49 protein-coding genes (2 of these 49 running past the window's edge) are annotated in these 57,671 nt (G+C 47.1%); 26 read left to right on the top strand and 23 right to left on the bottom strand.

The genetic code is table 11. The annotated features are described in order from the left end of the window. The 6 genes from G9U52_RS19895 to G9U52_RS19870 all read left to right on the top strand — a co-directional run. Nucleotides 1-956, top strand: partial view of a methyl-accepting chemotaxis protein gene (locus G9U52_RS19895; RefSeq protein ID WP_166152386.1) — the 3' portion only. The gene continues 562 nt to the left of window position 1, outside the view; the window shows 956 of its 1,518 coding nt (coding positions 563-1,518); its start codon lies off the left edge, out of view; the stop codon is at nucleotides 954-956. Nucleotides 957-1,150: 194 nt separating this feature from the next. Then, nucleotides 1,151-1,840: a dioxygenase family protein gene (locus G9U52_RS19890; RefSeq protein ID WP_166152385.1), complete on the top strand. Its 690-nt coding sequence runs from the start codon at nucleotides 1,151-1,153 to the stop codon at nucleotides 1,838-1,840. Between the two features lie 117 nt (nucleotides 1,841-1,957). After that, nucleotides 1,958-2,410 (top strand): MarR family winged helix-turn-helix transcriptional regulator, encoded by a 453-nt coding sequence (locus G9U52_RS19885; protein WP_166152384.1) that lies wholly within the window; start codon nucleotides 1,958-1,960, stop codon nucleotides 2,408-2,410. Between the two features lie 68 nt (nucleotides 2,411-2,478). Further along, entirely contained in the window at nucleotides 2,479-3,105 is a 627-nt protein-coding gene (locus tag G9U52_RS19880) for a nitroreductase family protein (protein ID WP_166152383.1), read from the top strand. Between the two features lie 70 nt (nucleotides 3,106-3,175). After that, the gene (locus G9U52_RS19875) at nucleotides 3,176-4,126 is read left to right on the top strand and encodes a ring-cleaving dioxygenase (protein WP_166152382.1); all 951 of its coding nucleotides are present in this window, start codon (nucleotides 3,176-3,178) and stop codon (nucleotides 4,124-4,126) included. Next, complete coding sequence (locus tag G9U52_RS19870) at nucleotides 4,123-4,734, top strand: alpha/beta hydrolase (protein WP_166152381.1); 612 nt, start codon at nucleotides 4,123-4,125, stop codon at nucleotides 4,732-4,734. Before G9U52_RS19875 ends, G9U52_RS19870 begins: the two co-directional genes overlap by 4 nt. Before the next feature lie 123 nt (nucleotides 4,735-4,857). Here the strand turns inward: G9U52_RS19870 and G9U52_RS19865 are convergent, their stop codons facing one another. The 10 genes from G9U52_RS19865 to G9U52_RS19820 all read right to left on the bottom strand — a co-directional run bounded on the left by G9U52_RS19865 (nucleotide 4,858) and on the right by G9U52_RS19820 (nucleotide 14,350). Continuing rightward, nucleotides 4,858-5,325, bottom strand: coding sequence for a NanQ anomerase/TabA/YiaL family protein (locus tag G9U52_RS19865; RefSeq protein WP_166152380.1), 468 nt, complete (start codon nucleotides 5,323-5,325; stop codon nucleotides 4,858-4,860). Nucleotides 5,326-5,380: 55 nt separating this feature from the next. Then, on the bottom strand, nucleotides 5,381-6,235 hold the full coding sequence (locus tag G9U52_RS19860) for a MurR/RpiR family transcriptional regulator (RefSeq protein ID WP_166152379.1): 855 nt from the start codon (nucleotides 6,233-6,235) through the stop codon (nucleotides 5,381-5,383). Nucleotides 6,236-6,305: 70 nt separating this feature from the next. After that, complete coding sequence (locus G9U52_RS19855; protein ID WP_311764899.1) at nucleotides 6,306-7,187, bottom strand: ROK family protein; 882 nt, start codon at nucleotides 7,185-7,187, stop codon at nucleotides 6,306-6,308. A gap of 3 nt (nucleotides 7,188-7,190) precedes the next feature. Next, on the bottom strand, nucleotides 7,191-7,880 hold the full coding sequence (locus tag G9U52_RS19850; protein ID WP_166152378.1) for an N-acetylmannosamine-6-phosphate 2-epimerase: 690 nt from the start codon (nucleotides 7,878-7,880) through the stop codon (nucleotides 7,191-7,193). 26 nt (nucleotides 7,881-7,906) lie between these two features. Then, the gene (locus G9U52_RS19845) at nucleotides 7,907-8,749 is read right to left on the bottom strand and encodes a carbohydrate ABC transporter permease (RefSeq protein ID WP_166152377.1); all 843 of its coding nucleotides are present in this window, start codon (nucleotides 8,747-8,749) and stop codon (nucleotides 7,907-7,909) included. 13 nt (nucleotides 8,750-8,762) lie between these two features. Continuing rightward, entirely contained in the window at nucleotides 8,763-9,641 is an 879-nt protein-coding gene (locus G9U52_RS19840) for a carbohydrate ABC transporter permease (protein ID WP_166152376.1), read from the bottom strand. A gap of 70 nt (nucleotides 9,642-9,711) precedes the next feature. Next, nucleotides 9,712-11,130, bottom strand: a complete 1,419-nt coding sequence (locus G9U52_RS19835) for an ABC transporter substrate-binding protein (RefSeq protein ID WP_166152375.1) — start codon at nucleotides 11,128-11,130, stop codon at nucleotides 9,712-9,714. Nucleotides 11,131-11,137: 7 nt separating this feature from the next. Next, nucleotides 11,138-11,785 carry an SGNH/GDSL hydrolase family protein gene (locus G9U52_RS19830; RefSeq protein ID WP_166152374.1) on the bottom strand — a complete coding sequence of 216 codons (648 nt, stop codon included), beginning with the start codon at nucleotides 11,783-11,785 and terminating at the stop codon, nucleotides 11,138-11,140. A 5-nt stretch (nucleotides 11,786-11,790) separates the two neighbouring features. Beyond that, nucleotides 11,791-12,702, bottom strand: coding sequence for a dihydrodipicolinate synthase family protein (locus G9U52_RS19825; RefSeq protein ID WP_166152373.1), 912 nt, complete (start codon nucleotides 12,700-12,702; stop codon nucleotides 11,791-11,793). Between the two features lie 367 nt (nucleotides 12,703-13,069). After that, complete coding sequence (locus G9U52_RS19820; protein WP_243767453.1) at nucleotides 13,070-14,350, bottom strand: purple acid phosphatase family protein; 1,281 nt, start codon at nucleotides 14,348-14,350, stop codon at nucleotides 13,070-13,072. 213 nt (nucleotides 14,351-14,563) lie between these two features. On the opposite strand from G9U52_RS19820, the gene G9U52_RS19815 reads away from it, so the two are divergent. The 3 genes from G9U52_RS19815 to G9U52_RS19805 all read left to right on the top strand — a co-directional run bounded on the left by G9U52_RS19815 (nucleotide 14,564) and on the right by G9U52_RS19805 (nucleotide 18,005). Beyond that, nucleotides 14,564-15,277, top strand: a complete 714-nt coding sequence (locus G9U52_RS19815) for a polyphosphate polymerase domain-containing protein (RefSeq protein ID WP_166152372.1) — start codon at nucleotides 14,564-14,566, stop codon at nucleotides 15,275-15,277. A gap of 1 nt (nucleotide 15,278) precedes the next feature. Continuing rightward, entirely contained in the window at nucleotides 15,279-16,046 is a 768-nt protein-coding gene (locus G9U52_RS19810) for a DUF4956 domain-containing protein (RefSeq protein ID WP_166152371.1), read from the top strand. A gap of 96 nt (nucleotides 16,047-16,142) precedes the next feature. After that, a complete protein-coding gene (locus G9U52_RS19805) occupies nucleotides 16,143-18,005 on the top strand; it encodes a CotH kinase family protein (RefSeq protein ID WP_311764898.1) in 1,863 nt (620 codons plus the stop codon). A 46-nt stretch (nucleotides 18,006-18,051) separates the two neighbouring features. On the opposite strand, the gene G9U52_RS19800 is transcribed toward G9U52_RS19805, so the two are convergent. From G9U52_RS19800 to gdhA, 4 genes are all read right to left on the bottom strand, one after another. Further along, nucleotides 18,052-19,068, bottom strand: a complete 1,017-nt coding sequence (locus tag G9U52_RS19800; protein WP_243767452.1) for a Ger(x)C family spore germination protein — start codon at nucleotides 19,066-19,068, stop codon at nucleotides 18,052-18,054. Between the two features lie 76 nt (nucleotides 19,069-19,144). Beyond that, complete coding sequence (locus G9U52_RS19795) at nucleotides 19,145-20,260, bottom strand: GerAB/ArcD/ProY family transporter (RefSeq protein WP_311764897.1); 1,116 nt, start codon at nucleotides 20,258-20,260, stop codon at nucleotides 19,145-19,147. A 1-nt stretch (nucleotide 20,261) separates the two neighbouring features. Next, nucleotides 20,262-21,707 carry a spore germination protein gene (locus G9U52_RS19790; protein WP_243767466.1) on the bottom strand — a complete coding sequence of 482 codons (1,446 nt, stop codon included), beginning with the start codon at nucleotides 21,705-21,707 and terminating at the stop codon, nucleotides 20,262-20,264. Between the two features lie 223 nt (nucleotides 21,708-21,930). Beyond that, complete coding sequence (gdhA, locus tag G9U52_RS19785; RefSeq protein ID WP_166152565.1) at nucleotides 21,931-23,316, bottom strand: NADP-specific glutamate dehydrogenase; 1,386 nt, start codon at nucleotides 23,314-23,316, stop codon at nucleotides 21,931-21,933. Between the two features lie 517 nt (nucleotides 23,317-23,833). Here gdhA and desA point away from each other — a divergent pair. Next, entirely contained in the window at nucleotides 23,834-24,856 is a 1,023-nt protein-coding gene (gene desA, locus G9U52_RS19780; protein WP_166152369.1) for a Delta(5) desaturase DesA, read from the top strand. Between the two features lie 102 nt (nucleotides 24,857-24,958). On the opposite strand, the gene G9U52_RS19775 is transcribed toward desA, so the two are convergent. Further along, the gene (locus G9U52_RS19775; protein ID WP_166152368.1) at nucleotides 24,959-26,431 is read right to left on the bottom strand and encodes an alpha-amylase; all 1,473 of its coding nucleotides are present in this window, start codon (nucleotides 26,429-26,431) and stop codon (nucleotides 24,959-24,961) included. A gap of 316 nt (nucleotides 26,432-26,747) precedes the next feature. Continuing rightward, nucleotides 26,748-27,563, bottom strand: coding sequence for a DUF6492 family protein (locus G9U52_RS19770; RefSeq protein ID WP_166152367.1), 816 nt, complete (start codon nucleotides 27,561-27,563; stop codon nucleotides 26,748-26,750). A gap of 140 nt (nucleotides 27,564-27,703) precedes the next feature. Here G9U52_RS19770 and G9U52_RS19765 point away from each other — a divergent pair, with 140 nt between their 5' ends. The 7 genes from G9U52_RS19765 (at nucleotide 27,704) to G9U52_RS19735 (ending at nucleotide 38,002) form a co-directional block, all read left to right on the top strand. After that, complete coding sequence (locus G9U52_RS19765) at nucleotides 27,704-29,731, top strand: GTP-binding protein (RefSeq protein ID WP_166152366.1); 2,028 nt, start codon at nucleotides 27,704-27,706, stop codon at nucleotides 29,729-29,731. A 120-nt stretch (nucleotides 29,732-29,851) separates the two neighbouring features. Continuing rightward, nucleotides 29,852-30,757, top strand: a complete 906-nt coding sequence (locus G9U52_RS19760; protein WP_166152365.1) for a DMT family transporter — start codon at nucleotides 29,852-29,854, stop codon at nucleotides 30,755-30,757. 59 nt (nucleotides 30,758-30,816) lie between these two features. Next, complete coding sequence (locus G9U52_RS19755; protein WP_207953085.1) at nucleotides 30,817-31,551, top strand: SDR family NAD(P)-dependent oxidoreductase; 735 nt, start codon at nucleotides 30,817-30,819, stop codon at nucleotides 31,549-31,551. Between the two features lie 262 nt (nucleotides 31,552-31,813). Continuing rightward, nucleotides 31,814-34,489: a DUF2339 domain-containing protein gene (locus G9U52_RS19750; protein ID WP_166152363.1), complete on the top strand. Its 2,676-nt coding sequence runs from the start codon at nucleotides 31,814-31,816 to the stop codon at nucleotides 34,487-34,489. After that, on the top strand, nucleotides 34,380-35,735 hold the full coding sequence (locus G9U52_RS19745; protein WP_166152362.1) for a DUF3999 family protein: 1,356 nt from the start codon (nucleotides 34,380-34,382) through the stop codon (nucleotides 35,733-35,735). The genes G9U52_RS19750 and G9U52_RS19745 overlap by 110 nt, the downstream gene beginning before the upstream one ends. 146 nt (nucleotides 35,736-35,881) lie before the next feature. Further along, complete coding sequence (thiM, locus tag G9U52_RS19740) at nucleotides 35,882-36,700, top strand: hydroxyethylthiazole kinase (RefSeq protein ID WP_166152564.1); 819 nt, start codon at nucleotides 35,882-35,884, stop codon at nucleotides 36,698-36,700. Between the two features lie 204 nt (nucleotides 36,701-36,904). After that, nucleotides 36,905-38,002, top strand: coding sequence for a TPM domain-containing protein (locus tag G9U52_RS19735; protein WP_166152361.1), 1,098 nt, complete (start codon nucleotides 36,905-36,907; stop codon nucleotides 38,000-38,002). Nucleotides 38,003-38,056: 54 nt separating this feature from the next. On the opposite strand, the gene G9U52_RS19730 is transcribed toward G9U52_RS19735, so the two are convergent. The 5 genes from G9U52_RS19730 to G9U52_RS19710 all read right to left on the bottom strand — a co-directional run bounded on the left by G9U52_RS19730 (nucleotide 38,057) and on the right by G9U52_RS19710 (nucleotide 45,447). After that, entirely contained in the window at nucleotides 38,057-39,538 is a 1,482-nt protein-coding gene (locus G9U52_RS19730) for a sulfatase (protein ID WP_166152360.1), read from the bottom strand. Further along, complete coding sequence (locus tag G9U52_RS19725) at nucleotides 39,535-41,898, bottom strand: AraC family transcriptional regulator (RefSeq protein ID WP_166152359.1); 2,364 nt, start codon at nucleotides 41,896-41,898, stop codon at nucleotides 39,535-39,537. Before G9U52_RS19725 ends, G9U52_RS19730 begins: the two co-directional genes overlap by 4 nt. Before the next feature lie 131 nt (nucleotides 41,899-42,029). Continuing rightward, nucleotides 42,030-43,550, bottom strand: coding sequence for an extracellular solute-binding protein (locus G9U52_RS19720; protein WP_166152358.1), 1,521 nt, complete (start codon nucleotides 43,548-43,550; stop codon nucleotides 42,030-42,032). Nucleotides 43,551-43,589: 39 nt separating this feature from the next. Further along, a complete protein-coding gene (locus G9U52_RS19715; RefSeq protein ID WP_166152357.1) occupies nucleotides 43,590-44,462 on the bottom strand; it encodes a carbohydrate ABC transporter permease in 873 nt (290 codons plus the stop codon). A 1-nt stretch (nucleotide 44,463) separates the two neighbouring features. Next, nucleotides 44,464-45,447, bottom strand: coding sequence for an ABC transporter permease (locus tag G9U52_RS19710; RefSeq protein WP_166152356.1), 984 nt, complete (start codon nucleotides 45,445-45,447; stop codon nucleotides 44,464-44,466). A 210-nt stretch (nucleotides 45,448-45,657) separates the two neighbouring features. Here G9U52_RS19710 and G9U52_RS19705 point away from each other — a divergent pair, with 210 nt between their 5' ends. The 9 genes from G9U52_RS19705 to G9U52_RS19670 all read left to right on the top strand — a co-directional run bounded on the left by G9U52_RS19705 (nucleotide 45,658) and on the right by G9U52_RS19670 (nucleotide 56,334). After that, a complete protein-coding gene (locus G9U52_RS19705) occupies nucleotides 45,658-46,062 on the top strand; it encodes a Fur family transcriptional regulator (protein WP_166152355.1) in 405 nt (134 codons plus the stop codon). Beyond that, nucleotides 46,032-46,877 (top strand): winged helix-turn-helix domain-containing protein, encoded by an 846-nt coding sequence (locus G9U52_RS19700; protein ID WP_243767451.1) that lies wholly within the window; start codon nucleotides 46,032-46,034, stop codon nucleotides 46,875-46,877. Before G9U52_RS19705 ends, G9U52_RS19700 begins: the two co-directional genes overlap by 31 nt. Nucleotides 46,878-47,077: 200 nt before the next feature. Beyond that, nucleotides 47,078-47,323, top strand: coding sequence for a glutaredoxin family protein (locus G9U52_RS19695; protein WP_166152354.1), 246 nt, complete (start codon nucleotides 47,078-47,080; stop codon nucleotides 47,321-47,323). 99 nt (nucleotides 47,324-47,422) lie between these two features. After that, nucleotides 47,423-48,001, top strand: a complete 579-nt coding sequence (locus G9U52_RS19690) for a peroxiredoxin (RefSeq protein ID WP_166152353.1) — start codon at nucleotides 47,423-47,425, stop codon at nucleotides 47,999-48,001. 163 nt (nucleotides 48,002-48,164) lie between these two features. After that, complete coding sequence (locus G9U52_RS41410) at nucleotides 48,165-49,445, top strand: NUDIX hydrolase N-terminal domain-containing protein (protein WP_311764896.1); 1,281 nt, start codon at nucleotides 48,165-48,167, stop codon at nucleotides 49,443-49,445. A 99-nt stretch (nucleotides 49,446-49,544) separates the two neighbouring features. Further along, nucleotides 49,545-52,001 (top strand): ATP-dependent DNA helicase, encoded by a 2,457-nt coding sequence (locus tag G9U52_RS19680; protein ID WP_207953083.1) that lies wholly within the window; start codon nucleotides 49,545-49,547, stop codon nucleotides 51,999-52,001. Between the two features lie 105 nt (nucleotides 52,002-52,106). Continuing rightward, nucleotides 52,107-52,229, top strand: coding sequence for a hypothetical protein (locus G9U52_RS40935; protein WP_279538687.1), 123 nt, complete (start codon nucleotides 52,107-52,109; stop codon nucleotides 52,227-52,229). A 150-nt stretch (nucleotides 52,230-52,379) separates the two neighbouring features. Then, complete coding sequence (locus tag G9U52_RS19675) at nucleotides 52,380-54,140, top strand: ABC transporter ATP-binding protein (protein ID WP_166152352.1); 1,761 nt, start codon at nucleotides 52,380-52,382, stop codon at nucleotides 54,138-54,140. A 7-nt stretch (nucleotides 54,141-54,147) separates the two neighbouring features. Beyond that, nucleotides 54,148-56,334: an ABC transporter ATP-binding protein gene (locus G9U52_RS19670; protein ID WP_279538686.1), complete on the top strand. Its 2,187-nt coding sequence runs from the start codon at nucleotides 54,148-54,150 to the stop codon at nucleotides 56,332-56,334. A 122-nt stretch (nucleotides 56,335-56,456) separates the two neighbouring features. Here the strand turns inward: G9U52_RS19670 and G9U52_RS19665 are convergent, their stop codons facing one another. Then, nucleotides 56,457-57,500 carry an anthranilate phosphoribosyltransferase gene (locus G9U52_RS19665; RefSeq protein ID WP_166152351.1) on the bottom strand — a complete coding sequence of 348 codons (1,044 nt, stop codon included), beginning with the start codon at nucleotides 57,498-57,500 and terminating at the stop codon, nucleotides 56,457-56,459. Beyond that, nucleotides 57,497-57,671, bottom strand: partial view of an ANTAR domain-containing response regulator gene (locus G9U52_RS19660; RefSeq protein ID WP_243767450.1) — the 3' end only. Its footprint extends 473 nt past the window's final position; the window shows 175 of its 648 coding nt (coding positions 474-648); the start codon falls outside the window, past its right edge — the gene reads right to left on this strand; the stop codon is at nucleotides 57,497-57,499. The genes G9U52_RS19665 and G9U52_RS19660 overlap by 4 nt, the downstream gene beginning before the upstream one ends.

The following is a 57,671-nucleotide window of genomic DNA, read 5'->3' as shown; positions in this document are numbered from 1 at the left end:
TGGAGATGGCTAGAGAACAAACCGGGCAGCTATTGGAGCAGCAGAGTAACCAAAAGCAATCTGTACTGGATAACGTAACAATAGTGAATACCAAATTGAAAACGGTTACAATAGCCTCAGAAGAAAACAATTACTCCTTGGAGGAAATGAATATTGCCTTCCAGGAGATATCCCGCGGTGCGACCGACCAGGTCGATTCGACCTTGTCCATCAGTGACTCGATCGGAAACATGAATGGGCTTGTGAAAGAGATGGCGGATTCTGTTGAAATCTTGTTGAACAAAACTAATGAAACAGCCCAATTATCTGAGCAGGGCAAAGGCAATATGGAATTGCTCTCAGAAACCAATATAGATTTCAAAATTGCTATTGAATCGGTTGCTAAAGAAGCAGCAGAGCTGATCAACCGGTTAGAAGAGACTAGCCAATTCAGTGCGACGATCCGCGATATCGCTAGCCAAACTAACCTGCTGTCACTGAATGCAAGCATTGAAGCGGCAAGGGCAGGGGAACACGGAAAGGGCTTTGCCGTGGTAGCCGTGGAAATTCGCAAGCTTGCCGATATGACTTCCCAAGCTGCAGCGAAAATTACGGAGCAACTCCAAGAGTCCTCGGATCAATCCGAGCTGACACGAGTGAAGATGAACCAAGTTGCTCAGACGATGCAACAAAGCGATGCAATCACCATGCAAACGAAGCACTCCTTTGAATTGATCTTAGATGCGGTCTCGCAGCTGAAAATTTTATCCACAGGCTACGGTGGTCTGGTGAACCAAATCAGCAATTCATCCGGTGTCATTGCCGACTCCACGACGAATCTGGCTTCCATTAGTGAGGAAGCGTCTGCGACGTTACAGCAGCTGTCAGCAACGTTGGAGTCGCTGCTGCAGAACAATCGCGTCACCCTCGACCAGGTGAAAGAAGCAGAAACCAATTTGGGCAAAGTAGCCAGCTAAACTCCGATGCTTAGTTCCGAAGAAATAAAAGCAGCCTTCCCAATAAAAGCAGCCATTCAAGAAGCATAGCTTAAATGGCTGCTTTTTTCTGTGAAAAGAGATCGTCATTATTGTTGCATTTAACGTTTATACTCAGGGTAAATTCAGATATCTATGCTATGATCGGGAAAGATGAATGAAAGGGAGTGTTACACATGAGTAATAGCCCAAATAATAATAACGAAAAATTAACACGGCGTAATTTTATGAAATCCAGCTTTATCGTTACAGCAACCTTAATGCTGGCCGCCTGTGGCCTTTGGCCGAGCCTGGGCACGACTACGAACAAGACAGAGCCTGCGGCGAAACCCGGCACGGATCCGGCCACAGCCAAGCCTACTGCACTGGAGCCAACTCCTGCCTGCGGTGCCGACCACCATCCCTCTCCTGCACTGACCGAGGGCCCGTACTTTACCCCGAATTCCCCCGAGCGGATATCTTTATTAGAGAAGGGGATGGCAGGAATTAAGCTGACGCTCACTGGCTATGTATTATCTACAGATTGCTTACCTGTGAAGCATGCATTGGTCGATTTTTGGCAAGCCGATGACAAGGGCGAATACGACAATAAAGGCTTCATTCTAAGAGGGCATCAATATACGGATGATCAGGGGAAGTACACCCTTGAGACCGTTGTGCCGGGCTTGTATCCGGGGCGAACGCGCCATATCCATGTGAAGGTGCAAGCTCCGAACCAGAAAATATTGACGACCCAAATTTTCTTTCCGAATGAAGCGGGCAATGCCAAAGATAGTATTTTCAACAAAGCGCTAGTCATGGATATAAAAGACCAAGCGGACAACAGTAAATCGGCTTCGCTAGATTTTGTCCTGAAGCTGGGGTAGATGGGTAAAGGCTGATGCTGTAAAATATCCAGGCAGCTATTGACAAATAGCTGTGTATATATTATCTTTAAATTAAGATAAAATAATTTGAGATAAATTGCAGGGAGGTAAAGATCCATGTTGGTCGAACCGCAAGACAAAAACGATTCATTGAATCTATTTATCGCATTGTCTAGAGCCAGCCAATGGGTCAACGCACATGCAGACCGGGATATTCGAGGGCATGGTCTGAATCGGACGGAGTTTGGCGTTCTGGAGCTGCTTTACCACAGAGGCGCACAGCCAATCCAGCAAATAGGCGGGAAAGTATTAATGAGCAGCGGCAACATTACTTATGTCGTTGATAAGCTGGAGCAGAAGAAGCTGGTTGCAAGAAAGGCTTGTACCGAGGATCGCAGGCTCGTGTTTGCAGAAATTACGGAAGCCGGCAAGCAGTGGATTGAGGATGTATTTCCGAAGCATACCGAGGTGCTGGAGTCAGTACTTAGCGGACTTACTGCAGAAGAGAAGCGGGTTGCGGCACAGCTTTTGAAGAAGCTTGGCAAGTTTGCCCAGGAGAGCTTTAGATAGCTAGTATTTAGCAAGTATGAAAGTAACAAGTAAGCCAAATGGTTAACCAATATGAGGAGGAATTTATAATGAGCGATTTTACTACACTTTTGAAATCCCGCAGGTCTGCTATGAAATTTGTGCCGGATGTAGAAATACCGGACAAGGAGCTGGAGGAGATCTTCAGCCTCACCAAGTTTTCCCCATCCGCCTTTAATTTGCAGCATACCCATTACATAGTCGTTAAAGAGGCGGAAGCGAAAAACAAGGTATATGAAGCTGCCTACAAGCAATACAAGGTTCAATCCTCATCGGCTGTTATTGTTGTCTTGGGCAATAAGGATGCTTACAAGGATGTAAGCAGGCTTAACGAAGGTATGCTGCAATTGGGCATTCTAAGCAAGCAGGAATATGACAGCACGGTGGAAATGGTGCATAGTTTTTATGAAGGCAGGGGCGAAGTGTCCATGCGGGATGAAGCCCTACGTAGCGCCAGCTTATCCGCGATGCTGCTTATGCTGATCGCCAAGGACAAGGGCTGGGATACTTGCCCGATGATCGGATTCGACGCAGATGCTCTGGCGAAGGCGCTTAATATCCCGGATGCCTATGTACCTGCCCTTATCATTACAATCGGCAAAGAGGATACTAGCAAGCAACGGTCGCGCGGCTACCGTAAGCCGGTGGGGGAATTCGTCAGCTATAATTCGTTTTGACCCATTTGAGCATGAGGCTTAATTCCCATTCCAATAAGATTTATCTTCATATAAAAGGAGAGTGGCCCTAATGGCTATGCAAACTGCAGGTATTCACCATATTACAGCCTTTGTGAGGCATGCGCAGGAAACGGTCGATTTTTATGCGGGAGTGCTGGGCTTGAGATTAGTTAAAAAAACGATTAACTTCGATGCCCCAGAGGTTTACCATCTGTACTTTGGCGATGGGCAGGGAAGCCCTGGCACGATCATTACGTTTTTTCCTTATGCAGGCTCGCGTAAGGGGCGCATCGGCGGGGGTCAGGTAGGGATTACCACTTATGCGGTTCCTGCGGGAACGCTTGGCTTTTGGGAGGAGCGCTTGAACAGCTTCGGTATTTCGTTCACGAAGTCGGAACGGTTTTCCCAGACCTATTTGCAATTTGCGGATAAAGACGGGCTGCGGCTGGAGCTTGTAGAGCGTGAAGAAGGGGCGCCAAGCACTTGGTCATTTGGCGGCGTTCCTGCTGACAAAGCAATCAAGGGCTTCGGTGGGGCAGTGCTGTATAGCACAGCTCCCGAACGAACTGGCAGCCTGCTGGTGCAGGTCATGGGCCTGCAGAAGATCGGGGAGGATGCCTTCTATACCCGCTACCAAGCACCGGCTGACCTTGGTAATATCGTCGATGTCAATATCAAGCCGATGGAGCTTGGCGCAGGGGGCGCGGGTACCGTGCATCATATCGCATGGCGTGCCCAGGATGATAATGAGCACGGATTATGGAGAAGCTACGTAGAGCAGCACGGCTTCCATCCGACGCCGATTGTAGACCGACAATATTTCAATGCGCTTTACTTCCGCGAGGAAGGCGGCATCTTGTTCGAGATTGCCACCGATCCGCCGGGATTTGCACGTGACGAGCAGCAGGAGGCTCTTGGCGAGAAGCTGATGCTTCCGGAATGGCTGGAAGCTAAGCGTGCCGAGGTCGAAGGCAACTTACCCCCTATTGAAGTGCGAGTATTGGAGGCGAACCCATCATGAAGCATGTTTTTCAACAAGGCTCGGATCTGCAAGCACCTGTGCTGGTTCTGTTCCATGGTACGGGCGGCACAGAGCATGATTTATTGCCACTGGCAAGTCTGATAGCGCCAGCTTCATCGGTGCTAAGCATCAGGGGCAATGTACTGGAGAATGGCATGCCGAGGTTTTTTCGCAGGCTGGCCGAGGGCATCTTCGACGAGGAGGATCTTATTTTCCGCACGAAGGAGTTGAATGATTTCCTGGACCAGGCTGCGGTCGATTATAAATTTGACCGCTATAATCTGGTAGCCATCGGCTATTCCAACGGAGCTAATATTGTTGGAAGCCTCTTGTTCCACTATCAAGATGCCTTACGCGGGGCAATGCTGCACCATCCGATGGTACCCCTACGCGGGCTGGTGCTGCCTGACTTATCCAGCACCCCTTGCTTTATAGGTGCGGGAACCAATGACCCGATCTGCCCTCCAAGGGAGACTGAGGAATTGCAGGCATTGCTTAGCGGTGCAGGTGCGCCCGTTATTGTCCATTGGGAGAACTTCGGTCACCAGCTAACCCAATCGGAAGTTAATGCGGCGGCTGGTTGGTACAAGCAGCATTTTGCGGGATGATGGCTCCCAAGCTATTCTACCGAGAAATGCTCGAGAGGTTCGGCAAAGGCAAAACGAGAAAAAGCCGTGCATACTCGCAGCGGCTTTTTCTCGTTGTTATTCTATGGGTTAGAAGATACGTTGTTAGGAAGACAACAACCCGACATGAATTTTGATAACTGCTTTTTTGATCTTCGCTAATCCCATGCCCGGTCTGTGAATATCATTAGGGAAAAAGACGGCGAACATACCCGGCTTCAATTGAAGCAAAATTTCGTCATCCGACGGGTCATACAACGCATAATCCTGTTCACTATCATAAGGTTTAACAGAGACCTCACCTACCTGCTGCGATGACCATCCGATCGTCTCTTCACCTTCGATCAGATAATGAACATCGATATACGACTCGTGTTTCTCGGCCAGCTGCTCATTCATCGGTTTGGCATCGAATTCCATAAGCGACATGTACATCTGGTCGCTTTGGATCTCGATTCGTCCTTCAGCGGGATTTTCCTTGAGAATGGTTTGGAGTGCTTCTATGGCTTTTACAATAACTATGTGCTCAAACTTACGTTGATTTTCCCATAATGACATCGAACTTAAAATCATGATCCAGTTTCCCCCAAACGCGTTGTATAGATAACGGTTTAATATAATCAATTACTCAAAGCAATTTCACGACGACCGAATTCGCCGTACTTTCCTTATTCCTAATGGATACCTCATAGGATCTTTTGAAATATTCAACATACAATACATCCAACAGGTAGAGCTGTGAAATCTTCGCAGACAATGACCCCCCCTGTAGAGGGCCTTCATTTGCACCGCAAAGCAATGTTAGATCAGAAAAGGAAGTCAGCGGAGACTTCACAAATCTAGTAATTGAAATGACAATTGCCCCGGATTCCTTCGCCTTCTCCGCCACTTCAATGATATCCTTGGTGGAACCGGAATAAGAAATAATGACAGCAACATCCCGTTTGGTCATCAAAGCCGCTGACATCATCTGAAGATGCGAATCGATGGTGCATTCTGTTTTATTGGTAATGCGCATAAATTTAATTTTTGCTTCCATGGCCGTCATTAAAGAGGAGCCGACACCAAAAAATATGACTCGTTCTGCTTGTAGCAAATAGTCAATGGCTTGGTCGATGATGGAGTTATCGATTAAATTAAACGTTTCGTTTAACGCGCTTATATTCGTAGCCAGCACCTTAGAAGCAACCTGTTCGATCGTATCATTCATTAGAACCTTGTCAGTGAGCTGCGGGATTTCATTTTCCACAGCGATGCTGTGTGCTATTGCAATCTTGAAATCCTGATAACCCTTATAGCTCAATGACTTACAAAACCTGAATATGCTGGATTCTCCAACTCCGCAAACATCTGCAAGATCGGTAATCGACATATATACGACACTTTTCGGATTTTCAAGGACATAGTCCGCCACTTTTTTTTCCGTATTTGTTAAGTTGTTGTACTGAGAATTAATCGTTGTAAAAATATTGATTGCGCGCAAACTATCACCTCATTTATCCTCAGGATTCGAATATATAGGACATCCAACGGTTACAGCTGCGCCATGATCATTATAGAAAAAGGGATGCCGCACCTAATAAACCAGCCTTATTCCCAAGGGAAGCCTTAAGAATTTTGACGTCCGAGAAACTTTCCATGATCAAATCTTTGGTTTGTGCCTCAACTAAACGAACTAAGTGATCTTGCTCCATCACACCGCCCCCTACAATAATAGCTGCGGGATTGAAAATATGAATGAGTGAAGCCAAGCCAACAGATACTTCAGCAGCCCAAGACTGTACAATTTGATTTAATGGTTCGTTTCCTAGTCTTATTTTATCAAAAATAACTTTCCCGTCCACACATTCCGAATCCGCTTGTTTGGCCATTCGTACCAAGGCTGTGGTTGAGGCATAAGTTTCATAGTAAGTTTTTTTCGTTCCGTCGCTCATTTCTGACAATGGACGCGTAATAATATGGCCAAATTCCGCCGCCACACCGTTCGCTCCTCGGTATATTTGACGATTGATAACGATAGCTCCACCGATTCCCGTACCAAATGTAAGGCATAAGAAATCATGAAACAATTGCGCTGCACCGAAATAGGCCTCTCCAAGTGCAGCAGCATTTACGTCATTCTCTACCTTGACCGGCTTGTGAAAACGATTTTCAACGATCTCTTTAATCTTCATACCTGTGTAATTGGGAATATTTTCGTTAGCATAAACAATATACCCTTCTTCGGTATTTACTTGTCCAGCCGTACTGATGGCAATGGCATCGTAATCAGGATACGCTGCCAACTGGACAAGCAATCTTTCTATGACATGGGTACCTCCCAAATGGCTCTCAGTGGGATATTCTTTAAATTGATCGATATGTCCACGTTCATCACAGATGCCCATCTTGGTGTTGGTACCACCGATATCCGCCGCTAAAATTTTCATCGCCATAGGTTAATGAACAGCCTTCATGAATTTTAGGGTGATATCCATCGGTCTTGTAATGGCAGACCCCACCACCGCCGAATACACACCTAGGTCATATATTCTTTTCAGTTCCTCAGGTGTCGAAATGCCGCCTTCTGCAATTACTGGAACGGAAATAGTATTCACAAGCTTCTCAACTAAATCAAAATCAGGCAAAGACTTCTCTTTTGTCGCTGCTGTATATCCGCTTAAAGTCGTCCCGATCGTGTCAAACCCAAGCTCAACAGCCTTAAGCGCTTCTTCATACGTGGAGCAATCCGCCATAAAGAGCTGATCCTTGTACTTGGCTTTTACTTGTGTAAACAGTTCCGTTAGGGTCAAGCCATCCGGTCTTGGGCGATCCGTCGCATCGATTGCGATCATATCCACACCTTCAAGGCAAAGCGCATCGATTTCCTTCATAGTAGGGGTAATAAACACATCAAATCCTTCGTAAACCTGCTTAATGATCCCGATAATGGGTAAATCTACTGTTGTCTTGATTTCTTTAATATCTGCTACACTGTTAGCTCGAATGCCTGAGGCTCCACCCAAGTAAGCCGCATACGCCATTCTTCCCATTATAAATGGGCTATGCAACGGTTCTTCAGGCAGTGCTTGACAAGAAACAACCAGTTTTTTTTGTATCATCTCGAGTATATTTTTCTTTGTATACATATATCCCCACTCCATACCTATAATATTTACTCTTTAACTGCCCCAGCCGTCATTCCTTGAGTAAAGTACCGTTGGAATAATATGAAGATCAACAGCATCGGAATTGCAGCAACCGTAGCCCCTGCCATCTTATATGCAAAGTTCGGATTCAAATCCTGCATCAAGGTTGCGGTACCCACCATCAAAGTTTTCATGTTTTTCTCTTGACCTACGACGGATTGCCATAAGTAATCGTTCCAAACTTGAACGAAGTTCAATATAAATAATGCGCCGATACCCGGTTTAACAATAGGCAGCATAATCTGAACAAAAGTCTTCCATTCGCCAGCGCCATCAATTCTAGCTGCTTCTCTTAATGCATTCGGTGTCGCATCGAAAAAACCTTTTAATAAGAATACGCCAAAAGCGGTAGCGACGTTCGGCCAGATCATCCCGTTGAAACTATTGACCATCCCGAATTGTTGTGTGATCCGGAACAAAGGCACAATCATGATTTCTTTAGGAATCATCAGACTCGCAATAAAAATGATGAATATGGTGTCTTTGCCTTTAAACGTAAGTTTTGAGAAGGAGTATGCAGCCATCGCACCTACGATGATAACAAGGACTGTGGTAACACCAGATACATATAAGCTGTTGAATGCCCATCTTAAAGCCGGTTGGCTTTGAAACACATCCGCATAGTTGGAGAAAGTAATTGTAGAAGGCCACCAGTCAGGCGGCATCTTCACAACATCCGAGCTGTTTTTTAGAGAACTAGTAAATAACCAATACAAAGGAAACAAGTTGAAAAGCGCAAGAAGAAAGATGATCACATTCGATATCACATCAAATTTTTCCATTTTTTTCTTGTTATTTGTCTTCGCCATACTGACTACCCCCTTACTTATCATCCTTAATCAAACTTCTTAACTGAGGCATGGACAACAACAATGTAATCACGAACATAATAACTCCTACCGCTGAAGCTGTACCGAGTTGATTAAATTTAAAGGCATTATTATATAAATAGTACATTAATGTCACAGAGGAGTTATTCGGTCCCCCGCCTGTTAAGAGCTGGATAACAACGAATATTTTCAAAACCGCAATGATGTTGATAATGACAATGTATATCGTCGTAGATCTGACAGAAGGAATCAGGATTTTGAAAATAACTTGCCATCTGCTGGCACCATCCACTTCCGCAGCTTCAAACAGATCTTTAGAAACACCGAGCATCGCAGCAATATACAGGATGATTGCTTGCCCAACATTTGTAACGAATGTTACGAATATAATAACCGGCATAACCGTCTGTGTTTTCCCGAGGAGATTAACCGTCCCCATACCCATTTCCTTAGAAAAATAGGAAATAAGTCCATTAGCAGGATTCAGCAAGAAGCTCCACACCATACTCATAACGACCATAGATACCATTACGGGTATATAGTAGCTTCCTCTAATGAATGAGACATACTTAGCATTTTTATCGAATACGGCGGACGCGACAAACAATGCAAAACCAACCGTTAAGATAACGATAAAAACTACGAACACAACCGTATTAAAAAGAGCTTTATAAAATACAGGATCATTAAACAGCGTCACGTAATTGTCCAGTCCAACAAACTTCTCGCTTTGATAATTGATCTGATACAAACTAAGCCTTATGCCTTCAATAATCGGATATACCAGAAAAACTAAGAAAATCAGCATCTGCGGCAAGATAAAGAAATAACCGGTAATACTTTCTTTGGTGGATTGATTACGCAATTTCATAAGTTGTACCTTTCTAATTAGCAGCCTTAGGACCTCTGTTGATCCTAAGACTGTTAATCGTTTTATTTAATTACTTTTTTTGGTAGATGACTGAATTCTCTTTATTTGTTTTAATAACCTTGTTCCCATTGGCCTGATATTCCTTCACGAACTGCTCAGGTGTTTTGGCTCCTGTATACAAGGCCTGAAGCCCAGGATAAAGAACTTCCCTTAGTTGGCTATATCCCGGAACGTTACCGGTAAAATTAAACAAATATTTGGAATTGGCATTGTATGCAGCAAACAGTGGTTTTTCGCTCTTGAACGCCTCGGAAACGGAAGTTCTTACAGGAATACCGTTCTTAGAGGATTTCACCAATTCAGGATCACTAGAGAAGAATTTAACAAAATCTTTTGCCACTTCGACTTTAGTTGCATCTTTATTCTGGAATACACTGGCTCCAACTACATAGGTGAAGGATAGTGGATCTCCGCTTTCCGATGGAATGTTGGCAAGTCGTGAATCAAACTTGGTCGATTTACCGCTAGCCATATCGATTTTCGCGTTGTTGTACAGTATCGGATTCGTGAAGCTGATCGCAAGCTGCTGATTCAGGAACATCCCGTTAGCATCATTGGACGACACGGATTCAGGACCTGGGTTCGTATAACCTGCATCTGTGATTTTCTTCAACCAAGCCGCAGCCTTAGCACCCTTCGCATCATCTAGAGCAATATTCCCCTGATCATCAAAGAATTTGTTTCCAAACATTCTCATATAAGCAAGGTTCCATGTATCCCCTTGGTTATTTACGGCAAATAAAGACATTGGGTAAGCATTGGAATACTTATCTTTAGGTAGATTGTCTTTAAGACCTTTCAAGATTTGTTCGTATTCATCTAAAGTCCATGTTTTAATTTCATTTTCTCCGCCAATGAACTTATCTAAGCCTGCGGCTTTAAACATATCTGCATTGTACACCAAGGTTCCTGGATTGTTTTGAAATGGATAGAAATAAATACTATCTCCAAAAGTGGTAGCATCCCAGTAGCTTTGGGCAATATCGCTTTTAGATGCGTCGTCCACAATATCGTTTAACGGTACCAATGCGCCACGGTGAGCATAATCCCCCATTGCAAAAATACTCTCGAAGAAGACATCTGGAGCTGTTCCACTGCTTAAATTAACGTTGAGAAGCTGATCACGCTGATCGCCGGCAATCACTTCCACGTTGATTTTCGCATCATATTTCGTGTATTGTGCCGAAAATTTCTGAGCTGCGTATTTCAAAAAGCTGTCATAGTCGGCGCCCGGTTCCGAAGCATCCAAGACACCTTTCCACTGAGGCGTCAGCCAAACCTTGAGTTCAACCTTTTTCCCAGTAGCAGTCGATCCCGCATCGGTTCCGGTTCCACTGTTAGCTTCATTATTGCCGCTCGAACATCCCGCAATAGCCGAAGTCAACATCAATAGAGCACTAGCAGATATAAGTAGGCGCTTTCTTTTCATGTATACACTACCTCTCGTTTAAAATACTTGTGATCTGACCCCGCATAAAGTTAGCCATTTTTTGATGCCCATCCAGATTAAGATGCATGTAGTCGATCTCATTCATGGAGACATACGATTTTGAATCTGCAAAATAAATGCCCGTCCCTTTAAGCAGATTTTCCAGGTGTTCAGCCAGCTCCAACGATTTTGCGCTGCACTGACTCCCCATCGGTTTGCCTATGGGTGTGTCGATATACTTCTCTCCGATCGGAGGTGGAGCAATAACTAGAACTTCTGGAGCCTGACCGGATATGCCTGAAGCGGTTCCTCTGGCTTTCTTCGCGAGTCTTACGATACCTTGTGCGATGTTGTAAGATGTTAAACCGAAACGTTCCTTCGTGTCATTGGTTCCGAGCATGATCACAACCAAATGCAAGGGTGAATGGGACATTAAACACGGATAGAGATAAGATAACCCCGACAGCCCCTCCGTTAAAGGGTCATCACATACACTCGTTCTACCGCTGAGGCCTTCTTCTATCACACGGTACGGACTCCCAAGATGAGAAGCGAGAAGAGACGTCCATCGCGTATCCTCATCGAACCTCAAATTGGTTTCCGCATCGTAGCCCCAAGTATTGGAGTCCCCGAAACATACAATCGTCTTTTTCATGGGCATCACTTGCAAAAACGTACAATAGCCTGATCGATCATTTGAATAATGCCATCGATTGGACCGGAATCCTCGTTGGTTATTCCTTCCAGCGGTGCCCTTACACTACCTACGTTTACGCCTCTTCTATTAAGGACTTCTTTGATTACTGCGTACATGGAGCCCTTTTGTGAGCACAAAGCGATAATGATGTCATTGATAGTGCTTTGGATCTGTTTGGCTTCTTCAAACTTACCTTGTTTAACGAATTCATTAGCTTGTAAGAATAATTCGGGCATCGCACTATAAGTGCCGCCAATCCCACCATCAGCGCCCATGATTCTTCCAGCAACGTATTGCTCATCAGGACCGTTGAATACGATAACATCGTCTCCGCCAGCTCTTTTGAAGCGTTCGATATCCATCGTTGGCATCGATGAGTTTTTAACACCAATAACCTTTTTGTTCACAAGAAGCTTCTCGAATAACGCTGTTGTCAACGTGTATCCTGTTGTTTGAGGAATATTATAAATAATAAAATCTAGTGGCGTTGCTTCGATAATTTCGCTCCAATATTTATATACAGCACTGTCAGGTAATTTGAAATAAATAGGTGGAATCGCAGATAAAGCATCATATCCCAATTCTGCTGCATGTTTTGCCAATTCAACACTGTCTCTCGTGGAAGGTGCACCCACATGGGCGATTAATGTCATTTTGCCTTTCAAATACTTCGCAACATAGCTGAATACTGCTTTACGTTCTTCAAGGTTTTGGTAAATGCACTCGCCGGAACTTCCTCCGACATAGACGCCTTGAACCTTTTTCTCATATAAATAATCACATAAATTTTTAGTGCGGGCTTCTGAGATATTTCCTTGATCATCATAGCATGCATAAAAGGCCGGTATGATTCCATGAAACTTTTCTAATCTCAACGAATTCCCCTCCTGGTTTTTATAATGTTAACATTGATAACATATCACAAATATTCGACAATGTAAATTAATTTCACCAATTTTAATATAATGAAAATTATTTCCACCAGTATTATACCCATCGAAAATAATGAAGTTAGAAGCTCGGTTATTGATTGTTGAGTGACTGCCTTACTGCCTCCGCCTTATTATTAATCATCTACTCATCTAATATGTAAATAGAAATTCTTTATCTTAAAACTAGAAGATAATCAGCTTTAGCTGCCGTTTCAAAGTATAAGAAAAACCGTCCGATAGAGTATCGGACGGTCCTTTGTGTGTGCTGACCCCTACCTCTGAGCGTTGGCGAGGACAGGGGTGTGGGGTCTTAGTGCTGAATAACGAAGCTGTCCACGAGATTGCCTTCGATATCGTAAGCCTGATAGGTTAACTTATCCCCTTCGATTGTGATCCCCGCAAACATCTGCTTCCCGTTCTGGAGATGGACCTTATGGTAGAAGAGGTCGTCTTTTTTTTCGTTAAACTTCGCCCCAGCCGTATTGGTTACGACGTAGACAGTACCCTCTCGATTTAGGGCGGCTTGCTCGCCATCACCCACCTTGATGCCGTTCCTGAGGGGATAAGATCTCGAATATTCATGGTTATGCCCTTGCAGCACCAAATCTACTTTAAACTCATCAAAGACGGCTATCCATTTCTCGACCTTTTTATAAGCATTACCGCCGTAGGCACCCCGATGCATAGCTATGAGCTTCCAAGGCTGATTTGTACGGGCAAGGTCTTCCCGCAGCCACTTCGTTTGCGCCTCGAAATTCGATTCTGTATTCAGCACGGCTATATGGGCATTCCCGTAATCGAAGGAATAGGCAGTACCTGGTATTGAACCTTTAGGCCCGTTATCTGGTAAATAAAAATGTGATAAATAGCGGTCGGCTACCCCATCCACCTCATCATGGTTGCCTGTGACCGGCATGAGAGGAATCTGCTTCAGCCAACTCCGCGTTTTACCGAAAAAATAATCCCATGCTGTTTCATCCTCGGGCTCCTCCACTAAATCGCCATTATGGACAATAAACTCGGCCTTCGGAAATTTAGCAAAGGCTCCATCCAAAGTATGGCCCCATAGCTCGAAATCACTCTCCGAAATCCCTTGAGAGTCAGACACGTTAAGGAACGTGAAAGCCTCCGCCCGCTGGGCTTCTGTGTTGAAAATTACAGGCTCACTCCAGCTTTGCTTCGTTTGATCCCCAACCCTATAAGCATATTCCGTGCCTGGCGCAAGGTTCGTTACCAGCACTTTATGGATGCTTTGGACTTGTTTTTTTCCCGTTTGCAAAGTGGTTGTAGTGCCAGTGAATTCGATGATGTTAGGATCGGTGAACGTTGTAGCCCCACCCTTCACCAGTTGGAGATGGGTAGCCGTATCCGTGCTCTCCGTGTACCAAGTGAAGCCGCGAGTTGTACGGGCATCGCCGTTAAATGTCGTGACTACGGACTTGGGCTGGATAGATGTGGCTGAGGATGCCGAATTCGTTGCTGGCGTTGGTGTGGACGAGTCGCCCCTTTGTACAATAACCGCTGTGACCACAACCACAACCATAATAAGCGCTAAGGCTGCAATCCAGACGGGCTCTGTATATTTTCCCATGCTTGCTCATTCCCCCTTTATGACCCCTTCCAATTCTATACACCAATTGTTAAGGGATTGTAAACATTCAGTTTGCATTCAGTTGTTATTTAGAAAGAGTTCAGTTAAGCAAGTTAAGATAGGTTTGTAAGCAAGAGGCAAGCAAAGGCTGCTTAGAGCCTGCCAAAGAAGTTCCCATCCCGATAGTTGGAGCTTAATAAGAAGAGGTGCCATATGAATACACAACTAAAATATCGTCATGAGATGAAATATTTAATTAACCACCATCAATTTTTTATTATTCGCCAAAGGCTAAAAAGCCTAATGAGCCCAGATAAGAATGCCGGGCCAACTGGGGAGTATCATATCCGAAGCTTATACTTTGATGATGTGAATAACAAGGCACTCCACGAGAAGTTGGGCGGAGTCCGCGACCGGGCTAAGTACCGCATACGTATTTACAATGTCGAAGACAATGTCATCCACTTTGAGAAAAAAATCAAACGTAACGATTATATCGCGAAGATCAAAGAACCGCTTACTCGTGATATGTACGATGCCATTATTGCAGGCGATTATGAAGTGCTGAATGATCCTAGCAAGCCACTATTCATGGAATTGTACCAGGAAATGAAGCACAAGCTGCTGCGGCCCAAGGTGATCGTCGAATATATCCGTGAGCCTTTTGTTTGCCACAACGGCAATGTCCGAATCACGTTCGATAAAGAATTAAGAACAGGCCTGCATGCAATAGACATATTTGACAAAAAGCTGTATCCGATACGGGCTATTGATGAGAATCAGACGATCCTTGAGGTCAAGTATGATGAGTATCTTCCAGAGTATATCCGGGCGGCTCTCCAGAATGAAGGTTTAAACAGGCAGTCCGCTTCTAAATATGTAATTTGTCGAAAATTTCTCAAATCTAACACGTGGGAGGATTATTAATATGGATACAACAATTTCAACAAACGTGGTGGCTGCTACAGCTACGCCTGCGGCTACTGCCGCCAATGCGGCAACAAATGCCACTACTGCCGCTACTAATTTTACAGATATTATAAAAAATTCAGTCGTCAATAACTTTGTATCCGATATCGATTTGACCAAGATGCTGCTTTCGTTGGCGGTTGCCTTTTTTATCGGATTTTTCATTTATTTGCTCTATAAACGGGTATTCAGCGGTGTATTGTATTCGAAAAGCTTCAATATATCGTTAATCGGCATGACGATGGTAACAGCAATGGTCATTATCGCCGTTAACTCCAACCTGGTGTTATCACTCGGGATGGTCGGTGCGCTCTCGATTGTTCGTTTCCGTACACCAATCAAAGATCCAACTGACCTGATTTTCCTGTTCTGGGCTGCGGCCGCGGGTATTGTCTCAGGAGCTGGCTTTTATACATTAGCTTTTGCAGGATCGGCTATTATCGGTGTGGTCATGTTTCTTTTCATCAAAAAAACGTCCTTCGAAACTCCTTATTTACTCGTTATTAACTGCGATGGAGATGAAAGTGAAAAGGAAATCCATACGCTTGTAGGCAAATTAGTGAAAAGATATAACGTTAAGCAAAAAACAGTGACACGTGGAAACATCGAAACGACACTTGAAGTGCGATTGAATGATAACGAAGGTCAATTTGTAAACCAAATCTCTGGACTGAATGGTGTCAAAAGTGCCGTGCTTATCAGCTATAGTGGTGATTATGTGTCTTAAGCTGGACATTTGTGCAAGAAAGGAGGCTGTTAAACATGAAAGCAAAGTGGATGCCGATGCTGTTAAGTTCTCGCTTTTGGGATAACGGGCTGTTCGGTGGCTGATAGCTGGTCCAGCATAAGCAGTGCAGTAACCGCCGTATCCTCAACAGCATCGAAAAATCAGCAAAGTGTAGAAACTAGTGTGTTTCCTAAAGACCGTGTTGTGGATGTGAAAATAACGCTGGCAGCGGCCGATTTTCAGGATATGCTGGACAATGCCAGCAATGAAGAATATAAAACTGCATCCGTCGATTACAATGGCCAGCATTTTGACAATGTGGCGATTCGCACAAAAGGAAACCTGAGCTTAAGAAGCGTGGTCAGCTCCGATTCTGACCGTTACAGCTTCAAGATTGCGTTCGACGAGTATATAACTAGCCAAAATTTATTCGGTCTTACTAAGATTAACCTTAACAATAATTACAGTGATAATTCCTACATGCGGGAGTTTCTGACCTATGAATTGGCTGAAAGTATGGGGCTGCCAACTCCCGAATATTCCTTTATTAATGTGTATATTAATGGTGAGCTCAAAGGCTTTTACCTGGCAGTCGAACAAATTGGTGAGTCTTATCTGGAGCGTAATTTTGGTAACGCCTATGGTGCCCTCTACAAAGCTAACGGTGGGACAGGCAGTGAATTAACATGGTTGGAAACGCTTGAAGCCTATATGGGCTTGGATTTGAAATCAGAATCGTCCAATGATGCTGTCATTCTTGATATGCTGAAGGAGCTAAACACAGGCACTGATTATGAGAAGGTACTGGATGTGGATGAAACCCTTAAATTCATTGCCCTGAATGTGTTAACAGCTAATATGGACAGCTATTTGGGCAGCAATAAGCATAACTATTATTTGTATGAAGATGAAGGAGTATTCTCGATATTGCCTTGGGATTATAATATGGCTTTCGGTGGACTTGGCGGATCAGGCATACTGATTGATGAACCTACGCAAGGGAGCTTAGCAGAGCGCCCGCTGGTCGACAAGCTGCTTAAAGTCGATGCCTATAAACAAAAGTACCATCAATATTTGACCGATAGCATCCAAGGCTACTTGTCGAACGATGTATTCGCAGCCCGGGTTCAAGAGCTGTCGAAGCTGATCTCGAGCTATGTCGAAAAGGATCCTACCGCTTTCTACACCTATGCGGAGTATCAGCAGGGAGTTACGCAGTTAACGACGTTTGCCACTCAGCAGACTGAAACGATTGCGAAGCAACTGGCTGGAACTAGCCCATCGTCAGGCGATGGCACAGGCAGCGGCGGCGGTATGGGCGGTGGCATGGGCGGCGGCATGGGCGGTGGCATGGGCGGCGGTGGCGGCATGGGTGGCGGTAAGCCAGGCGCAGCCGCACCAGCAGCGCAGGGCGCCCAAGGCGCAGCCGCACCAGCGGCGCAGCTCGCCCAAGGCGCAGCCGCACCAGCAGCGCAGCTCGCCCAAGGCGCAGCCGCACCAGCAGCGCAGCTCGCCCAAGGCGCAGCCGCACCAGCAGCGCAGGGCGCCCAAGGCGCAGCCGCACCAGCGGCGCAGCTTGCCCAAGGCGCAGCCGCACCAGCAGCGCAGGGTGCCCAAGGCGCAGCCGCACCAGCGGCGCAGCTCGCCCAAGGTGCAGCCGCACCAGCTGCGCAGGGTGCCCAAGGCGCAGCCGCACCAGCGGCGCAGGGTGCCCCAGGCGCTCCAGCCGGCAATGCTGGCCAAGGGCAAAGGCAGGGCGGCCAAGGAGGCCCTCCTGGCGGCATGGGTGGCGCTCCCGGCGGCGGAGGCATGGGCGGCGGACCCGGCGGTGGCGGGTTTGGTGCGCAAAATGCACAGCCACAGGGAAGCGCCAAAGAAGCTATAGCTGCAGGCTCAGCATTTGTCCTGCTTCTGTTATCCTGCCTGTTCGTGGCACTCTACAAAAGAAGAAGGCTGTAGCCGCTATCTCTCAATACGGGCTAGCTAGGTTAGTTAATTTGGCCCTTTACTTGTCCTTATTGTCAATGGTCAAGGTTTCCAAGCGCATCTCATAATCAACCTCAAACTTCATTTTTTCCCAATAGCTTAACCAAGTCTCCTCACTCATAGGCTGCCTAAACGGAGCCAGAGTGAGGTTTCCTATTTGTATAGGGTCAACCTTTAGCTTCTGCAATTTAACAAGCAAGTCAGAGGTATGCGTCTCCATATACCGTTCCACCTCTTGATTAAGCCGAAGTAGCTGTCCCTGGTCGAGGACTTGCATATCGGCCTGATAATCCTCAATACGACCGGATAGATCAACTTTAACAGATAGCGACGAATAATCTTCATTGAATTTCATATCAACATGAGAGCGAAGCTGGCCAATAGAAACGGACAGCTCCGGGATGGGGAGAAGCTTGAGATAATAATCGTTACTGATGAGCTGGAAGATGTGGTCGTCGATATGTGTGGCTGTCGTGATAAGCTTATCATCTTTAAAAACAGCTGTTCCTTTGTATGCAAAATTTTCTTTATTGACTTTAAAAACAGGTAAAATCGGGTCAGAATAGGGGGTGTACAGCCTTTTCAAATACTGGTGCAGATTGACCACGGTGATTTCGCCTTGGTTATTTCTCTCGTAGTGATGGAACATGCGGTAAAGAAAATAATCGAGGTTTTCTTGTTTTATTAGCTGGCTAGCTATGTACTCGTCGAAATTTCCTTGAACAATGACCAGATAAAGACGCTGAGTAATATTCGGATCCATGGAAATCATGTTAAGCAGCGGGATCAACCCTTTTTTGGCGACATCATCTTGAATAAACAACATGCGAAGCTGTCCAAGCTTCATTTCCCGATAGTGGATCAGATTAAAGCCTTGGATGCCTTGCTTCATTAGGTCCACCTGCTGGCTGAGCAGACGTTTTTTTTCGTTAATCAGGGGCGGTACCAAGGTGCTAATGGTAAATTTCCCGTTTTCTCCGTTACTGATGGACCAAAAAATGACAGGGGCTAGCTCTTCGATTGTATTATTTTCCATATAAGGGGAGCACCCATTGACGATAAGAAGGCTTCCGACGACAGCCCTTAACATTAGTTTCTTGAACCGATTCATATTAGGCACGCCCCTTGTTACGTTTCACGGCAATCAGCAGCACTGTGGGAATTAATGCATAGGTGGACGCACCCAGCCAGATTTGCAGCTCCGTCCATAGCTTTATACCGAATGCTCCGTCCCAATAATGACTTGCCAAAGCTAGCCAAAGAAATATCAGTAAAGGGGTCAACAGGAAACCGATTAAAGTCGTTGGCTTGTGTACGTTTCCGAGCGTGATTCTGGTAGCCCCATAACAGATTAACAGGAAGAGGGCGAGCGCATAGACGAAGGCAGCCATATGGATCGATAGCAATATGACATCCACTCGCTCAAAAACGGGGGATTGCAGGTAACGGCTTATATTAACGATTGGAAAACTGATCCTGCTCAAATAACTGGAGCCATAAAATAGTAAACTTATAATAAATAAAAACAAATGTTCGATCACCGTACCTGCATTAGCCCATGTCAAAGAGGATAACGTCTGCTTTTGCGGGTGTAGCCAAGGTGCCAAGAAGATCAAATATTCCGGACCGGACAAAGCGGAGAACATCATTAACAATGATTTCCAGGAGTGCATAGACCAATCGTAGGGAATCAACGGGTATAAATTATGAATGGAAACTGAGGGTAAAGAAAAGACGGGAAGGAATAAGACAGTAATCCATACGGTACCCAAAAAAATAATAATAACAAAGCGGATCATATTATCCATCCCTTGCAGGGCTAAGTAACAACCCATAAGAAAGCTAAATAATAGCAGCCATATTTTACTCATCGATGGAAATATAAATTGATGCAAAACATCGACATAGCCCAATGTAATCACGGTTATTTTAATAAGGAGGATACAGAGGCCGAGGCAAGCAAGCACGCGGACCGCCTTTGCACCAAAGAGCTGCACGAATCCTTCATATCCCCTTGTAGAATAAACAGAGGCAAACCATTTGGATAGGATAACTAGGTTGAGCTGCGACAACAGGCCTACGGCGATGATGCCCCCGATCATATAGGGAAAGGTCAAATACATAGGCATGATCAAAACAAAATAAAGAATTTGCAGCCGATTCATCAAAAAGATGGTGTACACGCCGCCATAGATAGCCTTTTTCTCGAATAAAGAAGAGTGGGGCACTTTATTTTCTCCTTTTTTGGGTTCGCCATTTGTTCAGGGGATGCAAGTATTCAGGACGGACCTTCATAGTGGGCAATGGACCTCGGATGAACAGATCGACCCAATCCTTCCAGTAGAAGGGTGCCAGGGGTGCCAGGTAAGGTTGATTTAGGGAAGTCAAGCTATTCAGATGCGCCAGAACAGCAATCATACCCAGCATGATGCCGGGAATGCCTAGCAAAGTCGAGCATACTAGGAACACCAACTGAAGTAATAGGCTGGATTTAGTCACCAAATAATTAGGCACCAAGAATGAAGCAACCGCTGAAATTCCAATCAAAACAATTAGCACCTTGCTGGCAAATCCTGCTTCAACCGCTGCTTGTCCAATTACGATACCGCCAATCACCCCTAACGTTTGGCTTGTCTTGGTAGGCATGCGCAGACTGGCTTCTTTGATGATTTCAAGCGTAGCTACCATCAGGAAGGCTTCCCAGAAAGGAGTAAAAGGCATTTTGCTTCTCGATTCTAGAATGACAAAAAGAATGGGCAACGGAATGATCTGGTAATGGTGTGTCGTTAAAGCCACATAAAGTGGGATCAAAGTAATAGAGATAAAAAAGCCGATGTAGCGGAGGCAGCGTAATAGACTGGCAATCAACCAACGATTGATATAATCCTCTGGAGACTGGAATAGATGAAATAAAGTCACAGGAGCGACCAACGTAAAGGGTGTGTTATTCACTAGTACTACAAGCTTGCCCAGCCCCAAAGAATAGGCACAAGAATCAGGCCTGTCGGTCTGCAAAAACTGTGGAAAAATACTATTATTGTGGTCCTCCATAAAGGCGGCTACGTGGGAGGAATCCAGGAACATATCAAAATTTATGGAGGCTAACTTGCTTCTCGCAACGGATACAAGCTCCGGATTGGTCAAGCCATCTATGTACATGAGGACAACGGTAGTTTGAGTTAAATAGCCGACCGTGAAAGCTTCCGATTTTAGGGCAGCTATAGGCAATCTCCTGCGAATTAGTGTAATATTGATGTCTATTTGTTCAGTGAAGCTATCTAGGGGTCCGAATAATATGGTCTCTGTCTCAGATGGCTGGATCGAGCGGCTTACTTGAGACTGTAAAGGAACAGCCCACCATAAGCCGGATGAACAGTCATGGATCACCACCGACCCTTGAAAAATTTGCTGTTGGGCCTCCGCCAAAGTCGACAATTTGGAAATCTTGGCAGCAGCTATGCAATTATGTATCGTTTCCTGGGGATAACAGTCCAGCGGCTCGATAATCACTTCATTTAGACGTTCCAGGTCGATAAGTGTTTTAAGGTAGATTAGGGCGAGCTTTTCGCCTGTAATAGTTGGAAGTTCGATTATTTCCGCATCATGCATATTGGCGAGTGCATGCTTAAGTGCATCTAACGATAGCGGTTCAGATGGGTTGGAGGGATTAGACAAGCTATCGACAGGTCGTTCAGGTTTATGAGGTTTAATAGGCTTGATGGCAATCACCCAAATTCGCAAAAGTTAATCTTGATTCGCGTTATTGTGCTCTATCCTCTATCGATTTATGCATCCAAAGTGGTAAAAAGATGATACGACCAAAGGTAAAAAAGCCCCTTCCAACATTACGTTGGAAGGGGCTTTACGTTAGAAGCGAACTCATTATATAACTAGCAGATTAAATGATACCGTGGGCAAGCATGGAGTCGGCAACTTTAATGAATCCGGCGATATTAGCGCCAACGACGAGGTTGCCAGGATGTCCATATTCCTCGGCAGCTTCGACAGAATTTCGGTAAATATTTTTCATGATCACATGGAGCTTGTCGTCCACTTCGTGGAAGGTCCAAGAATATCTCATGCTGTTTTGTGCCATTTCAAGTGCTGATACCGCTACGCCACCAGCATTGGCGGCTTTCGCAGGTCCGAATAACACATCATTTTTCAAAAATACATCGATCGCTTCCAACGAGGAAGGCATATTGGCACCCTCGCCGACCGCTTTAACCCCGTTTAAGACCAAGGTATGCGCCGCTGCCTCATCAATTTCATTTTGCGTAGCGCAAGGAAGGGCGATATCGCAGGCGATGGACCAAATGTTCTCACAGCCCTCGATATAAATGGCACCTGGATGCTCCTTCACGTATTCGGAAATCCGGCTTCTTTCGACTTCCTTTAATCTTTGCACAGTTTCCAGCTTAATCCCGTCTTTATCGTAAATATAGCCGTTGGAATCGCTGCAGGCGACGACCGTAGCACCCAGTTGGGCAGCCTTTTGGATCGCATAGATCGCTACGTTGCCGGAGCCGGACACGACGACGGTGCTTCCTTCAAAGCTTAATCCTTTGGATTTCAGCATTTCATTCACAAAATAAACAGCTCCATAGCCGGTAGCTTCCGTACGCACCAAGCTGCCGCCATAAAGAAGGCCTTTACCTGTCAGCACCCCGGACGGATGGCCGCCATGGAGCTTTTTGTATTGCCCGAACATAAAGCCAATTTCTCTTGCGCCTACACCGATATCACCAGCAGGGACGTCAGAGTCAGGTCCGATATATTTATACAATTCCGTCATAAAGCTCTGGGTAAAGCGCATGACTTCGCCATCGGACTTTCCTTTCGGGTCAAAATCCGATCCGCCTTTACCGCCGCCAATGGGCTGTCCGGTAAGCGAGTTTTTCAACGTTTGTTCGAAGCCCAGAAATTTAATAATACTGGCATTAACCGAAGGATGGAACCGTAGTCCCCCCTTGTAAGGTCCGATCGCACTGTTGAATTGAACGCGGAATCCGCGGTTGACCTGTACTTTCCCTTGGTCATCTACCCAAGGTACACGGAAGGAGACCATCCGCTCCGGCTCGACGATGCGCTCAAGGATGCCATTTTTCATATATTTGGGATGCTTAGCCATGACAGGAACTAAGGAATCGAGAATTTCTTTGACAGCTTGATGAAACTCGTTTTCAAAAGGATTGCGCTTGATTACCGATTCAAATACTTTTTGTACATAATTTCTTGCTAGTATCTCTGCTTCATTTAACTCGGCTTCGACCGTGGAATTCATAGTGTTCACTAAAATTCTACCACCTTCATTGAAGTAATTTTGAAATCATTCAGGAATTATGTTGAAGTGTTTTCCGTCTGCTGTTATTACACCGTTCATCTTATCATTTTTACATAATTAGCGGTTTGCGGCAACAATTATTTACATGTAGTGTTAATATTGTGCATGAAACACAATAAAAAATGAATATTTTTAGGCCAATCGTACATCGCCATGAATAATAATTCTGAAAACCCGCATAAAATAAACGAAAAAGGTGCTAGTAAAGTCCTCCTATATCCATAGGAACAATATACAAGATCTAGGAAAACCGCTCCAAAGCGTTGCAATTCCTCAGGAAAACATTTATAATTTTTTGTGAATGATAACCGTTATCATTTGAGTTTGTTTTTTGCACACAACCCCGTATGTTATTCATTAATTCTTTATTTTTCCCTGCAACCTTTTGAAGTTTTTAGCGTATACGGAGTGGATACTTCTGTGTCCAGAATGGATCAAGAGAGGAAGATTTATTAGAATGTCGCAAAAGGAACAAAGCAGCTGGCGCAAAGATATTGCACCCTACGAAAGACCACATATGAAGCATAGTGTGTGGCAAATTATTAACACGATTGTTCCATTTTTTGCGTTATGGTACGTTGCTTATTTAAGTTTATCGGTTTCTTATTGGATTACTCTTCCCTTGACTATTGTGGCTGGAGGTTTTCTGGTACGTACTTTTATTATCTTCCACGATTGCTGCCATAAATCATTTTTCAAAAATAAAATCGCCAACGAAATCGTAGGCACGTTCACCGGCATTTTGACCTGCGTTCCTTTCCGCCAATGGAGACACACGCATTCGGTACACCACGCAACTAGCGGTAACCTGGATAAACGGGGTACCGGGGACATCTGGACGCTCACCTTGGATGAGTATTTGGCTTCATCGATGCTGCGCCGTTTGGTTTACCGGATTTACCGAAATCCGTTTACGATCCTCGTTATCGGGCCGATCTACATATTTCTAATTGATTACCGCTTTAATCGCAGAAACATTGCCATGAAAGAGCGGATTAACACCTATATCACTAACCTGGGCATCTTCGGCTCAGCAGCATTGCTTTCCTGGACGCTAGGCTGGGAAACGTTTCTCCTCATCCAGGTTCCGATTTTTTTAATCTCGGGCACAGCTGGTATTTGGATGTTCTACGTGCAGCATCAGTTCGAGGAGACCTACTTTGAGAACAATGAGAAATGGGAATATGTGAAAGCGGCTATGCAGGGCAGCTCGTTTTACAATCTTCCGAGAGTGCTTCACTGGATCACCGGCAATATCGGGTTCCACCATATCCACCATTTGAGCCCGCGTGTGCCCAACTATTACCTTGAGAATGTCCATAATGCTAATCCCGTCCTGCGGGATGTAGAAACCATCACGATCCGCTCAAGCATTCAATTGCTCCGTTTTCGTATCTGGGATGACCAAAACAAGCGGTTTATCGGGTTTAAGGATATTAAGCATTTGGCAGTTAACCGTAAAGTGGCAGAAGAAATGTAAAGCAGTCTTTGTTGGATCAGAAAAAACAGCCTCCAGCTCCACGTAACCGTGGACCCGGAGGCTGTTTTGTTTATATTTCAGCTTACCGATAACGAATTCAAGCTATTGACCCTCAGGCTGAGGGTCAGGCAGAGCCCATACGGATACACTTCCGCCTTTGGCTGGGAAGGTGGCGAAGCCATCCTCTTCGATGGTGATCTTATCATCACGGGTGTTGGTGAAATCCACCCATACCTCTCCGGCATGGTGCTCACCGACATGCATCCGTTTTTCCCCATCATCGCCATTAGCAATCACTACTGCGCATCCGGAGCGCTCTATGTCGTCGACGCCGCGGCGAACCCAACCAATCGTATTCGGATGGTCGAAGTAGTCCTCTTGCTCCCCGTAGGCCTTATGGTACCGGGCATAGAGGAGGGGATCGATGGCTGCTTTCTTTCCTTCAATGGAATGCTCGCCACCTATGCCATAATAATCGCCATAAAATACGCAAGGATAACCATCCTGGCGAAGCAGGATCAACGAATAAGCGCTTTGCTTAAACCAGTCACCGACCCAGGATTCTAACGATTGGCCAGGCTGGGAGTCGTGGTTATCAACAAAGGTTACGGCATTGAGAGGATGCGTGGCAACTAAGGAATCATTAAAAATCGTCGTAAGGTCAAATTTTTTGCCGGCTTGTGCTGCTTCCATAAAATTATAGTGGAGGCACACGTCAAATAAAGAGAGCTTGCCCTCAACTGATTCCAGAAACTCTTGGCAGGCGCCAGGTTTGGAATTCCAGAACTCGCCAACTACATAGAAATCCTCGCCACGCTCTTTGACGACTTCTGTAACAAAATCCTTCACAAACTCATGGTTGATATGCTTAATGGCATCCAAGCGGAAGCCGTTACATTGCAGCGTTTCAGCCAGCCATTTGCCCCAACGGATCATTTCTTCCTTCACCTTGGCATGGCTATAGTCGATATTGGCAAACATCAAGTAATCGTAATTACCATAGGCATCGTCGACGTGCTCATTCCATTTTTTATTCTCGCCTAATATCCGATATATACTGGTTTTATCTGCTTTGGCATCATAGTCCGTGCCGTTAAAATGCTCGAAGTTCCATTTGAAATCTGAATATTTATCGCCACGTCCAGGAAAAGTAAATTTGGTCCAGCCTTCAATATCAAACGGCTTGGAAATTTCCTTGTTCCGATTTTCTTCCTCGACTTCAATGACTTTGAAGACCTCTTTTTCATCAGCTCCCGCTTTATGGTTCATGACGAGATCGACATAGACCGCCACGCCATGCTCTTGGCACGCTTTGATCGCAACGAGCAAATCTTCCTTAAGTCCATATTTCGTACGGACGGTTCCTTTTTGGTCAAACTCACCTAGATCGTAAAGATCATATACACTATAACCAGTATCATCAGCCGATTGGCCTTTGGTTACTGGTGGAATCCACACCGAATCAATACCTCTTTCCTTTAGTTCCGGAGCCATCTTGGCAAGGTTTTTCCAATGGTTTCCATCGGATTGCAAATGCCATTCAAAAAATTGTATCATTGTATGATTTCGTTCCATGACGCTTGGCCCCCTTGTGACATTTTGATCCATTAAGAGATTACCCATTGCTATGTTTGCATAAACATGATCTTTCAAAAAAAGAATGACATAAATATTGATGGTAAATTATGTTATTATAGGCCTAATTAAATTGAAAGCAGGTGCTCTTCCATGCAAATAGCATTCAATGGATACATAATCAATAACGATAAAAATAAACAAACAACCTTCCAGCGCGTAGAATGTACCCTGGCCTGATAATAGCGACTTTGAAAAAAGCGCTTTCGTCAGTCTATGGCTTCGCATGGAAGGTTGTTTGTTTTCGGTTGCTGCGTTATTTTTTCGCTTTTCGTACATAACATTTGCGTTTATGGAAGGAAAGTGAGCGGTATTTCCTCGCCAGCTTGGCAACCTTGGACTTGGGTAGGCCACGGGCATTCATGCTCAAGCTTTTGTTTAATGCCTTCTTAAGAATAACGCGTTTCGGGTTTTTGGCGTAGAGGAAGTTTCCGTAAGTCTCGTACTCAGAGAAAGCGAATTGCTTGGTTTTATTAATCTTGCGTATGATGGCGGAATGCCAGCTTGTGCCGTGCTTAGAGGCGATTTTCTTTTTCAGTTTGGACAGCTTGGATTTCTCGAACAGCATATAATGGGTAACGAACGATGAGGGCCTTGGTGCTTTGGTGCCGAGCAGCTTACGGTAGGTGGTGAAATATTCAGGCTGGCTCCAATTGCGGCAATAAAATATTTGCTTGTTTCCAGACCTAAAGCGATGTGGGCGAATGAGCACGGTGTCTGCGTCAATGACCAGATAAAATTTCTTGGAGATGAACTTGCTGCCGCCCATCTTCAATAGCTGCTGAAACAGCCAGCCGGAACGGTCCCATTTCTTCGAGCTGTAATGGATATGGGCTTTGGTTATCGGTAGCACCGTATTTTCGTTAATAAAGCGGCAATTTTTACGCACGCAGAGGCTTTTGATTCTAGGGCTATTGGGAGCCACGATAAGGATTTGTCCAATGGGGTGCCTCACGAACTTTCTTACACTATCTATAACCAACGGCAGTGTTGTTAAATCCTTATCAATCGCAGGGATGAGCACATCGATGGCGGTGCGGCTTTGCCGCTTGGTCGTGGTATGGCTCGGCATTGGCTTCAACTCCATTGGCAAGTGGATTATGGATTAAACATATGCGGGAACAGGACTAAGTGTGCGTGGTAAGCTATACGGTACAGCCTCAATTGGGTTAAAATACAGATATAGCCAGTTAAGTAAGGAGCAAAGCAACCATGTTGGAAGAACAAGCAAGCTTGCGTAATATCGGGATATTTGCCCACGTTGATGCCGGGAAAACAACAACGACGGAGCAAATTTTATATAAAAGCGGCAGTATTCGTGCGCTGGGTAGCGTAGATACAGGCACGGCGCAAACGGATTCGCTGGATGTGGAGCGGGAGCGGGGCATTTCAGTAAAAGCGTCGGTCACACGCTTTCCTTGGCAAGGAGTTACGATTAATCTGGTGGATACGCCTGGACATGTCGATTTTTTGTCGGAGGTGGAGCGGTGCTTGCGCGTTATGGATGGCGCGGTGTTGATTATTTCCGCTGTGGAGGGCGTGCAGTCGCAGACGGAGGTGATTTGGCAGGCGTTGCACGAGCTTCAGATCCCAACGATTCTTTATATCAATAAAATGGATCGGGTTGGTGCTGCACCCATGGTGGTCCTGGAGCAAATCCGCCAGCTGCTGTCTGCGGGCGCGGTGCCAATCCAAGCACCAAATGGCGTTGAGGACAGCTTTGTTGGCGCGGTGGATTTGCTGCCGGCGGATGTCGGGGGTGGCTGCAAAGCCAACCCTGACATCCATGCCTACGAGGCATGGGCAGAGCCTTACCGCACCATGCTGGTCGAGGCGGCCGCAGAGCGGGATGATAGGCTGATGCTGCAATATTTGGAGCAAGAGGATATCACGACAGCGGAGCTCGCTCCCGTCATTGCTGCTGCGGTCAAGCAAGCGGCCTGTTATCCTGTGCTATTCGGCGCATCCAATCGCGGCATTGGCGTCCAACAGCTGATGGACGCGATGGTCGGGCTGCTGCCCGCACCAACAGGCAGGAGGGACGTTGCCGTTGCCGGCGTCGTCTTTAAGCTGGAGAAGGATGTGGCGATGGGGCGGATCGCCTACGTGCGGCTCTACGACGGCGTGATCCAGAATCGGGCTACGATTCTTAACTATACCCGTGGTTTGGAGGAGAAGGTCACACAGATCCGCCATGTGGAGGGTCAGAAGGTGGTAGATACCGGGCTGCTTGGCGCCGGTGATATTGCCGCTGTGTACGGCTGGAGCCGCGCCAGGATCGGCGATATTGTCGGCTCTCCAGCCGGGGTGCCAGGTGAGAAGCGGCTGGCTATTCCGTTGCTGACCGTCCAGGTTCATTGGCGCAACGATGCCGAATATCCGGCGGTGGTAGCCGCACTGCAGGAGCTGGCGGATGAAGATCCGCTGTTGGACCTGCAATGGCTGCAGGAGGAGCGTGAGCTGCATCTGAAGGTTATGGGGCGGATCCAGATGGAGATCATTACCGATGTCCTTAAGCGCCGCTTCGGGCTTGAGGCATCGCTGGGCGCGCCTTCGGTCATTTACAAAGAAACGCCCATAAGGAGGGGAGAAGGGTATATAGCCTATACGATGCCCAAGCCCTGCTGGGCGATCTTGAGGTTCCTGATTGAGCCGGGTGAACAGGGCAGCGGCTTGCAATATAGCTCATCCGTCAGGAATGAGCATCTGCTGGAAAGCTACCAGAACGAAGTGGCCCGGCGGGTACCGATGGCGCTCCAGTATGGCTTGCGTGGCTGGGAGGTTACCGATTTGCGAGTCACGCTGATCGAAGGCGAGCACCACGTCTGGCATACCCATCCGCTGGACTTCGTCATTGCGACACCGATGGGTGTAATGGACGGGTTGGCACGTACGGGCACCAAGCTGCTGGAGCCGCTGCTGCGGTTCCGGCTGTCCACACCGGAGGAGTTCGGGGGCAAGCTGATGAACGAGCTCGTTATGATGCGCGGGAATTTCGATACGCCGGCGCTACGCAACGGACGGATGGATATCGAGGGGATGCTTCCAGTAGCGACCTCGCTTGATTTTCCATCCCGCCTTGGCTCCCTGACCAAAGGCAGGGGGACTTTAACCGCATGGTTCGCAGGTTACCAGGATGCTCCCCCGGAGGTTGCTATGGAGCGGACGCGCAGAGGGGTTAACCCGCTGGACCAGTCGAAATATATTCTTGCTGTTCGTAATGCGCTTACACAACTATAATAGGTATATCAATTAAGGATCACAACCGATGCGTCAGTATGACTGGCTTCAACATAACCGGTTAACTGGATTCCAGTTATTATTCCCGGCATTTTTGAAATGAAGGAACGAGGCGGATTTATGGTACGGTCTTACTTGCTATTGTTATTTTGCGTATGCTGTTGGGGCAGCAATTTCGTGTTCGGCTCGATGCTCGTGCATGAGTTCGCGCCGTTATTGCTTTCGGCTTTTCGATTAACGGCAACGTCCCTATGCCTGCTCAGCTATGCGTGGGTTACCCGTAAATTAGGCAGGCTTTCCAAGCGGGACTGGTGGCTACTGGTTCCGCTGGCGATTTTTGGAACGCTGCTGAACCAAGCTTCGTTTTTCACAGGGCTACAAACGGTTGATGCCACTACAGCCGCGTTGATTTTGTCGCTGGCCCCCTTGACCATTGCTTTGTTGGCAAGGGTGTTTTTGAAAGAAACCTTCTCCATCCAAATGGTACTAGGTTCGGTCGTAGCGATTACAGGCGTTTTTTTCGTAGTGGGCAAATCCGGTGGCATTCATATTTCCATAGGCATCCTGTATATTTTTATGGCAATGTTTACTTTTGCAATCTCTGTCATTATTATGCGGAAGCTGACGGAGCGGATTGACGCCTTCAGTGCTACGTTATATTCAACGGTGCTTGGCTCGGGATTAATGGTCCCGGTAGCGATCATCAAGGAACCGCTTACGCAAGTTAGCCCCCATGTATGGGCATGGGTGTTGTTGTTTGCGTCTGGTATTGTTATGCAGGGCTTGTGCTCGGTGATCTGGAATGTACAGCTACAGCGGGTTGGCGCAGGGAAAGCGGCGATATTTTTGAATTTGCAGCCTTTTGTAGCGATGATGGTCGGTTTCTTGCTTCTCGGTACTGCGGTTACAGGTACTCAAATGATCGGATCATTGCTTATCGTGGGCGGGGTTGTGCTGGCAACTCTCCAGCGGAGAGCCAGGATCGATGATATCGGTAGAATGAGCAGCAGCAGCGGGCTTAAATAAAAGCGGATCCGACCGGATATCGTTATAAGGGTGTTGAGACCAAAAAGGAGGTAATGAAGATGAAGGGTAAAGTAGCATTAGTAACAGGTTCTGCGACAGGCATAGGCAAAGCGGTAGCGCTCCGATTAGCCCAAGAGGGCGTCCATCTTACCATTAATTATACCAAGTCGGAAAAGGAAGCCCGTGAAACCCAGCAGGAAATCGAGGCTTTGGGCGTACAATGCTTATTGTTCCAAGGTTCTGTGGCTGATGATGCCCAAGTGAGGCAAATGGTGCAAGCAACGATCGATGCTTTTGGCAGATTGGATATATTGGTTAATAATGCTGGTGTCACTGATTTCGTCGACCATGCCGATTTGGAAGGCTTGACGGAGCAATATTGGGATCGTGTTATGGATGTTAATGTGAAAGGCTTGTTTTTCTGCGCCCGTGCTGCATCGGCCGAGCTGAAGAAGCAAAGAGGCTGCATGATCAATATTACTTCAGTGGCCGGCTTGACAGGCTTAGGAAGCTCTATCGCTTATGCGGCATCGAAAGCGGCTGCGATTAGCGTGACCAAGTCGCTGGCACGGGTAATGGCGCCTGAGGTTCGTGTAAACAGTATCGCTCCAGGCATTGTCGATACTCGTTGGATCGAGGGCCAGGAAGACCATGTGGCACGATTGGCTGCGGGAACGCCGTTAGGGCGAGTTGCAACTCCTGAGGATGTGGCCGATGTGGTTTATGCCGTTATTGCCCACTCCCATTTTGTCACGGGTGAGATTATTAGGGTCGACGGCGGCATGTACATATAAGTGCAGCTGCCTATAGTGGATTAGCAACCTTGATCGGCATCCTGCCTTCAAGGTTTTTTTTTGCATGGACAGGATATTGGCTGGTTAATACTCCCAAAAAATGGGTAAGGGTAGTAGCGGGGAAAGTAGGTCCATAATCACATAAACATGTACATAGAAATACATAGGACTACTAGGTACTATAACAATATAGTACTTTTTTAATTTACATGCTGTAGTAAAATGGGAATCAATGGAGAGACTCAAGGACGGAGGGGAATTCATGAAAGAATTTAAAGATCGGCTGGTGTCCATCAAGGACAACCAAGCAACGCTGATGAAGGAGTATCAGCTCCTCATCAATGAATATGAATCTCATGATTTGATTAATGAGAACCAGACGCTTCGTCAGCAATACGAGGATTACAAGCTCCGTCTGGCCGAGCTGCAGCAAAAGTACACGCTGAAGGACGAAGAAAATGCCAAGCTTCGGGTTTCCTTGGGCGAGCAAATTATGGATGAAAAGCTGAACATTATTAAAATATCGGGTGAGAAGCTGGGCACTTACTTCGCGGCGGCGGACCAAGGGCATACGAACCGGCTGACCGCTTTTGAGAATGAGACAAAGAAGAAGCTGGAGCAATTGATGCGGCTTGCCGCATCCCAGCTAGGTGAAGAAAAGCAGGAGATCCTGACCAAGCTGGAGCAGGTCTCCATAGAGCTTAACCAGCAAATCCTCACCCATCGTGCACGGCTTGCGGAGGAAGAAAAAAAGCAGCGGCTTGAAGCCAAAGGCGGGCTGGAGCAGCTCGCGGCTGAGGATGTTAGCGAAGAGGTACTGCAAAAACGAATGAAGCAGAACCAGATGGAAATGAAAATCGGCCTGAACTGGATCAATAAGCTGGGTATCCTGCTGATCATCCTCGGGGTAGGCGCTGCCTTCCGTTATTCGTATTCGACCTGGTTTAACGATTATGCGAAGGGCAGCCTGTTTTTCCTGTTGGGAGCTTTGATGCTGGCAGGAGGCGAATGGCTGTTCCGCAAGCAAAAGCAAACGTTTGCCCTCGGTCTGCTCGGTGGCGGGATTTCGATTCTGTACGGGTCGATTTTTTATAGTTATTTTTTACTCGAAATTATTGATCTTTATGTTGGTTTAACCTTATCCGTACTGGTCTCGGCAACGGCAGTGCTCTTATCGCTGCGTTATCAGTCACGAACGGTATGTGCGCTTGGCCTCATTGGCGGGTATTTGCCGCTAGCCTCTTATGGAAGTGCATTTGGCCTGCAAGGCAATGCGATTTATGTAGCTATGGGTTACTTGTTCCTACTGAACCTGGTTATTCTACTCGTGTCCTTCCGCCAGCGGTGGACAGTAATCAGCTATATCAGCTTTGTGCTTAACGCGCCTTCTATCGTGCTGCTGTCGCTGTTTGCGCCAAGTGAAACGATGGGCATGCTCTACTCGGTGTTAACCTTCGCGATGTATGTGGCGATTACTCTGGCGTATCCATTTCAATATAAAATGAAGCTGTCGATCGCAGACGTATGCCTGCTGGCTTTGAATACGTTAACGAGCTGTGGCGTGCTGTATGGGTTGATGGTAAAGGCGGAGCTGCAGGATTACATGGGTTTATTGGCACTCGTATTCTGCCTGGTGTACATCGGCTTAGGCCGATTTATCGAGAAAGCAATGAAGCAGGAAAAAGCAACCATGCTGCTGTTCTATGCGACCTCGCTGACGTTCGCGATTTTGATGATCCCTTTCCAGCTTGGGGTCAAATGGTTGTCGATGGGCTGGCTTGTCGAGGGTGTCGTGCTGATCCTATTCGGCCGCTACAACCAATTGAAAAAGCTGGAACGGGCTGGCTGGGGTATTTTCCTCTTATGCCTCGGTGCCTTCTATTTATGGGATGTCGCTGTTATCGAAATTATGGTTTCCAGAGGGAGTTATTTTGACCTCAAATATAGCTCGGTTATGGTTGGGATGTTATTGGTTACCTTGTTTTATGCAGGGGGGAACAAATGGTTTGCAGGTAAAGTGGCAGGCGGGGGTGCAGGCAATGAGCAGCTCAAAAACGCACCCTACGCGTTGCACCCTTTGGGAGAAAAAGCGATTGCGGCTTTCAAATATTTTACGCTCGCCAATCTATGGGTCTATCTGTTAGTTGAGAGCAACAAGCTTTATGACAGGTGGGTGCCGAGCAGCTTTTACCAGTTTGAGTTTTATGAGGTCATGCTGGCGGCGATGATTACCATTGGGCTGGCTTATGCGCTTAGCCGTGTGTCTGTTCTGTATGATCAAGTGGTCAAATATTATACATGGTTTCTTTACGTGGTTGGGTATATCATGTGCTTATCGATTACCGTATCCCATCCCGTGCTGCAAAGTAATTATGCCGAAAACGGCGCTGCCGAATACGTGGCATTGGCCTTGCTGATTGGCTTTAATGTTCTCGTGTTTTTCAGCGGGCGTGATGTCCTCGTGAAGGTGATGCGCCGCAGCTATGCAACGATGGAGATGTACCCTGTCATCCTAGGGGTTTACCTACTTGGTGTGGCTACCGTGTTCTTGAATGTCCAATTCCATCTAGGCGAGGTTAGCCTGCTGTTCAGCTTCCTGTACCTGCTGCTGGCTATTGGTTATATCGTGTATGGTTTCCGTTACAAGTATATTTATATTCGCAGACTGGGCCTCGGACTGACCTTGTTCGCAACGGCGAAGCTCGTCTTTTATGACCTGAGCAGCTTACCGGCTGGAGGCAAGGTCATCGGCTATTTCTGCTTCGGCCTGGTGCTCTTAGGGATTTCTTATGTGTATCAAAAGGTTTCGAGTAAGCTGGAGGTGCCCCATGTTCCCAATCAAACGCCTGGCAGAAAGACTGGTCAAGAGCCTGATCCAAGGTCCGAAGGACAGCCCGGCAAAATCCCTGATCCAAAGGAGCCTGATCCAAAGGATTAGCGCGGTCGCGGTTCTGGGAAGCTTGCTTGTGGGCAGTACAGCCTTTGCTGCGGATGCAACAAACCGCAATGAATGGCGGTATTCCAAGCCGCTCGAGCTGCAGGGCAATAGCAAGTACCACTCGTTGTTTCTAGACGAGGATGTGTACAAAAGCGCCAAGGAAGACCTTGGCGATCTGCGGATCATGGACGATAAGGGACGCTTCATCCCTTATTATGTAGATAGCGGCTATGCCCAAGCAACAGAGCAGCAGGGGACCTACAAGTCCACCTTGGTTCATACCATCAAACAAAATAATGATACAGTGGTTGACTTCCGAATCACACCCATCGATGCAACAAAGGATATTCAAGGAAATCAGATAGCGCTCAGCTTGCCAGCGCAAGCTTTTCTCAAGCATTTGGAAATCTACGGGAGCTACGACGGCAATGGGTGGGAGCTATTGAAGAAGGAGCATGTATACCGTACAGACCAACTGGAGAAAAGCACCGTGATACTGGACCAGGTAGCGAAATTCAGCTATTACCGGATCAAGGTACTGGACAACGTTGAGAATCTGGTGTTTCCAGAGCTACAGCTGATATATAACACCCGCGAAACGAAATGGAAGGAATGGACAAAGACGGTAACATTGCCATATGAGATCAAAGAGGAAAGTGGCGGCGGGCAGACCTTGGTCGCGATCCGTAACGATAACCGTCTGCGTATTACGAAAATAGAGCTTGCGGCCAGCGGAAGCTTTACACGTTCGTATACATTGCAGGGCATGGATACAAAAGAAGTGCAGGTCGATGGAAAGCGTGAGCTATATCGCCTTGACTTCAAAAACGTCCAGCTTCAAAACACCACCATTATAGGGACATTGCCGATGACGCAGCCCCAGCTCACGATTACAATCAACAATCAGGATAACCCGCCTATTAATCTTACAGGGATGAAAATAGATTATTTCGTGGATAAGCTGGTTTTCGAGCGTGAGGAGGGGCGGATTTATCAGCTGCTGTATGGCAACAATTTGGCCGGTAAACCGAGCTATGATATCGGCAGCTTTCGGCAGCAGATTGAGCAGGAGAATCCAGCGCTAGCCAAGCTGGGGCTTCAAGCTGCGTCACCGGGAGCGGATTCCATCACCCCTCCCAATCAGGCCTGGTTTCAAACGAAAACATGGTTTAACATTATAATTATCGGTGTCTCCATCTTGTTGGCTGTACTGTTGGGGATTAAGCTAAGTAGATCCAAGGGATAGTTGATGAAAAGAAAGCTCCTGCCATACTTACTTTTTCGCAGTGGTTCCCGGAGGAATTGTGTGGTTTAATAATAGGGAAGATTAACAAATCATACATAAATCCTGGTTTTATCCCAGCTACAAAAGGAGGCGCACAGATTTTGAATATCACGATCGATCAGCTTATAGCAGCTTTGGACAAGGTGAGAGCGGGCAATCCGCTAGTGCATAATATAACGAATGTAGTGGTAACGAATTTCACAGCCAATGGTTTGCTTGCCGTCGGTGCTTCTCCGGTTATGGCTTACGCCAAGGAGGAAGTAGCCGATATGGCACAAATCGCAGGGGCGCTTGTGCTCAATATGGGCACATTGGATGAAGAAATTGTGCGAGGCATGCTCCTCGCAGGAAAATCGGCCAATGCCCATCAAGTGCCAGTTATCTTCGATCCGGTTGGGGCGGGAGCTACCCCATATCGAACGGATACCGCCCGGCTCATTATGAAGCAGCTGCGTGTCTCTGTGCTCAGAGGCAATGCTGCGGAAGTGGCTAATGTGATTGGCGAAGCCTCCACCATCAAGGGTGTGGATGCCGCAGCCATTGAGGGAGGAACCGGATCGCAGCAAGCTTTAGCTGTACAGGCTGCACGTGTGCTGGGCTGCGTAGTTGTTGTAACCGGCAAGGATGATGTCGTGAGCGATGGAACCATTAGCTACAAAATTAGCAACGGTACCCCATTACTAACGAAGGTGACCGGAACAGGCTGCCTGCTAAGCTCAGTCATTGGGGCTTTTGCCGCTGTTGAAAAGGATTTGGTTTTGGCTTCTGCAGCCGCCCTGGCCTATTATGGGGTTGCGGCTGAAGAAGCAGTTAAAGTAACGGGGGCGGATCGGCCGGGGGCTTTTCAAATCGAGTTCATAGATGCCCTGCACCGTACGGATGGCAAGATGCTGGAGCAGGCTGCTAAATTTAGCCGGATTGAATAGGTAGACCAAGCAAGTTAGCTGGCGAGCAAGCATACCATGTATAGAAGTATACCTATAGGGCTGGACCGGATAGCTTTTAAAAACCAATAACTCCCGTGTGCCAGTGATGGTATGCGGGAGTTGTTTGATAATCGCTGTATGTGGTAAATACTATGATTAGAGCATTTTGTGAAGGTCCGATCGAACTTACAGGAGGGGAATAGAATGAGAAAATGGCAACCGTTAGTGTGGATACTATGCGTGCTTTTTTTCAGTTCGTCCATTTACGCTTATGCGGCCACTGTACCTGAAAGGACAGGGACGGTCACCGACCCAGCGGGGTTGTTCACGGCTGCCCAAGCCAAGCAGCTCGAAGAAGGCTTGAAGGCCTCCAGCTATGAGCTGGTTGTTTTGACGGCACGTGGCTTCAATGAGGAAGCGATCCAGCAGTTAGGCAATGAAGCCTACAACACCTGGAAGCTGAAGGGCCACCAGCTCCTACTACTTGTAGCAGCAGACCCCAGCTCCGTTCAGCTGGTTTATGATAATGAGCAAGTAGCCGAGGCCGTATCTCGCAGCGAGGCCGGCAACAACCAAGGTATTATCGACCTCAACTACAAGCCACTCGCCGCTTCAGGAAACCCGGTGGAGGGCATTATTGCTGTAAGCAATTATATGAATGCACTGAAGGTACCGCTTGCGGCTGCGCCACCAACGCCTTCAAGCCCATCAGGGGCGACGACAGCGCCAATCGTGCCAGCAATACCGCCGGTAGCTGGAGAGGCACCAACACCACCGCTTCCGGTGGCGCCTTTGGTGCCTGCGCCAACGGTCCCTATGGATGGAGTGCCGATACCATTAGCGCCTTCAAGCGATCAGGATGCTGTACCTGCGGAAGCAGGTGCAGCTTCTGCGGGGTACAAGCCGTTATCGTCGGGTACCCTGATCGCGATTGCTGCCATATTGCTTCTGGCCTTTATGATTGTGTTTATTGTGAGGCGTTCGATGCTGCTTTCAAGAACCAGGAAGGTCCTGGAAGAAGCGAAGGCGCTGCATAAGGATGCCGAATCGAAGATGAACAGCTGGGCAGTTGAGCCTAGAGCGGATGTGGACGAAGTGGTTAAGCAGCTTCAGGCGGACTCTCGGCAATTGCGGGAGCAGCTAGCTACCAACCAGCACCAGGTTGCATTTCTGTCCAAAGCGTTGGACCAACAGGAAGTGGAATCTTTGTATAATGAGGTGCAAATTTTTGCACAACGGGTTGAACTGTACCAAGAGATGGCTGGAGCCGATCTAACGAGCGGGGGAGAGACCCAGCTGTAAATATATAGATAAAGGGGACGGGGGCAGATGCCCTCCGGTTCTTTTGCCTGTGTTCTAAACCAGGTGTCCAGTGCATGGAATTCCCAGCCGTTCGAATTGTTCCGGTGGAGCATCATGAGCCTGCATGATTTGCACCATGTAACGGATCATTAGCGCTTCTATTTTTGGATCCTCCAGCCTATTTTCCTGCTTCGGATCTTGCTGGAGGTCGAATAATAAGCTCTCATATCTATACTTGTTAGGATTAGTTTTTCCCTTGATTTTCATAACCTGAGCTTGCTTTGTAAAAGAGAATGGGCCGGCTAGCTCCATGCCTTTGAACTCCTTTGGATTGAACATTTGGTGCATATGCATCGGCATCAGGGTATACTCATACAACGGTTCATTGCTGCTATCCTTAGGTGCCCGCATATAAACGTAACGTCCATCCGTGCAGTTGACATGCCCTCCATGCACCCCAAAAAGAACCGCTTCGCGAAGCGTAGCGCCAGATTCCAATAAGGACATCAATGGCTTCCCCTGCATATCCGGTGGGATTTCCACTTCGAAAAAATCCAAAAGTGTTGGAGCCATATCGATCATTTGCACCAAAGCATCGGAACGCACGTTTGCTGCCCCAGACCGTGGATCCCAAACAAACAGTGGAATATTGACAATTTCGTTGTAAAACGGTTGGATGTTCTTTCCCCACCACTCATGCTCACCGAGCAGGAATCCATGATCCGTATTGACAATCAGCATCGTATCCTTCCATAGATCATGGCGGTCAAATACATCCATAATTTTGCCTAGATATTCATCACACATGCTAATTAGTGCAGCATATTCGTAAATAACATGCTGTACCTCCTCAGGCTGCTGCTGGACCTTCCCATAATCGGGCCAGTCGAAATGCTTGCCTTCATAATGGTGAGGGTACATGTCCTTATACTTTTGTTGTGTGAAAAAGGGTTCATGTGGATCGAACGCTTCGATTTGCAGAAACCAGCGATCCTGCTCCAGATTACGCTCGATAAACTCAATCCCCCGTTTCATTGTGACAGCTAAAGGCTGCTTGTCCTCCGTATCCAAATATTCACGGTTTACCCAGTCCTGTCTCCATAAATCACCAAGCTTCGGACCGCTTAAGGATTCTGGAATATCAGGCTCCTTCACGTTGCCCTTCCAAGGGTCCCCCTCTTGGCCTCTGGCAAATTCCCATGAATTGTAGCGAGTGTGGTACGTAGCACCCCCATCCTCAAAGTAATGGGTATGGTCAGTGCTCAGGTGTGTATATACCCCTTGCTTGGTTAGCAAAGCGACCATAGAATCATCGAATGGCTCCAACGGTCCCCAGCTTCTATGCAAAAAATTAAGCCTGCCCGTCTGCAAATCCCTACGCGCGGGCATACAAGGCAGACTTCCTGCGTAGCAGTTATCGAAGGTGACAGAGCGATCCGCCAGCCTTTGGAAATTGGGTGCCTGTATCCAATCGCATCCATAGGGAGGAAGCATGTGCTTATTTAAAGAATCGAACATGACCATTACGGCTTTCATATTTTCCCAACTCCCGAAATTAATGTGGATTCACGGTATTGACTTGGTGTTATGCCTTCATTTTTTTTGAAAATACGGTTGAAATAGGTGGGCTGATACCCGACCATTTCGGCAATATCGTTAATCTTATAATCGGTTTCCAATAGCAGTTCCTTGGATTTTCGAATACGAACGTCAGTTAAGTAAATGATAAAATTAATGCCCATCGTCTTCTTAAACGCTTTACTAAGCGTAAGTGAAGTTAAATTATGCTCATCGGCAAATAAATCCAGTGAAAGATCGGAATCATATTTATCGTGAATGGTCTCAACAATACGTTCAATTGCCCGCTTCAATCGCAAATCTTGTTTTTCAGAGTCCTGCTTCATTTTCTGGATATACGGATGAATAACTCGTTGGTAGAAAAAGCTGGTGATTTCTGCGGAATCGGTTAATTGGGCTAACTCCTCTTGAACATTAAATGAGGCAGTTTCAAATGGATTGTAGCCAGCTTTGAGAAAACCGAATTGCAGATTCCCATATAATTGAAGCATGCCTTGTTGAAATAAATATTCCTTGGTAGTATTGGCCTTCAACTCGCTGCAGAACTTACGCAATGCGGACTTGGATTCCTCTTCATTAACGTTATGAATAGCTTGCAAGATATCGGATTCGGCTGCAAAAGGGTACCGGATCGAGTCTTTCCCTTGAGACAGATAGTCCTCCGCGTTAATTACTTGCTTGGATTCGTTCAAATCGCGGTAACGCACGATTCGGCTTACTTCTTCCCATGCTTGGGGTATTTCGACCACCGAAGAAACGAGCTTACTTATACAGACGGTAACATCCATTTGTATGAAACGGTGAATCATGCCGGCCAATTGATCGGCAAGACGGTAAATTTCGTCCCTTCTTTCATCAGCCTGGTAATATTGCGGGCAGCTTAAAAGAACACTTATCGTAAGATCGTGGAAATTAATAATTTCCCCATTCAAAAAGCTGTCCTTTAATATCTCTTCCGTAATGTTAACCGATGCGAACGAGATGAGCTCTTGATCTCCCTTTTGAAATCTTCCTTTGGAGCGAGTTGATCCATGAAGCTGAATACCTAGAACGGCAAAACCCATGTCATCCGTTTCCCAACCAAACAATTGCATTCTTTCTTCGAGCTCCGAATTGTCAGACGCACGAAAATGGCCTTGCAGCAGCTGGATTAAGAAACCTTCCTTCATAGTGGGAAGCTGCATCTGAAGTCGCTGCTCCAGCGTCCGGCTTTCAATGTTTAGTCGCCTCCATTGCTCGGATATAAATTCAATTTCATCCGCTGTTTCCTTGCTGGTGTTAGCATTCGTTTTAAACATTTTCATCAGGACAAGGATCGGTTGATATAGCTTCCGAGAAACGATAATTGCCGTTATGATACCAAACAACAGCCCTGCCAGACCGATCAAATAAACGAAATGAGATGCAGCAATTACAGGAGAATTTAATTTATCTAAAGAATCCATCGTAACATAGGTCCACTGCTGGCCCAATCGTTTGAATGAGGTAAAAGATACCGAGTAAGTAGCTCCAACATATTCGTAGATAAACGACCCCTTTGCCTCTCCGCGGCTCTTAACCAGATGGGCCAAATCTTGCTGCTGTTGGCTGGACTTTGGTGTCTCATTGGAGCTGCCTATATGCTCACCAGCTTCGTTGAATAAGAAGGTCGCTCCATTCTCGTCCAAGTTTAAACCATTCAACATTTGGGAAACCTGATTGGATTTCAAATACACAAGAAGCACACCGAAGGGTTCAGCGCTTTCCGCAGGAAGCTGATAGGCAAGTGTCAGCATAGCTTTACCTGATGACTTATTGATGGTTGAATAGGATGGCGACCAGAATGCGGATTGCCGATTACTCAATAATTCATGAAACCTCGTCTGGTCCTGCTCATGTAATGTGATTGTCCCATTACTATCGGATAGCACAATACCGGGTCGATCCAGATAGATATAGACATCGGCAATTAACGGATTAGATTCCTTTAAAAGCAACAAGTTGGTGTAGACACTGCGGATAAATTCGTAATCATAGCTCGTTTCCAAGCTTTTTAATTTAACACCGAATTCAGGATTGAAGGCCCACTGCGTGGCTGCCTTTTCCAAATAAGATAAGTAATCGTCAACACGTTGTGCGGACTGTGCAACCTGATGGTCACGAGCAAACAGGACGCTGTTTTCCAGTTGCTTGGTTCCAATCCATTTAACCCCGCTCCCCACAATGAAGGTTGGGAAACAAATAGCTAATACGATAATGATGAGACTTTTTCGATAAAAACGTTTTTGAACCATGGAATATTTACTAATCGCACGAAATGAGGCCGTCCAGTTTCTCAATGTAGCACCCTGCTTCCTTTCTGTAATCGGATGGGCCGAAAGCTTGTCTTACTGCCATTTTATCACCCTTCATTGGAAGTCACCATGTCCATAGGAAATCAATCGGCCTCACTACGTTGAACAGTTACACGTTATTTTGTTTGCCTTTTTTTGTAGTCGTCATTGAATTCATTACTGATTTTTTGATATTGAGCATCTGCTTTTAATCCCGCCGTATAGGCATCCCACGCTTCGATAGGCTCTCGTCCGAATATGACCTTTACTTTTAAATCTTGCGTTCTCTTATCGTAGTCAAGCCCTACTTTATTATAGGTTTCAGACGTTAAGCCTACGGTACGATCCCCTATTGCAACCTTGGCAAGCTCGTCAATAATGGACATATTCCGTTTCAGGAAATCAGCTGGAATTCCGGTTTGGTAGGCAAACGCATATTTGTCGAGACTTTGAAAAATAGGGAAAATAACGCCCGTATATTCCTTTGCCTTCTCCGTGAATAAATACATACCGTCTTGCTCATTATAATGCTCGCCCTTGAACCCATAATTGGCCATAACGCTTCCTTCGAGAGAAGCTCCGTAATCCATGAACGCAAGAATCTTCTTTAACTTATCTTCCTTCACTGATTTCGGGATCACCCAGAAGCCAAAAGCCCCGCTGCCCTTCGGTGCAAACTTGCCATAAGGACCTTCCAAATAGGAGAGCGCCAACAAATCGGCTTTTGGGTTAGCGGAACGCATCTGCCCGGTAAGCAGCCAGGTGGGCTTAATTGCATCGGTAAAGATGCCCGCTTTATTAGTCGTCATGCTTTCCCTCACTTGGGAGTTCTTTAAGGTTGGGAAATCGGAAGCTAACAAACCCTCTTTATAGGCTTTGGTCAGCCACAACAAGGCATCCCTTGTCCCTTTTTCGAAGGTCGTGTCCATAAGCTGTCCTTCTTTTTCTTTCCACTTGCCATAGCTTCCATTTAAAACATTTTCAACCCATGAAAGGCTGCCCATATTATTCGTAGCTACGGTAGCCGTTAATCCGATGGTGTCCTTTTTCCCATTTCCGTCAGGGTCGTTTTCAGTAAAGGCCTTCATAACGGCGTACATTTCATCCAGGTTTTTGGGAGGCTGTAGCCCTAATTGGTCGAGCCAATCCTTTCGCAGAATGGGCATTCCTTCCGTGCCAAAAAGCGGACGAGCGAATGGAATACCGTAATTTTTGCCATTAATACTTGTATTGGTCCAGCTTTCTGCAGGGAAAGCACTAAAGTTCTTGTAGTCTTTCAGATAGGGTGTTAAATCCCAAAAAGCTCCTTGGTCGGCCATTTTCCTTATTTGGGGCTGGAAGGGCTCACGGATTAACATCAGCTCTGGCAGATCACCTGATGCCAGCGTTACATTCGTTTTATCTCCATAATTGTTGGGGGAAACCCACGTGATATTCAGCTTAGTGTTGGTTTTTTTCTCGATTTCTTGGCGAATCGGATCTTGGTCGTTAGGTGGCTCGGGACTATAAAAATCGGACATGATACTGATTTCCACCGGCGTCGTATTGTCCCCACTGGGAGATGTATGGACCTCAGTCCCACTCTTGCTGCAAGCACCAAGCACACCTGCCATACCTATCATGCATGTAAACATAATCACATTGCTTTTTTTCGTCATTAGTCAATGATCTCCCTTATCCTCGTTTTTTATATAATTTCATTCTTTGACAGAGCCAATCATAGCTCCCTTGGCAAAATGCTTTTGCAGGAATGGGTATACCATCAGAATGGGCACAGTCGCCACAACTACAGCAGCCATCTTAATCGTCTCTGAGGGCAGCTGCAAGTCATTACCTAATGCCATAGATCCTCCCATTGAGGTCGAAGAATCAACAATCATGTTACGCAGCAGCATTTGCAGCGGCCATTTCGTATGGTCGTTAATGTACAGCATGGCATTAAAAAAGGTGTTCCAATAGCCAACTCCAAAGAATAGACCGAACGCGACCATGGAAGGAATGGAGAGCGGGAGAATGATTCGGATCCATACCCCGATTTCATTACAACCGTCAATCGTCGCAGCTTCCTGTAGAGCATCGGGAATGCTATCGTAGAAGCCTTTCATCAATAAAATATACCAACCGCTGGACATTACAGGTATAATCAACGCCCACAAGCTATTCATAAGACCCAACTGTTTGATTAGCAAATAATCAGGAATAATTCCAGCCTGGAATAACGTCGTTAATAATACAAGCAGCATCAATACTTTCCTACCCTTTAATCGTTTGCGTGACAAGGTATAGGCAAAGCTGGAGGTTACCAATAACGATACCAAGGTGCCTGCCAGTGCCAAGAAGCTGCTGACTCCGATTGCGTTAATAAATGCTTTTGTGGAAAAAATATAACGATAGGATAATAGACTCCATGACTCAGGAAAAAGCACAAAGCCTTTGCTTATAAATTCCTCTGGATGGGTAAACGAAACCGTAAATACATAATAGAGCGGGAACAGTGTTACCAAGCCTATAGCCATAAGAAATCCGATATTTGCCGTTATAAATGTACGATCCTCCATTGTTGATTTCATGCTAATAGACACCCTCCTCGCCCAATTTCTTAGCGAACTTGTTGGCAATGACAACCAGAATCAAACCGACAACGGATTTGAATATCCCAATTGCTGTGCTGTAGCTAAATTCACCCTGTTGGATGCCCACGCGGAATACATAGGTATCAAAAACATCAGCCACATCGGAAACAGCGCTATTGGCCATAAGCAGCACCTGTTCAAAGCCTACATCCATCATGTGCCCAATCCTCAGAATCAACAAAATAACGATAACATTTCGGATGGAGGGGAGTGTAATATGCCAAATTTGTCGGAACCGGCCTGCACCATCCATCTTCGCTGCTTCATATAACGCAGGATCAATTCCTGCAATGGCTGCAAGAAACAAAATCGTTCCCCATCCCGCATCCTTCCAAATCGTCTGCAAGGTAAGAATAGGCCAGAACAGCTTAGGGTTGGTCAAGAAATCGATCTTATCGAGTCCCGCAGCAACCAACATTTTGTTCACAACGCCCTCAGATTGGGAAAGTAGCAGAAAAGTGATGCCTGCAATAATGACCCACGATAAGAAATGCGGCATGTAGATAATGGTCTGGATGGTTTTCTTGAAAAATTCATTCTTTAGCTCCGTTAATAAAATAGATAACAGAATAGGAAGCGGAAAATAGAAAAAAAGATTCATTAAACTGATCGCAATCGTATTTCGGAAAAGGTGAAAGAAATCAGGATTTGAAAAAAAACGTTTAAAATTTTCAAAGCCTACCCAAGGGCTACCCCATATTCCTTGATAGGGCGAATAATCCTGAAAAGCAATACTGATTCCCCATAAAGGAATATATTTAAATATGAGGAAAAATAAAATTCCGGGAACAGCGAGCAAGTATAAGTATTTATCACGCTTTAGTATATAGAGCAAGTTACCTTTCTTATCCTTCCATTTAGAACGGTTTGAAATCGTCCTCCCCCCCGACAGGACTGCTTTTTCTGTTTGGTTAACATTCATGATGTACCTCCCATGTGTTCAATAGCCCTATCATAGAGGGAATATCTTCTTGCCGACAATAACACATTTTTCCCTGCTGTTTGATCCACTCTTGCACTTTTTATCCACATATACTTTTTATCTGAAGAGGCTTTTTTGGCATGAGGAGCATTGACTTCTCACTCATTTAGATTTAGACTTAATCTAAATATAAAATAAAGAGGGATCGCCATGATACGCAAAGGACAGCTTACGATACAACGTAAAACCATTTTTGATATCGTCTCCGAGGCGACCGACCATCCGACTGCTGCTGATATCATTGAGCGGCTAAAGGACCGCGGCTGTCAATTCGCCTATGCAACGGTCTACAATTCGCTCCGCTACTTGACGGACGAGGGCATGATCCGCGAGCTGAAGCTCGAAGGCGACTCCAACCGCTATGACGCGCGTACGGAAGACCACCAGCATATTGTCTGCGTAGCCTGTGGCAGGGTAGATGAGGTGTTCACCGAGGCACCGCCGGAGTGGCTGAGCTCTGTAGCGAAAGAAACCGGATATATCATCCAAGATCAGCAATATTTATTTAAAGGAGTGTGTGCAGGATGCAGAAATTCACAGAATCCAACTCATTGACCACCCAGCCGACTGCGCCGCTTGTGGCTAGGGCAGAGGCTGTTAGCGGATTAGATGGGGCAGCGATGAATGACATAGATGGTATAGAGCTGGCAGAGGGTGTAATGGCTACTGATTTTCTAGAAGAGGGTGCATTTTGCTCCACTACCCAGAGGATCATGATTATTAGCCCATGGCCTGCTTCGCTGCAATCCTTAGTGGCGGAGCTTACGACCCGCTGCTATGATGTGTTGTTATTTCACCATGCCAATGACTCGGCGTTAAGCCTGCTCCAAGGCGATCTGCTGCTAATTGACCAAACCAGAGAGAGCCGCAGCAGCAAGGATGGCCAAGTGAACGAAGAGGTGCAGCGCTTGCGTTCACGCGGGATACCCACGCTTTCACTTGTTAGTGAAGGCGTGGGCTCGGATTGGGCAAGCGGCGATTTTATCGTGTGGCCCTCCCCGATCGAAGCGCTGGTCGACCGGATCGAATCGTTCGAGGCTCCGAGCAGCCGTCCTTTACTTGGGGGCAGCGACCAATTGCTGCATAAAGATATCGTCATGGATGCGCGGCGCATGACGGTTTCTCAAGCAGGCGTGCGCATCGATCTGACCAAAACAGAATACGACTTGCTGAAGGTGCTGCTGGGCGCTGACGGGGGCGTCCTTTCGCGGCAAGCGATGATGGACCTCGTGTGGGGCGAGCAATATTTTGGCGGCAGCAACACCGTGGATGCCCATATCAAAAGCCTGCGTCACAAGCTAGGCGACGATCCGAAGCAGCCGCGCTACATCGTAACCGTCCGGGGAGTAGGCTATAGGCTGGCTGATTGAAGCTGGTCTTCGGGCATTCTGACCGATTGCGGCCTGTAACCACCTCTTCATGAAACCTTCATGATTCCTTCATTGTACCTTCATGCAGCTAATGGCTGGGGATGGTATTCTTTTTTTAGCAAGTTTTATACTTAGTCTAAATTTAATAGACGAATGTAAAAAAGGCGAATGTAAAACAAATCCACAAAGGAGTGATTGATATGTCCACAGCTACAGCTAATGTTATCGTCTACACCGGTAACCACTGCCCGTATTGCACACAGTTAAAAAAATATTTAAACGAAGAGAACATCGCCTTTGAAGAGCGCAATGTCGAAAATAACGACCAATACGCCGAAGAGCTGCAAAGCATGGGAATGAGCTCGATTCCTGTAACCGTGATTGGTGAGCACCGCATTCTGGGCAATAACCCCACCAAGCTGAAAAAAGCGTTAGCTACACTATAAGTTGCCAGGTCCATTGCCTTGATTGAGCGTAATTTCCAGATACACGAAAAAATTTCGTCATACTTGAATCTATCATACTTAAATAGGAGGAACACACAAATGACATTACAAACGCAAGCTTACCCAACACCAACCGTTACTCAGGCAAAAATAGGGGTAAAGGCACCCTCCTTTAACCTGCCATCAACGAAAAATATGGAAACCTTGGAGGAAAACGTAGCTTTAGAGGACTACGCAGGGAAGTGGCTGCTGTTCTTCTTCTGGCCGTACGATTTCACCTACGTGTGCCCAACTGAAATCATTGCTTTCAGCGACCATGCCGAGGCATTCCGCGAGCTGGATTGCGAAATCGTCGGTGCTTCCGTCGATAGTGTATATACGCACCGAGCTTGGATCCAAACGCCACGCGACCAAAGCGGTATCGGCAGCATCCAGTACCCGATCGCTTCCGACTTTACGAAGGAAGTGGCAAGTGCCTACGGTATTCTTGACGAAGCATCGGGTGCCGCGCACCGAGGATTGTTTATCATTGATCCTGATGGCATTTTGCGCTACCAGGTCGTCACTGATATGAATGTTGGTCGTAGCGTTGAAGAAACCTTGCGTATTCTGCAAGCTCTTCAAGCCGGAGGCTTATGCCCGGCGAATTGGAAGCCCGGCGAAAAGCTGCTAGGCTGACCTAAAAGACTTCTAGCTTTAGCTTATCCCCAGTCACAATAGCCCTTAAATAGCGGTACTTTTGCTCCTTAGAGCAGGGTACCGCTTTTCTATTTTTGATTAGATCTAACTGCTGAAAAAAGTGTATAATGAAAAAAAATTACCTTTTTAAGGGAGTGGGCATGTGGCTATTAAGGCGGTATTGTTCGATTTTGACGGGACTCTGGCGGATACATTGGAGCTGTCTTTTTATGCATTTAAACGTATTTTTAAGAAATATGATAACCGCGAGGTATCCACCGAACAATTAATCGCGATGTTTGGCCCTACAGAGGACGGCATTATTGCGGAGAACCTTGCAAACAAGCAAAGCATTCCACAAGCAATCGCTGACTATTACGAAATCTATCAAACCGACCATACGACACAAGTACATGGCTCGGATGACATATATAAGCTGCTACACTATTTACAATCCAACCGGATCCCAATGGGGGTGATCACGGGCAAAAGCCGAAAAGCCTTTGACATATCCGCAAAGTCGCTGAAGATGGCGCATTTTTTTGATATTGTTATTACTGGAGACGATGTGCAAAAAGCGAAGCCAGACCCTGAGGGGATCGGGATCGCGTTAGCGTTTCTAGGTGTTTCCAAGGATGAAGCTGTTTTTGTGGGCGATAGCCATGCGGATATTAAGGCGGGGAAGGCAGCGGGGTTGCGGACTTACGGCGTGCAGTGGCTGTCTACTTATCAAAGTATTCATTTTGAAGTAGAGCCCGACCTTATTTTCACTAAAGTAGGGCAGTTTCTAGAGCTGCTGGGCAACCCACGGCTAAATGAGGCGAATGGATCCATCAAATGGCTGGACTGGGCCAAGCAAATTCAATCGATTGCCCAAATCGGATTAACGTATGCCAAGGATGTATTCGACCTAGAGCGCTATGAAGCGCTAAGGCAGATCAGCGTGGATATTCTTGATAACTATACATTGGCCGGGACGGATCAGATCCAATTAAGCTTTGCCAATGAAACGGGATATGCTACTCCCAAGGTAGATGTGCGTGGTGTTGTATTTGAAGGCGATACGATCTTGTTAGTCAGGGAAAAAAGTGATGGTGCCTGGGCGCTCCCTGGAGGCTGGGCTGATATCGGTTATTCAGCATCCGAGGTAGCCGTGAAAGAGATTCAAGAAGAAGCGGGATTTGACGTAGTGCCCGTGAGGCTGCTCGCCGTGTTGGACAAAAAGTTCCATAACCATCCACCAGAGCCTTACCATGTTTATAAAATGTTTATACATTGCCGAATTGTTGGGGGGCAAGCTGTTGGTGGGGTGGAAACGAGCGAGGTTCGATTTTTCGCGGAGCATCAATTGCCGGAATTATCTACTGAACGGAATACAGAAAGCCAAATTAAAACGATGTTTGCCTTCTTGAGAGATCCGAATAAAACAGTCATCATGGATTAACAATGAGCCATGGATGATATACGAACATATGTGTGCTATAATAAAGGCGTATGTATAATCGGAATAGTAACCTTTCCTTCTCAATGAATGGGTGATTATATGCCAGAGTCTGTACAAAATATACCTGAACGAATACAAATAGCAGTAAGAGCCTTGGTCGAATATGTGTTCCGCGCTGGGAGTATTGATTCCAGATTTCGGACAACCAGCTCGCTAACCGAGGGCACAAAAGCCCATCAAAAAATACAAAAGCTATACCAGGAGCATGACTTGAAGGAAGTGTACCTGAGCACGGAGATCGCTATAGGCGATCTCCTGTTTGTCATTGATGGGCGCTGCGATGGGCTGTTGGCTCCAAGCCAGCATACGGAGACCGAGGGGGATGCGAAGGCAAACTACACGACGCGTATGGAGCACTTGGAGGGCGCCACTCATGTGGGCGCCGCTTCCGGTCTTTTCACGATTGATGAGATTAAATCGACCGGGATGGCGGTCGATTTAATCACGGAGCAGATGTACCCTGTACATTGGGCACAGGCCAAATGCTACGCCTATATGTACGCCAAAGCGAATGGCGTCGAACGGATGCGTGTCCAGCTGACCTATGTCCAGGTGGACACCGAGCAGCAGCAGCGGTTTGTGCAGGAGGTTACACGGCAGGAGCTGGAGCATTTTGTGATGGACGTTGTCAGCAAGTATGCGCCATACGCAGAGATGCTGCAACGTCATACGAATAAGCGGGACAGCAGTATCCAGCAGCTGGATTTTCCGTTCGAAGCGTACCGGGAGGGGCAGCGGAAGCTGGCGGGAGCCGTGTACCAATCGATCGAAGCCGGCGGCAAGCTGTTCGCCAAAGCGCCTACGGGCATAGGCAAGACGATTTCGACGATTTTTCCGTCGCTGAAGGCGATGGGTAAAGGGCTGCTGCAGCGTATTTTTTACCTGACCGCCAGGACGATTACACGAACGGCTGCTGAGGATGCTTTCGCGCTCATGCAGGCGTCAGGGCTTCATATCCATACAGTGACGCTAACCGCCAAGGACAAAATATGCTTCCAAGACGAGGTGCGCTGTACGAAGGAGCATTGTGAATTTGCCGATGGCTATTATGACCGGATTAACGGGGCGCTGCTCGACCTCTTGGCCAATGAAACGCTGATGACACGGCCGGTCATTGAGCAGTATGCACGCAAGCATCGGGTATGCCCATTCGAGATGTCACTGGATGCCGCTTATGCCGCGGATGTCATTATAGGCGATTACAATTACGTATTCGATCCGCGCATTGCTTTGAAGCGGCTGCTTGCGGAGCACAAGAAGCAGACCGTTTTATTGGTCGATGAGGCGCATAATTTGGTCGATCGAGCCAGGGAGATGTTCTCGGCGACATTGCATAAATCTGCCTTCTTGGAGGTGCAACGAGTATATAAAGTAGTTAATATTGACGTTAGCAAAGCGGCGAAGGCCGTAAATGCCCAGTTCATTGCATTACGCAAGCAAAGTGAGGAACCGGTCCGTATCGACCGGGAGCTGCCTAAAGAGCTGCTCGAAGAGGTTGAGGCGTTTATTGTACAAGCGGAAAAAGCGTTGTTGGCGCAGGGGCAAGACCGCGGCGCTTTAACAGCTAATCCGATGCTGCTGGAGATCTATTTTGCCGCCCAAAGCTTTGTGCGAATTGCCAGCCTCTATGACCAGCGGTATGTCACCTACGCGGAATGCTCGAAAAGCGAGGTGCAGCTCAAGCTGTTTTGCCTGGATCCTTCATACCTTCTGCAGCAAATGGGCAAGGGCTACCGCTCCCATATTTACTTCTCGGCCACTTTAACGCCCTTTAGCTATTTTATGAACATGCTTGGAGCAGGGGATGAGGATTATACGATTTCGATTCCGTCCCCATTTAACCGTGAGCAGCTGGAGATAGTGGTTCAGCCCTTATCCACCCGCTATCATGATAGGGAACGAACGAAAGCGCCACTGGTACAAATGCTTCATCGGCTGCTGGAGACAAGTCCGGGCAATTATTTGTTCTTCTTTCCGTCCTATGCCTATATGAATGATGTGTACGAGGCTTTTATGCTTGAAGCAGGGGATGCGCATCTACATGCGCAAACTGGCGCACAAACGCATCTATACAAGCAAACGATCCTGCAGCACCCAGATATGACAGAGGAGGCAAGGGAAAGCTTTCTAGCAGCATTCACTGCAGATAAGGAACAGGCTTTTGCCGGATTTGCTGTAATGGGCGGGATTTTTTCCGAGGGCATCGATTTGGTAGGGGATCGTTTGAATGGAGTGGTTGTAGTTGGCGTAGGGCTCCCGCAGATTGGTTTGGAGCGCAATATTATTAAAGAATATTTTAACAGCTCCGGCTACAATGGCTATGACTATGCCTATGTGTTTCCGGGTATGAATAAGGTGCTGCAAGCCGGCGGGCGATTAATTCGCTCCGAGCAAGACCACGGAAAGCTAGTGCTAGTCGATGACCGTTACCTTCAGCCCCAGTACCAACGCCTGCTGCCGGAGGAATGGAAGCACTACAAGAAAGAACGATTATAGTTAATATTTCCAGCCAGAAAGATTGACAGGAATTAACATCTCATGTTAATTTACTCTCATATACAAATGCTTATAACCCCATGTATCCTAGAAGGAGGAGCCCCCATGATGATTATGAATAGCGATAATATCCGTCCGCATGTGCGCCATCGTGGTTGTCTATACAATTTCATAAATGATGATAGGGATTCCTTGGCTTATAAGGAGCTTGATAGGGTACGCAGATAGCAATGCCTGGATAGGTTTGCTAAACAAATGCTACCATACAAAACCAACAGCCCCTATCACATGTCTTGTGGTAGGGGCTTTATTCATGGAGCACATCGCCTACAAGCGGTGTGCTTTTATTGTTATAACAACTAGATAGGAGGGTGACCTATGCTTCAAGTGATGCAAAAGCTAGGATGGTTTTTTAAGCTGGAGTGGAAAAGGTATACCGTGGCCGTTACCTTGCTTGTGCTGGCAGGTGTGCTGGACATTATTCCGCCCATGCTAGTGGGCAATACCGTAGATGCCATACAGCTTGGACATGTATCCTGGGCGAGTATGACAACAACCTTACTACAGCTGGGCGGGATTACGCTTGGTGTGTATATGATCTCTTACCTATGGATGTACCAGCTTTTTGGTGGGTCGTTCGTGGTGGAACGTATGATGAGATCACGGCTGATGGGCCATTTTTTGAAGATGACGCCTACCTTTTATGAGCGGAACCGCACAGGGGATTTAATGGCGCGGGCGACCAATGACCTGAAGGCGGTAGCGCAAACGGCCGGCTTTGGTATTTTGACATTTATCGATTCGACACTATGGATGCTGACGTTGATCGTGACGATGAGTGTATTTGTTTCCTGGAAGCTGACCTTGGCCTCGATTCTGCCCCTGCCGATTATGGCGCTGCTGGTTAGTATTTATGGCAAGTGGATCCACCAACGGTTTATGGATGCGCAGCATGCTTTTGGCGAAATGAATGACGGGGTGCTGGAAACCATTTCGGGGACACGGGTTATTCGTGCGTACACACAGGAGCGCGCTTCCGAAAAGCAATTTGCCGGCATTACCGACGATGTATTGAAAAAAAATCTCGCCGTAGCCGGGATTGATGCTTTATTCGAGCCTACGATTAAAATTTTGGTCGGAATAAGCTACTTGATTGGAATTGGCTACGGCGCTAATTTGGTTTATCATAACGAACTAACGATCGGTGGGCTGGTCTCTTTTAATGTGTATCTCGGCATGCTGATTTGGCCCATGTTTGCGATTGGCGAGCTGATCAATGTGATGCAGCGGGGTAATGCCTCTCTGGATCGCGTTAACGAAACGCTGGCCTATAAGCCGGATGTGCCTGAGCCTGCGGAAGCGGCAACGACACCGGTAGAGCAGCCCACCCGAATCGAGTTTAAGCAGGTTACGTTCCGCTACCCGTCTTCTTCAAGGGACAATTTACATCAGGTGTCCTTTTATCTGGAGCAGGGAAGCACACTTGGCATAGCAGGGCGCACGGGCAGCGGCAAAACCACTCTGATCAAGCAGCTGCTGCGGGAATACCCGTTAGGGCAGGGGACGATAGCGATTTCCGGTGTCCCGATTGAGCGCATAGAGATGGATCGGTTGAAAACGTGGTATGGCTATGTGCCGCAGGAGCCCTTTTTATTTTCCAAAACGGTTAAAAATAATATTTGGTTCGGCAACGGAGCCTCGGAGGAGCAGCTGGAGCAGGCGTTAACGGCGGCGGCATTCAGCAAAGACCTGCGTCACTTGCCTGACGGGCTGGAGACGTTGGTTGGAGAGAAGGGGGTCGCTTTGTCCGGAGGGCAGAAGCAGCGGGTCTCGATTGCACGGGCGTTAATTGCGAACCCGGCGATCCTTATGCTTGATGATGCAATGTCAGCAGTCGATGCACGCACCGAGGCGGAAATCATCGCGAATATTCGTACATCTCGGTTGAATCAAACCACAATAATTTCGACACATCGTTTATCTGCGATCCGGCATGCCGATTGGATTCTGGTGCTGGATGATGGGCGGATAGGGGAGCAAGGGACGCATGAACAGCTGATCCAAGCAGGCGGTTGGTACCAAGAGCAATTCGAACGGCAGCAGATAGAAGCGGAAACAACCGAAGGCGAAGGTAGGTGAGCAACGAATGAGCAAGGATAACAAAAGGAACGGGAACAAGGAACGAGGTACAGACAAGGAGCTGGAGCAGAGCGGCGGTAAAAAAGCCGTTAAAGCGATGGACAAAGCGGCAGAAATAGAATGGGATCCCGAGGAAGAAGCGGTGCAAGGTGTACGCAGCAAAACAGCAACGATCAAGCGGCTTGTCACCTATGCCTTCCACTATAAAACCCAGCTGCTGCTGGCTCTGTTGATGCTTGCCATCGCGGTAGGGACGGATCTCGCCGGGCCATTTGTGGCCAAACGGATCATTGACGTGCACATTTCCGGCATTGGCAAGCCTTGGTATGAGGTAGGGACGGAGGCAACGGGATCGTTTGCTGTCCCCTACGACGGCGCACGGTACAAGCGCGAAGACCGCTTTGGCGAGGGTGAAGCCCGCGGGGCTGAGGTGCGGGTCCTGCAGGTGGGCCGGGACTATTATTTTATCGACCAGCCGATAACCGCAGATGGTGCCCGGAGCGTGGTGGAGCCAGGGCAGATAGCGATTGCAAGGGGAGGGGTGGTGGACACCTATCCCGCCCAAAAGCTAAGCCCCACGGAGCTGCTTGCATTTTTTGAGCCGGAATTTGGCGGCTTGCTCCGCTTATGCTACCTTTACTTTGGGCTTTTGGTTATATCCTCGGTTTTCTCCTACGGCCAGCGGTATTTCCTGCAAGCCTCGGCGAACCGGATCATCCGTAAAATGCGCAATGATGTGTTCGGCCAGATCAACCGGCTGCCGATCCGTTATTTCGATAACCTCCCCGCAGGGAAGGTTGTATCGCGCGTGACCAATGACACGGAAGCTATCCGTGAGCTGTATGTGACAGTGCTGGCGAACTTTTTTACGGGGATGATTTATATGGGTGGAATATTTGCCGCCTTATTTCTGCTAGACGCAAGGCTAGCGGCGATCTGCTTGTTTATCGTTCCCGCGTTAGTGCTGTGGGTGTATGTGTATGGTAAATTTGCCAAACGGTATAACCGCATTATCCGCTCAGCCGTCAGCGAAATTAACGGGATGGTGAACGAATCGATCCAAGGGATGCCGATCATTAAAGCATTCCGCAAAGAAAAAACAATCAGCAACGAATTTGAAGTATTCAATTCGCGATTGTTTAAGTACCAGAACAAGCTTCTTAGCCTTAACGGCTTGACCGGGCATAATCTGGTCGGTGTCATTCGGAATATCGCTTTTATGTCATTAATCTGGTATTTTGGCGGGGCCTCCTTGAGCGGACCGGAGAGCGTGATTACACTCGGGGTGATGTACGCGTTTGTCGACTACCTGAACCGTTTATTCAATCCCATCGTCAATATCGTCAACCAGCTGCCGAACCTGGAAACAGCGCTCGTCTCGGCTGAACGGGTATTTGAGCTGTTGGATGTGGCGGGAGACGACGTGGCGGATGCGCGAATGGACCGCTACCAGGGGCATGTGCGGTTTGAAGATGTCTGGTTCGCCTACAAAGAAGGCGAATATGTGCTGCAAGGCATTTCCTTTGAGGCCAGGCAGGGGCAGACGGTGGCGTTCGTTGGACATACCGGCTCTGGCAAAAGCTCAGTTATGAACCTGCTGTTCCGCTTCTATGATGCAGAGCGTGGCCGCATTACGATCGACGGTATGGATGTGCAGAAGCTGCCGCGGCAATCCATGCGGGAGCATATGGGCATCGTGCTGCAGGACCCGTATTTATTTACGGGAACGGTGGCATCGAATGTATCCTTGAATGACCCCGCGATTTCGCGGGAGCGGGTGCAGTCGGCTCTGGATGCGGTGGGCGCCGAGCGGCTGCTGAAGCATCTACCACGGGGCATCGACGAGCCTGTGATCGAGAAAGGCAGCACGCTTTCCTCGGGGCAGCGGCAGCTGATCTCGTTTGCCCGGGCGCTGGCGTTTGACCCGGCGATCCTGATCCTCGATGAAGCGACCTCCAACATCGATACCGAGACCGAAGCGGTCATTCAGGACGCGCTTGAGGTTGTGAAGAAGGGGCGTACGACCTTCGTCATCGCCCATCGGTTGTCTACGATCAAAAGCGCCGATTTGATTCTCGTCCTGGACCACGGGCAAATCGTGGAGCGCGGCGACCATGAGTCGCTGATGCGGCTGCAAGGGAAGTATGCGCAGATGTACCACATCCAGCAGGGCGGGCTGGTTTCGGCTCTATAGGAACCCCACCATAAAACCCCATATTTCCCCCTAGGTTGAAGTATGGATTAACGGCAAAAAAGAGCCACCAGCTTTCTTGGGTGGCTCCTCCTATTGACATGTGGGTGCTATTGGGTAATCCACTATGGAGCAGTAGTCAATTTTGCCGTCTCCAGCGCTTCGGCCCATTCCTGGTATTTCTTCAGGGCATGGCCCTGCTCAATCGCGTGGCGAGCGAGATAAATGCCCTCTTCGATGGAGCCGGCCTTCTCGCCGATCCACAAACGGACAGCGCTGTTTAAGAGCACCGCGTTTAGATAAGGAAGCTCAGCTTCGCCTTTTAGTACAGATAGGGTCGTTTGTGCCTGAAGCTCGGCTGTCCATTCAACAACAGGGACCTCCACCAAGAGCTCGAACATTTCCGGGTCAATAATGAACAGCTCGCTTACGCCATTCCTGATGATAAAGGTGCGGGTGCGTTTATCTACGCCTAAATCCTCAGAACCCTCCATGCCTTGCACGACAATCCCGTTGTTAATGCCAAGCTCAATGAGCAGATTAGTAATTTTCTCGAAAACCGTGCCATGGAATACACCAATCGCCATATAAGAGGGATTGGAAAACCGGAGCAGCTTCTCGGCGGTGTTAAATACGGTGCGCAGCCCTAGCTCCTTGCGCAGCTCGCGCAGCTTGCCGAGTGGCGGGCACCAGGTTTCGGTCGGCACGAACAGAAAGCCGGTCCGTTCTGCGGCAGCGATAAGGGCCTCATACGAGCTTTCCGCTGCGGGCACCTTCAACGCCTCCAGGATGTCCGTGAGCGTAATGCCCCATTTAGGTGGCATGTTCTTCGAACCATGAAGCGTTGCAGGCAGTCCACAGGCGGTAAGCACAAAGGCGGTAGGCAATGTGGCGACAAATGTACGTGTACGGCCGTCATATGGACCTGCACAATCAAAGCTCCCTTGAACCGGGTACAGCTGGCTTTTGGTGCGTAAGGCATCTATAAAAGCGCGAAGCTCATCTGTTGATTCCATCTTGATTCGTTCTGCGACCAGAAAAGCACCGATTTGCGCTTGGGTTGCGGAGCCAGTCACTATAAGCTCAGCAGCACGAAGAGCTTCTTCATAAGTGAGATCCCGTGCTCCACGTTTGCCGCGGCCCACTTCTTTTAATAGGGATATCATCATTTATGACCTCCTTTGTTATCTTGCAGAAGTTGATATACCTTGACGATAGAGGTGGCTACATCAGCCATGCGTTTACGTTCATTCATAGCCTGCTTGCGCAGGAATTCATAAGCCTCGGCCTCTGATATTCCTTTGACCTCACTTAAAATACTTTTTGCTTGGTCGATCCAT

Source organism: Paenibacillus agricola (genome assembly GCF_011440305.1).
Lineage (GTDB): Bacteria > Bacillota > Bacilli > Paenibacillales > NBRC-103111 > Paenibacillus_S > Paenibacillus_S agricola.
The sequence above is the reverse complement of the archived record's forward strand: the minus strand, read 5'-3'. Positions and strand labels throughout refer to the sequence as shown.

Excerpts from the sequence above, each read along its gene's own strand:
- G9U52_RS19890 (WP_166152385.1), top strand. The coding sequence starts at position 1,151 with ATGAGTAATAGCCCAAATAATAATAACGAAAAATTAACACGGCGTAAT.
- G9U52_RS19885 (WP_166152384.1), top strand. The coding sequence starts at position 1,958 with ATGTTGGTCGAACCGCAAGACAAAAACGATTCATTGAATCTATTTATC.
- G9U52_RS19880 (WP_166152383.1), top strand. The coding sequence starts at position 2,479 with ATGAGCGATTTTACTACACTTTTGAAATCCCGCAGGTCTGCTATGAAA.
- G9U52_RS19875 (WP_166152382.1), top strand. The coding sequence starts at position 3,176 with ATGGCTATGCAAACTGCAGGTATTCACCATATTACAGCCTTTGTGAGG.
- G9U52_RS19870 (WP_166152381.1), top strand. The coding sequence starts at position 4,123 with ATGAAGCATGTTTTTCAACAAGGCTCGGATCTGCAAGCACCTGTGCTG.
- G9U52_RS19865 (WP_166152380.1), bottom strand. The coding sequence starts at position 5,325 with ATGATTTTAAGTTCGATGTCATTATGGGAAAATCAACGTAAGTTTGAG.
- G9U52_RS19855 (WP_311764899.1), bottom strand. The coding sequence starts at position 7,187 with ATGGCGATGAAAATTTTAGCGGCGGATATCGGTGGTACCAACACCAAG.
- G9U52_RS19850 (WP_166152378.1), bottom strand. The coding sequence starts at position 7,880 with ATGTATACAAAGAAAAATATACTCGAGATGATACAAAAAAAACTGGTT.
- G9U52_RS19845 (WP_166152377.1), bottom strand. The coding sequence starts at position 8,749 with ATGGCGAAGACAAATAACAAGAAAAAAATGGAAAAATTTGATGTGATA.
- G9U52_RS19840 (WP_166152376.1), bottom strand. The coding sequence starts at position 9,641 with ATGAAATTGCGTAATCAATCCACCAAAGAAAGTATTACCGGTTATTTC.
- G9U52_RS19835 (WP_166152375.1), bottom strand. The coding sequence starts at position 11,130 with ATGAAAAGAAAGCGCCTACTTATATCTGCTAGTGCTCTATTGATGTTG.
- G9U52_RS19830 (WP_166152374.1), bottom strand. The coding sequence starts at position 11,785 with ATGAAAAAGACGATTGTATGTTTCGGGGACTCCAATACTTGGGGCTAC.
- G9U52_RS19820 (WP_243767453.1), bottom strand. The coding sequence starts at position 14,350 with ATGGGAAAATATACAGAGCCCGTCTGGATTGCAGCCTTAGCGCTTATT.
- G9U52_RS19815 (WP_166152372.1), top strand. The coding sequence starts at position 14,564 with ATGAATACACAACTAAAATATCGTCATGAGATGAAATATTTAATTAAC.
- G9U52_RS19810 (WP_166152371.1), top strand. The coding sequence starts at position 15,279 with ATGGATACAACAATTTCAACAAACGTGGTGGCTGCTACAGCTACGCCT.
- G9U52_RS19800 (WP_243767452.1), bottom strand. The coding sequence starts at position 19,068 with ATGGAAAATAATACAATCGAAGAGCTAGCCCCTGTCATTTTTTGGTCC.
- gdhA (WP_166152565.1), bottom strand. The coding sequence starts at position 23,316 with ATGAATTCCACGGTCGAAGCCGAGTTAAATGAAGCAGAGATACTAGCA.
- desA (WP_166152369.1), top strand. The coding sequence starts at position 23,834 with ATGTCGCAAAAGGAACAAAGCAGCTGGCGCAAAGATATTGCACCCTAC.
- G9U52_RS19775 (WP_166152368.1), bottom strand. The coding sequence starts at position 26,431 with ATGGAACGAAATCATACAATGATACAATTTTTTGAATGGCATTTGCAA.
- G9U52_RS19770 (WP_166152367.1), bottom strand. The coding sequence starts at position 27,563 with ATGCCGAGCCATACCACGACCAAGCGGCAAAGCCGCACCGCCATCGAT.
- G9U52_RS19765 (WP_166152366.1), top strand. The coding sequence starts at position 27,704 with ATGTTGGAAGAACAAGCAAGCTTGCGTAATATCGGGATATTTGCCCAC.
- G9U52_RS19760 (WP_166152365.1), top strand. The coding sequence starts at position 29,852 with ATGGTACGGTCTTACTTGCTATTGTTATTTTGCGTATGCTGTTGGGGC.
- G9U52_RS19755 (WP_207953085.1), top strand. The coding sequence starts at position 30,817 with ATGAAGGGTAAAGTAGCATTAGTAACAGGTTCTGCGACAGGCATAGGC.
- G9U52_RS19750 (WP_166152363.1), top strand. The coding sequence starts at position 31,814 with ATGAAAGAATTTAAAGATCGGCTGGTGTCCATCAAGGACAACCAAGCA.
- G9U52_RS19745 (WP_166152362.1), top strand. The coding sequence starts at position 34,380 with ATGTTCCCAATCAAACGCCTGGCAGAAAGACTGGTCAAGAGCCTGATC.
- G9U52_RS19735 (WP_166152361.1), top strand. The coding sequence starts at position 36,905 with ATGAGAAAATGGCAACCGTTAGTGTGGATACTATGCGTGCTTTTTTTC.
- G9U52_RS19730 (WP_166152360.1), bottom strand. The coding sequence starts at position 39,538 with ATGAAAGCCGTAATGGTCATGTTCGATTCTTTAAATAAGCACATGCTT.
- G9U52_RS19720 (WP_166152358.1), bottom strand. The coding sequence starts at position 43,550 with ATGACGAAAAAAAGCAATGTGATTATGTTTACATGCATGATAGGTATG.
- G9U52_RS19715 (WP_166152357.1), bottom strand. The coding sequence starts at position 44,462 with ATGAAATCAACAATGGAGGATCGTACATTTATAACGGCAAATATCGGA.
- G9U52_RS19710 (WP_166152356.1), bottom strand. The coding sequence starts at position 45,447 with ATGAATGTTAACCAAACAGAAAAAGCAGTCCTGTCGGGGGGGAGGACG.
- G9U52_RS19705 (WP_166152355.1), top strand. The coding sequence starts at position 45,658 with ATGATACGCAAAGGACAGCTTACGATACAACGTAAAACCATTTTTGAT.
- G9U52_RS19700 (WP_243767451.1), top strand. The coding sequence starts at position 46,032 with ATGCAGAAATTCACAGAATCCAACTCATTGACCACCCAGCCGACTGCG.
- G9U52_RS19695 (WP_166152354.1), top strand. The coding sequence starts at position 47,078 with ATGTCCACAGCTACAGCTAATGTTATCGTCTACACCGGTAACCACTGC.
- G9U52_RS19690 (WP_166152353.1), top strand. The coding sequence starts at position 47,423 with ATGACATTACAAACGCAAGCTTACCCAACACCAACCGTTACTCAGGCA.
- G9U52_RS19680 (WP_207953083.1), top strand. The coding sequence starts at position 49,545 with ATGCCAGAGTCTGTACAAAATATACCTGAACGAATACAAATAGCAGTA.
- G9U52_RS40935 (WP_279538687.1), top strand. The coding sequence starts at position 52,107 with ATGATGATTATGAATAGCGATAATATCCGTCCGCATGTGCGCCATCGT.
- G9U52_RS19675 (WP_166152352.1), top strand. The coding sequence starts at position 52,380 with ATGCTTCAAGTGATGCAAAAGCTAGGATGGTTTTTTAAGCTGGAGTGG.
- G9U52_RS19670 (WP_279538686.1), top strand. The coding sequence starts at position 54,148 with ATGAGCAAGGATAACAAAAGGAACGGGAACAAGGAACGAGGTACAGAC.
- G9U52_RS19665 (WP_166152351.1), bottom strand. The coding sequence starts at position 57,500 with ATGATGATATCCCTATTAAAAGAAGTGGGCCGCGGCAAACGTGGAGCA.